The 57,671-nt window shown below is 59.2% G+C and carries 51 protein-coding genes, 1 tRNA gene and 1 pseudogene (1 of these 53 running past the window's edge); 33 read left to right on the forward strand and 20 right to left on the reverse strand.

All coding sequences use genetic code 11. The features are described 5' to 3' along the window. The first annotated feature begins 193 nt into the window (after positions 1-193). The 6 genes from D8U82_RS16615 to D8U82_RS16640 all read left to right on the forward strand — a co-directional run bounded on the left by D8U82_RS16615 (position 194) and on the right by D8U82_RS16640 (position 7,103). Positions 194-1,210, forward strand: a complete 1,017-nt coding sequence (locus D8U82_RS16615) for an AraC family transcriptional regulator (protein WP_024012945.1) — start codon at positions 194-196, stop codon at positions 1,208-1,210. A gap of 183 nt (positions 1,211-1,393) precedes the next feature. Then, a complete protein-coding gene (locus tag D8U82_RS16620; protein ID WP_130902543.1) occupies positions 1,394-3,058 on the forward strand; it encodes an AMP-binding protein in 1,665 nt (554 codons plus the stop codon). A gap of 18 nt (positions 3,059-3,076) precedes the next feature. After that, positions 3,077-3,838, forward strand: a complete 762-nt coding sequence (locus D8U82_RS16625; RefSeq protein ID WP_041480381.1) for an SDR family NAD(P)-dependent oxidoreductase — start codon at positions 3,077-3,079, stop codon at positions 3,836-3,838. 12 nt (positions 3,839-3,850) lie between these two features. After that, the gene (locus tag D8U82_RS16630; protein WP_130902544.1) at positions 3,851-5,044 is read left to right on the forward strand and encodes an acetyl-CoA C-acyltransferase; all 1,194 of its coding nucleotides are present in this window, start codon (positions 3,851-3,853) and stop codon (positions 5,042-5,044) included. Between the two features lie 142 nt (positions 5,045-5,186). Then, positions 5,187-6,314, forward strand: a complete 1,128-nt coding sequence (locus D8U82_RS16635) for an acyl-CoA dehydrogenase (RefSeq protein ID WP_073474453.1) — start codon at positions 5,187-5,189, stop codon at positions 6,312-6,314. A 15-nt stretch (positions 6,315-6,329) separates the two neighbouring features. Continuing rightward, positions 6,330-7,103, forward strand: a complete 774-nt coding sequence (locus D8U82_RS16640) for an enoyl-CoA hydratase (RefSeq protein WP_016774718.1) — start codon at positions 6,330-6,332, stop codon at positions 7,101-7,103. 172 nt (positions 7,104-7,275) lie between these two features. Here D8U82_RS16640 and D8U82_RS16645 read toward each other — a convergent pair whose 3' ends face one another. The 5 genes from D8U82_RS16645 to D8U82_RS16665 form a co-directional block, all read right to left on the reverse strand. Then, on the reverse strand, positions 7,276-8,427 hold the full coding sequence (locus D8U82_RS16645) for an acyl-CoA dehydrogenase family protein (RefSeq protein WP_123442493.1): 1,152 nt from the start codon (positions 8,425-8,427) through the stop codon (positions 7,276-7,278). Positions 8,428-8,430: 3 nt separating this feature from the next. Then, positions 8,431-9,537 carry an enoyl-CoA hydratase/isomerase family protein gene (locus D8U82_RS16650; protein WP_130902545.1) on the reverse strand — a complete coding sequence of 369 codons (1,107 nt, stop codon included), beginning with the start codon at positions 9,535-9,537 and terminating at the stop codon, positions 8,431-8,433. Between the two features lie 142 nt (positions 9,538-9,679). Beyond that, positions 9,680-10,366, reverse strand: a complete 687-nt coding sequence (locus tag D8U82_RS16655) for an HPP family protein (protein ID WP_024012953.1) — start codon at positions 10,364-10,366, stop codon at positions 9,680-9,682. Positions 10,367-10,523: 157 nt separating this feature from the next. Continuing rightward, positions 10,524-11,702 (reverse strand): MFS transporter, encoded by a 1,179-nt coding sequence (locus tag D8U82_RS16660; RefSeq protein ID WP_130902546.1) that lies wholly within the window; start codon positions 11,700-11,702, stop codon positions 10,524-10,526. 242 nt (positions 11,703-11,944) lie between these two features. Further along, complete coding sequence (locus tag D8U82_RS16665; protein ID WP_130902547.1) at positions 11,945-13,324, reverse strand: UDP-glucose/GDP-mannose dehydrogenase family protein; 1,380 nt, start codon at positions 13,322-13,324, stop codon at positions 11,945-11,947. Positions 13,325-13,567: 243 nt separating this feature from the next. Here D8U82_RS16665 and D8U82_RS16670 point away from each other — a divergent pair, with 243 nt between their 5' ends. Beyond that, positions 13,568-14,506 (forward strand): tyrosine-type recombinase/integrase, encoded by a 939-nt coding sequence (locus D8U82_RS16670; protein WP_307845070.1) that lies wholly within the window; start codon positions 13,568-13,570, stop codon positions 14,504-14,506. A 5-nt stretch (positions 14,507-14,511) separates the two neighbouring features. Here D8U82_RS16670 and D8U82_RS16675 read toward each other — a convergent pair whose 3' ends face one another. The 5 genes from D8U82_RS16675 to D8U82_RS16700 all read right to left on the reverse strand — a co-directional run bounded on the left by D8U82_RS16675 (position 14,512) and on the right by D8U82_RS16700 (position 20,881). Next, positions 14,512-15,063 carry a PqiC family protein gene (locus D8U82_RS16675; RefSeq protein ID WP_130902548.1) on the reverse strand — a complete coding sequence of 184 codons (552 nt, stop codon included), beginning with the start codon at positions 15,061-15,063 and terminating at the stop codon, positions 14,512-14,514. A 17-nt stretch (positions 15,064-15,080) separates the two neighbouring features. Then, positions 15,081-16,736: an MlaD family protein gene (locus D8U82_RS16680; RefSeq protein ID WP_016774726.1), complete on the reverse strand. Its 1,656-nt coding sequence runs from the start codon at positions 16,734-16,736 to the stop codon at positions 15,081-15,083. 245 nt (positions 16,737-16,981) lie between these two features. Next, positions 16,982-18,283, reverse strand: coding sequence for an FAD-binding oxidoreductase (locus D8U82_RS16685; protein ID WP_130902549.1), 1,302 nt, complete (start codon positions 18,281-18,283; stop codon positions 16,982-16,984). Further along, positions 18,280-19,368 (reverse strand): polyamine ABC transporter substrate-binding protein, encoded by a 1,089-nt coding sequence (locus D8U82_RS16690; protein ID WP_130902550.1) that lies wholly within the window; start codon positions 19,366-19,368, stop codon positions 18,280-18,282. The genes D8U82_RS16685 and D8U82_RS16690 overlap by 4 nt, the downstream gene beginning before the upstream one ends. A gap of 154 nt (positions 19,369-19,522) precedes the next feature. After that, a complete protein-coding gene (locus tag D8U82_RS16700; RefSeq protein ID WP_130902552.1) occupies positions 19,523-20,881 on the reverse strand; it encodes a glutamine synthetase family protein in 1,359 nt (452 codons plus the stop codon). A gap of 162 nt (positions 20,882-21,043) precedes the next feature. Here D8U82_RS16700 and D8U82_RS16705 point away from each other — a divergent pair, with 162 nt between their 5' ends. From D8U82_RS16705 to D8U82_RS16725, 5 genes are all read left to right on the forward strand, one after another. Continuing rightward, entirely contained in the window at positions 21,044-21,940 is an 897-nt protein-coding gene (locus D8U82_RS16705; RefSeq protein WP_122507352.1) for a helix-turn-helix domain-containing protein, read from the forward strand. Positions 21,941-22,021: 81 nt separating this feature from the next. Then, the gene (locus D8U82_RS16710) at positions 22,022-22,531 is read left to right on the forward strand and encodes a sigma-70 family RNA polymerase sigma factor (RefSeq protein ID WP_110600592.1); all 510 of its coding nucleotides are present in this window, start codon (positions 22,022-22,024) and stop codon (positions 22,529-22,531) included. Further along, positions 22,531-23,481, forward strand: a complete 951-nt coding sequence (locus D8U82_RS16715) for a FecR domain-containing protein (RefSeq protein WP_130902553.1) — start codon at positions 22,531-22,533, stop codon at positions 23,479-23,481. The genes D8U82_RS16710 and D8U82_RS16715 overlap by 1 nt, the downstream gene beginning before the upstream one ends. A 67-nt stretch (positions 23,482-23,548) precedes the next feature. Next, positions 23,549-25,951 (forward strand): TonB-dependent receptor, encoded by a 2,403-nt coding sequence (locus tag D8U82_RS16720; protein WP_130902554.1) that lies wholly within the window; start codon positions 23,549-23,551, stop codon positions 25,949-25,951. 254 nt (positions 25,952-26,205) lie between these two features. Next, positions 26,206-26,385, forward strand: coding sequence for a hypothetical protein (locus tag D8U82_RS16725; RefSeq protein ID WP_130887266.1), 180 nt, complete (start codon positions 26,206-26,208; stop codon positions 26,383-26,385). 287 nt (positions 26,386-26,672) lie between these two features. Here the strand turns inward: D8U82_RS16725 and D8U82_RS16730 are convergent, their stop codons facing one another. From D8U82_RS16730 to D8U82_RS16740, 3 genes are all read right to left on the reverse strand, one after another. After that, complete coding sequence (locus D8U82_RS16730) at positions 26,673-28,994, reverse strand: hypothetical protein (RefSeq protein WP_130902555.1); 2,322 nt, start codon at positions 28,992-28,994, stop codon at positions 26,673-26,675. Positions 28,995-29,019: 25 nt separating this feature from the next. After that, positions 29,020-29,094 (reverse strand) — tRNA-Lys (locus tag D8U82_RS16735). Between the two features lie 136 nt (positions 29,095-29,230). Then, positions 29,231-29,875, reverse strand: a complete 645-nt coding sequence (locus D8U82_RS16740) for a dTMP kinase (protein WP_130902556.1) — start codon at positions 29,873-29,875, stop codon at positions 29,231-29,233. A gap of 104 nt (positions 29,876-29,979) precedes the next feature. On the opposite strand from D8U82_RS16740, the gene D8U82_RS16745 reads away from it, so the two are divergent. The 10 genes from D8U82_RS16745 (at position 29,980) to D8U82_RS16790 (ending at position 37,831) form a co-directional block, all read left to right on the forward strand. Then, a complete protein-coding gene (locus D8U82_RS16745; RefSeq protein ID WP_130902557.1) occupies positions 29,980-31,041 on the forward strand; it encodes an SDR family oxidoreductase in 1,062 nt (353 codons plus the stop codon). A gap of 377 nt (positions 31,042-31,418) precedes the next feature. Beyond that, positions 31,419-31,934, forward strand: coding sequence for a DoxX family protein (locus D8U82_RS16750; RefSeq protein WP_130902558.1), 516 nt, complete (start codon positions 31,419-31,421; stop codon positions 31,932-31,934). A gap of 61 nt (positions 31,935-31,995) precedes the next feature. Continuing rightward, positions 31,996-32,415, forward strand: a complete 420-nt coding sequence (locus tag D8U82_RS16755) for an organic hydroperoxide resistance protein (RefSeq protein ID WP_110600577.1) — start codon at positions 31,996-31,998, stop codon at positions 32,413-32,415. Between the two features lie 112 nt (positions 32,416-32,527). Beyond that, positions 32,528-33,412, forward strand: a complete 885-nt coding sequence (locus D8U82_RS16760; RefSeq protein WP_130902559.1) for a DUF692 domain-containing protein — start codon at positions 32,528-32,530, stop codon at positions 33,410-33,412. Continuing rightward, positions 33,405-34,196 (forward strand): putative DNA-binding domain-containing protein, encoded by a 792-nt coding sequence (locus D8U82_RS16765; protein ID WP_130902560.1) that lies wholly within the window; start codon positions 33,405-33,407, stop codon positions 34,194-34,196. Before D8U82_RS16760 ends, D8U82_RS16765 begins: the two co-directional genes overlap by 8 nt. 252 nt (positions 34,197-34,448) lie before the next feature. Next, the gene (locus tag D8U82_RS16770) at positions 34,449-34,916 is read left to right on the forward strand and encodes a hypothetical protein (RefSeq protein WP_130902561.1); all 468 of its coding nucleotides are present in this window, start codon (positions 34,449-34,451) and stop codon (positions 34,914-34,916) included. Positions 34,917-35,121: 205 nt separating this feature from the next. Next, positions 35,122-35,337, forward strand: coding sequence for a 4-oxalocrotonate tautomerase family protein (locus D8U82_RS16775; protein ID WP_130902562.1), 216 nt, complete (start codon positions 35,122-35,124; stop codon positions 35,335-35,337). Then, complete coding sequence (locus D8U82_RS16780) at positions 35,334-35,990, forward strand: DsbA family oxidoreductase (protein ID WP_130902563.1); 657 nt, start codon at positions 35,334-35,336, stop codon at positions 35,988-35,990. Before D8U82_RS16775 ends, D8U82_RS16780 begins: the two co-directional genes overlap by 4 nt. 98 nt (positions 35,991-36,088) lie before the next feature. Beyond that, the gene (locus tag D8U82_RS16785) at positions 36,089-37,117 is read left to right on the forward strand and encodes a D-cysteine desulfhydrase family protein (RefSeq protein WP_130902564.1); all 1,029 of its coding nucleotides are present in this window, start codon (positions 36,089-36,091) and stop codon (positions 37,115-37,117) included. An 84-nt stretch (positions 37,118-37,201) separates the two neighbouring features. Beyond that, on the forward strand, positions 37,202-37,831 hold the full coding sequence (locus D8U82_RS16790) for an isochorismatase family cysteine hydrolase (protein WP_130902565.1): 630 nt from the start codon (positions 37,202-37,204) through the stop codon (positions 37,829-37,831). A gap of 78 nt (positions 37,832-37,909) precedes the next feature. Here D8U82_RS16790 and D8U82_RS16795 read toward each other — a convergent pair whose 3' ends face one another. Next, positions 37,910-38,731, reverse strand: a complete 822-nt coding sequence (locus D8U82_RS16795) for an outer membrane protein OmpK (RefSeq protein ID WP_130902566.1) — start codon at positions 38,729-38,731, stop codon at positions 37,910-37,912. A 666-nt stretch (positions 38,732-39,397) separates the two neighbouring features. Between D8U82_RS16795 and D8U82_RS16800 the strand changes: the two genes are divergently transcribed. The 5 genes from D8U82_RS16800 (at position 39,398) to D8U82_RS16820 (ending at position 44,718) form a co-directional block, all read left to right on the forward strand. Continuing rightward, complete coding sequence (locus D8U82_RS16800) at positions 39,398-40,420, forward strand: ABC transporter substrate-binding protein (RefSeq protein WP_130902567.1); 1,023 nt, start codon at positions 39,398-39,400, stop codon at positions 40,418-40,420. A 75-nt stretch (positions 40,421-40,495) separates the two neighbouring features. Next, positions 40,496-41,521 carry an aromatic ring-hydroxylating dioxygenase subunit alpha gene (locus D8U82_RS16805; protein ID WP_016774747.1) on the forward strand — a complete coding sequence of 342 codons (1,026 nt, stop codon included), beginning with the start codon at positions 40,496-40,498 and terminating at the stop codon, positions 41,519-41,521. Between the two features lie 60 nt (positions 41,522-41,581). After that, entirely contained in the window at positions 41,582-42,424 is an 843-nt protein-coding gene (locus tag D8U82_RS16810) for an ABC transporter ATP-binding protein (protein WP_130902568.1), read from the forward strand. A gap of 19 nt (positions 42,425-42,443) precedes the next feature. Further along, complete coding sequence (locus tag D8U82_RS16815) at positions 42,444-43,247, forward strand: ABC transporter permease (protein ID WP_130902569.1); 804 nt, start codon at positions 42,444-42,446, stop codon at positions 43,245-43,247. 40 nt (positions 43,248-43,287) lie between these two features. Continuing rightward, a complete protein-coding gene (locus D8U82_RS16820; RefSeq protein WP_130902570.1) occupies positions 43,288-44,718 on the forward strand; it encodes an amidohydrolase family protein in 1,431 nt (476 codons plus the stop codon). A 154-nt stretch (positions 44,719-44,872) separates the two neighbouring features. On the opposite strand, the gene D8U82_RS16825 is transcribed toward D8U82_RS16820, so the two are convergent. After that, entirely contained in the window at positions 44,873-45,754 is an 882-nt protein-coding gene (locus D8U82_RS16825) for a LysR family transcriptional regulator (RefSeq protein WP_130902571.1), read from the reverse strand. A gap of 108 nt (positions 45,755-45,862) precedes the next feature. On the opposite strand from D8U82_RS16825, the gene D8U82_RS16830 reads away from it, so the two are divergent. Then, positions 45,863-46,882 carry a zinc-dependent alcohol dehydrogenase family protein gene (locus tag D8U82_RS16830; RefSeq protein WP_130902572.1) on the forward strand — a complete coding sequence of 340 codons (1,020 nt, stop codon included), beginning with the start codon at positions 45,863-45,865 and terminating at the stop codon, positions 46,880-46,882. A 45-nt stretch (positions 46,883-46,927) separates the two neighbouring features. Continuing rightward, positions 46,928-47,068: pseudogene (locus D8U82_RS28495) on the forward strand (cysteine hydrolase); the annotation flags it as partial. A gap of 46 nt (positions 47,069-47,114) precedes the next feature. Here D8U82_RS28495 and D8U82_RS16835 read toward each other — a convergent pair. From D8U82_RS16835 to D8U82_RS16855, 5 genes are all read right to left on the reverse strand, one after another. Continuing rightward, the gene (locus D8U82_RS16835) at positions 47,115-49,010 is read right to left on the reverse strand and encodes an amidohydrolase (protein ID WP_223631322.1); all 1,896 of its coding nucleotides are present in this window, start codon (positions 49,008-49,010) and stop codon (positions 47,115-47,117) included. 300 nt (positions 49,011-49,310) lie between these two features. Continuing rightward, positions 49,311-50,003, reverse strand: a complete 693-nt coding sequence (locus D8U82_RS16840; protein WP_071172469.1) for a hydrolase — start codon at positions 50,001-50,003, stop codon at positions 49,311-49,313. A gap of 233 nt (positions 50,004-50,236) precedes the next feature. Then, the gene (locus D8U82_RS16845) at positions 50,237-50,815 is read right to left on the reverse strand and encodes a nuclear transport factor 2 family protein (protein ID WP_016774755.1); all 579 of its coding nucleotides are present in this window, start codon (positions 50,813-50,815) and stop codon (positions 50,237-50,239) included. Positions 50,816-51,113: 298 nt separating this feature from the next. Then, the gene (locus D8U82_RS16850) at positions 51,114-52,826 is read right to left on the reverse strand and encodes a sigma-54-dependent Fis family transcriptional regulator (protein ID WP_071172470.1); all 1,713 of its coding nucleotides are present in this window, start codon (positions 52,824-52,826) and stop codon (positions 51,114-51,116) included. A 380-nt stretch (positions 52,827-53,206) separates the two neighbouring features. Then, a complete protein-coding gene (locus tag D8U82_RS16855; protein ID WP_071172471.1) occupies positions 53,207-53,857 on the reverse strand; it encodes a hydrolase in 651 nt (216 codons plus the stop codon). Positions 53,858-54,360: 503 nt separating this feature from the next. Here D8U82_RS16855 and D8U82_RS16860 point away from each other — a divergent pair. The 4 genes from D8U82_RS16860 to D8U82_RS16875 form a co-directional block, all read left to right on the forward strand. Next, positions 54,361-55,257, forward strand: a complete 897-nt coding sequence (locus tag D8U82_RS16860) for a LysR family transcriptional regulator (RefSeq protein ID WP_130902573.1) — start codon at positions 54,361-54,363, stop codon at positions 55,255-55,257. Positions 55,258-55,580: 323 nt separating this feature from the next. Continuing rightward, positions 55,581-56,321, forward strand: coding sequence for an SDR family oxidoreductase (locus D8U82_RS16865; protein ID WP_125927060.1), 741 nt, complete (start codon positions 55,581-55,583; stop codon positions 56,319-56,321). Between the two features lie 95 nt (positions 56,322-56,416). After that, on the forward strand, positions 56,417-57,310 hold the full coding sequence (locus D8U82_RS16870; protein ID WP_122706226.1) for a LysR family transcriptional regulator: 894 nt from the start codon (positions 56,417-56,419) through the stop codon (positions 57,308-57,310). Positions 57,311-57,495: 185 nt separating this feature from the next. Then, positions 57,496-57,671, forward strand: the 5' end (the start) of a protein-coding gene (locus tag D8U82_RS16875) for a sigma-70 family RNA polymerase sigma factor (protein WP_130902574.1). The gene runs 343 nt beyond the window's last position; the window shows 176 of its 519 coding nt (coding positions 1-176); it begins with the start codon at positions 57,496-57,498; the stop codon falls past the right edge of the window.

Consider the following 57,671-nt stretch of genomic DNA (forward strand, 5'->3'; position numbering starts at 1 on the left):
CTGTTCGTCCCACCACCCCTTCAAGTCTAACCATACAAGCGAGCTTGCTCGCGAATGCGGTATGCCTGTGACATTTGTTTATCTGACACACCGCGTTCGCGAGCAGGCTCGCTCCCACATTGGCCCTGCGGTGACTTCAGCAGCTGGGTTAAGATGCCCACCACCCAAAAAACAACAAGGCTCACCTCGCTCCATGGCAGAAAAAGACACCATTGCCATTCAACTGGTGCGCGAAGCGCTGCTGCAAAGTTGTGCCCCGGGCGCGGCGACGGATGAGGCGTTGAGCAAGGTCGGCATCGATCCGGCTTTGTTAGCGGCCGATGAGGGCAGGGTGCCGGCCTCGCAATACGCCAGACTCTGGCGCCTGCTGGCACGACGCGGTGATGACGAGTTCTTCGGCATGGACCCACGCCCGCTCAAGTCCGGCAGCCTGGCGTTTCTGTGTCGCAGCGCAATGGCGCAACCGACGCTGGCGGCGGCGCTGGATACCGGTCTGACGTTCCTGTCGCTGATGCTGGAAAAACTGCCGGCGCAACTGGTGCATCAGCAGAGCCTGGCGGAAATCGTCCTGCTCGAAGACGACGCCGAACCGCGCCGCGCCTTCACCTATTTCACTTACTGGATGATCGTGCACGGCGTCGCGTGCTGGCTGGCCGGGCGGCGGATTCCGATTCTCGCCATTGAACTGCGCTGCGCCGAACCGGATTTCACTGATGACTATCGGGTGATGTTTTCGGAAAACCTGCGTTTCGAACGTCCGCGAACACGAATGATCTTTTCCGCCGATTGTCTCGATCTGCCGATCAAGCGCAGTGCCGAAGAACTCAAGCGCTTCCTGGCCCAGGCGCCGGCGAACATTCTGGTCAAGTACCGCGACCCCGACAGCCTCGCCAGCCGAATCAAGCAGGATCTGCGGCAAGTGCCCGCCGAGCACTGGCCGGAAACCGAGGCGCTGGCCCAGCAACTGTGCATGTCCGCGTCGACATTACGCCGGCGTCTGGCCGAGGAAGGGCAGACTTATCAGGGTCTCAAGGACAGCGTGCGAAAGGAATTGGCAATCACCTGGCTGGCAGAGCCCTCGATCAGTTTCGTCGAGATTGCTGCACGGCTGGGCTTTGCGGATGCCAGTTCGTTCTACAAGGCGTTTCGCAAATGGTCCGGGTCGAACCCGGGGCATTACCGCACGCTGATCCTCAATGAGGTGGTCTGACCCGACGCCTTCGCGAGCAGGCTCGCTCCCACCCAGGGCCGCGTGACCATTCCCTTAAAAGGCTTGGCCAAACCAGTCAGCCACTTTGATAACTTTGACCATTGCCCCGAGCCCCGCGCGGCGCGACTATCCCTGTGTTGTTTACGGTTCCCAGCCTAATAAAAACACCGAGGGATTCTGGCAATGCGCGATTACTTGTCTGCCACCGAACAGTTCAACTATCAGCACACCGTCGATGCATCGCTCAGCGGCACGCTCGCTGCGCTCAACGCCTGCGTCGAATGTTGCGACCGCCATGCCTTGCCCGGGCGTATTGCGTTGTTCTGGGAAGGTCGCGACGGCTCAAGTGCGACTTACACCTTCACTGATCTGCAAGACAAAGCCGCGCGTTTCGCCAATTTCCTCCTCGCCCAGGGCGTGCAGAAGGGCGACAAGGTCGCCGGCCTGCTGCCGCGCAACGTCGAATTACTCATCACCGTGCTCGCCACCTGGCGCATCGGCGCGGTGTATCAGCCGCTGTTTACCGCATTCGGGCCGAAAGCTCTTGAACATCGCCTGAACAGTTCCGGGGCGAAAGTCGTCGTCACCGACGCGGTCAATCGGCCCAAGCTCAGTGAAGTCAGCGCATGCCCGACCATCGTCACCGTTGGTGGAGCCAAAGGTCAGGGCATCGTACGTGGTGATTTCAGTTTCTGGGCTGAGCTGGCCAACTATTCCAATGTTTGCGAACCGGTGTTACTGACCGGCGAAGACCCGTTCCTGCTGATGTTCACCTCGGGTACCACGGGGCCGGCGAAAGCGCTGTCAGTGCCGCTCAAAGCCATCGTCGCCTTTCAGAGCTACACCCGTGATGCGGTGGACCTGCGTCCTGAAGACGCGTTCTGGAATGTCGCCGATCCGGGCTGGGCCTATGGCATTTATTTCGGCGTGACCGGGCCGTTGGCGCTGGGCCACCCGATTACCTTCTACGATGGCCCGTTCACCCTCGAAAGCACCTGCCGGGTGATCAACAAATACGGCATTACCAATCTCACCGGCTCGCCCACTGCCTATCGTTTGCTGATTGCCGGTGGCGAGGAGTTCGCCAGATCGATCAAGGGCAAACTGCGCATCGTCAGCAGCGCCGGTGAGCCGCTGAACCCGGAAGTGATCCGCTGGTTCGCCGATAACCTCGGCGTGGTCATTCACGACCATTACGGCCAGACCGAACTGGGCATGGTGCTGTGCAACCACCACGGCCTTGAGCACCCGGTGCATGTCGGCGCCGCTGGTTTCGCTTCGCCGGGCCATCGCATCGTCGTGCTCGATGAGCAATACAACGAACTCGGCGTCGGTCAGCCGGGCATTCTCGCCATCGACCGCCCGCAGTCACCGATGTGCTGGTTCGGCGGCTACGAAGGCGCGCCGACCAAGGCCTTCGTCGGCAACTACTACCTGAGCGGCGACACCGTGGAGTGGAACCCGGACGGCAGCATAAGCTTCGTCGGCCGCAGTGATGATGTGATCACCACTTCGGGCTACCGCGTCGGCCCGTTCGACGTGGAAAGTGCCCTGATCGAACACCCGGCCGTGGTCGAAGCGGCGGTCGTCGGCAAGCCCGACCCGGAACGCACCGAACTGGTCAAAGCCTTCGTCGTGCTGAGCGCGCAGTACCGCGCCGCGCCGGAGCTGGCCGAAGAACTGCGCCAACACGTGCGCAAGCGTCTGGCCGCGCATTCGTACCCACGTGAAATCGAGTTTGTCAGCGAATTGCCCAAAACCCCGAGTGGCAAATTGCAGCGCTTTATCTTGCGCAACCAGGAAATCGCCAAGGCTCAAGAGGCTGCGGCGCACAACGTTTCAGCTTGAATCCAAGGAAACACCGTCATGCAGATCGAGAACAAGGTTTTTATCGTCACCGGCGGCGCCTCCGGCCTTGGTGCCGCCAGCGCTGAATTGCTGGTCAGTGCCGGCGCCAAAGTCATGCTGGTCGACATGAACGCCGAAGCCGTCGCCGCTCAGGCTCAGCGCCTGGGTGCGCAAAGCGTGGTTGCCGACATCAGCAATGAAGCCGCCGCCGAAGCCGCTGTGCAGGCGACCGTTGCCGCATTTGGCAGCCTCAACGGCCTGATCAACTGCGCGGGCATCGTGCGTGGCGAGAAGATCCTCGGCAAGAATGGCCCTCACGCGCTCAGCAGCTTTGCGCAAGTGATCAACGTCAACCTGATCGGCAGTTTCAACATGCTGCGCCTGGCTGCGGCGGCGATCGCCGAGAGCGAAGCCAATGCTGACGGCGAGCGTGGAGTGATCATCAACACCGCCTCGGTCGCAGCGTTCGACGGCCAGATTGGCCAGGCCGCGTACTCGGCATCCAAAGGCGCGATCGCCAGCCTGACCCTGCCGGCCGCCCGCGAACTGGCGCGCTTCGGCATCCGCGTGATGACCATCGCACCGGGCATTTTCGAAACGCCGATGATGGCTGGCATGACCCCGGAAGTGCGCGACTCGCTGGCCGCTGGTGTGCCATTCCCGCCGCGTCTGGGCAAGCCTGCCGAATACGCCGCGCTGGTGCGCCACATCATCGAAAACAGCATGCTCAACGGCGAGGTGATCCGTCTCGACGGCGCCTTGCGCATGGCCGCCAAGTAAGGAGGATTAGTCATGACTATTGCCAACGATCCGATTGTTATCGTCAGCGCCGTCCGCACACCGATGGGCGGTTTTCAAGGTGAACTGAAAAGCCTCAGCGCACCGCAACTCGGCGCGGCGGCGATCAAGGCTGCGGTCGAACGCGCCGGTGTCGCCAGTGATGCGGTTGATGAAGTTCTGTTCGGCTGCGTACTGCCTGCCGGCCTCGGCCAGGCGCCGGCACGTCAGGCCGCACTGGGCGCCGGGCTGGATAAATCGACGCGCTGCACCACGGTGAACAAGATGTGCGGCTCGGGCATGCAGACCACCATCATGGCTCACGACATGCTGCTTGCCGGCAGTGCCGACGTGGTGATCGCCGGCGGCATGGAAAGCATGTCCAACTCGCCTTACCTGCTCGACCGAGCCCGCGCCGGCTATCGCATGGGCCATGGCCGCGTGCTCGATTCGATGTTCCTCGACGGCCTCGAAGACGCCTACGACAAGGGCCGCCTGATGGGCACCTTCGCTGAGGATTGCGCCGAGGCCAACGGCTTCAGCCGCGAGGCGCAGGACGCTTTCGCCATTACCTCGACCACCCGCGCGCAACAGGCGATCAAGGACGGCAGCTTCAAGGACGAAATCGTCCCGCTGACGGTGACCGTCGGCAAAGAGCAGGTAGTGATCAGCAACGATGAGCAGCCGCCAAAAGCCAAACTCGACAAGGTTGCCTCGCTGAAACCGGCGTTCCGCGAGGGCGGCACGGTCACCGCAGCCAACTCCAGCTCGATCTCCGACGGCGCGGCCGCGCTGGTGCTGATGCGCCAGTCCCACGCGCAGCAACTGGGCCTCAAGCCGCTGGCGGTGATTCATGGCCACGCTGCGTTCGCTGATACGCCTGGCTTGTTTCCCACCGCACCGATTGGCGCGATCAAGAAACTGGTGAAGAAGACCGGTTGGGCGCTGGATCAAGTGGATCTGTTTGAAGTGAACGAAGCGTTTGCCGTGGTCGGCATGGCGGCGATGACGCACCTGGAGATTCCCCACGACAAGCTCAACGTGCACGGCGGCGCCTGCGCGCTGGGCCATCCGATCGGTGCGTCGGGGGCGCGGATTCTGGTGACGTTGCTGGCGGCACTGCGGCAGAAACAGCTCAAGCGCGGCATTGCAGCGATCTGCATTGGCGGCGGCGAAGCCACGGCCATGGCTGTGGAATGCGTTTACTGAAGGCATCGCCGATCAACTGTGGGAGCGAGCCTGCTCGCGAAGACGTCGTTTCAGCCGGCACATGCGTGACTGAGACACCGCTTTCGCGAGCAGGCTCGCTCCCACAGGGTTCTATGTCGTACTCAGATTTGAAGGAATCACCATGATCCCCAACGAAGACCAAACCCAGATCCGCGACATGGCCCGGCAGTTTGCCGAGGAGCGGCTCAAGCCGTTCGCCGCCGAGTGGGATCGCGAACACCGTTTCCCCAAGGAAGCCATCGCCGAGATGGCCGAGCTGGGCTTTTTCGGCATGCTCGTGCCGGAGCAGTGGGGCGGCTGTGACACCGGCTACCTCGCGTACGCCATGGCCCTGGAAGAAATCGCCGCCGGCGACGGTGCCTGTTCGACGATCATGAGCGTGCACAACTCGGTCGGCTGCGTGCCGATTCTCAAGTTCGGCAATGACGACCAGCGTGAACGCTTCCTCAAACCGTTGGCCAGCGGCGCCATGCTCGGTGCGTTCGCGCTGACCGAACCGCAGGCCGGTTCCGATGCCAGCAGCCTGAAAACCCGCGCACGACTGGAAGGCGATCACTACGTGCTCAACGGCTGCAAACAGTTCATCACCTCCGGGCAGAACGCCGGCATCGTGATCGTGTTTGCCGTGACTGACCCGAGCGCCGGCAAACGCGGGATCAGCGCGTTTATCGTGCCGACCGACTCGCCCGGCTACAAAGTCGCGCGAGTCGAAGACAAACTCGGCCAGCACGCCTCCGACACCTGCCAGATCCTCTTCGAAGATGTGAAAGTGCCGGTGGCCAACCGCCTTGGCGAGGAGGGCGAGGGCTACAAGATTGCCTTGGCCAACCTTGAAGGCGGCCGCGTCGGTATCGCCTCACAAGCCGTCGGCATGGCCCGCGCCGCATTCGAAGCCGCCCGTGATTACGCCCGCGAGCGAGACACCTTCGGCAAGCCGATCATCGAGCATCAGGCCGTGGCGTTCCGCCTGGCGGACATGGCCACGCAAATTGCCGTCGCCCGGCAAATGGTGCATTACGCCGCAGCCTTGCGTGACAGCGGCCAACCGGCGCTGGTCGAGGCGTCGATGGCCAAGCTGTTCGCCTCGGAAATGGCCGAGAAGGTCTGTTCCATGGCCTTGCAAACCCTCGGCGGTTACGGTTACCTCAACGACTTCCCGCTGGAACGCATCTACCGCGACGTGCGCGTCTGCCAGATCTACGAAGGCACCAGCGACATTCAGCGCATGGTCATTTCGCGCAATCTCTGACAAGGAATTTTATTCATGACTTACGAAACGATTCTGCTGGAAACTCGCGACCGCGTCGGCCTGATCACCCTCAACCGGCCACAGGCGCTGAACGCGCTGAACGCGCAACTGGTCAGCGAAGTGAACCACGCCCTCGATACGCTGGAAGCCGATGCGCACATTGGCTGCATCGTCCTCACCGGTTCGAAAAAAGCTTTTGCCGCCGGCGCGGACATCAAGGAAATGGCTGAGCTGACCTATCCGCAGATATACATGGACGATCTGTTCAGCGACAGCGATCGAGTGGCCAACCGGCGCAAGCCGATCATTGCGGCGGTCAATGGTTTTGCCCTTGGCGGAGGTTGTGAACTGGCGCTGATGTGCGACTTCATCCTGGCCGGCGACAACGCCAGATTCGGCCAGCCGGAAATCAACCTCGGCGTGCTGCCGGGCATGGGCGGCACCCAGCGCCTGACCCGCGCCGTGGGCAAAGCCAAAGCCATGGAAATGTGCCTGAGCGGGCGCATGATCGACGCCGTGGAGGCCGAGCGTTGCGGCATCGTCGCGCGCATCGTGCCGAGCGATGAGCTGCTTGATGAAGCGCTGAAAGTCGCGGCAGTGATCGCCGGCAAGTCGCTGCCGATTGCGATGATGATCAAGGAGAGCGTCAACCGCGCGTTCGAGGTCAATCTGAGCGAAGGCGTGCGCTTTGAGCGACGGGTGTTCCATGCCGCGTTTGCGACGCAGGATCAGAAGGAAGGGATGGCGGCGTTTATTGCCAAGCGTGAGGCTGCATTCCAAGGCAAATAGTGTGTGACCTTCAAAAGCCCCTCACCCTAGCCCTCTCCCCAAGGAGAGGGGACTGACCGCGTGATATGGGCAAATTACGCCGACCTGAAAGGTTGCCGCTGAATCCGTAACCGACTCGGTCGGCTCCCTCTCCCTGGGGAGAGGGCTGGGGTGAGGTGAAGGGCCAACGCCATTACAACTGGTAGTTCTTCAAATCCCGCGCAATCACCATCCGCTGTATCTCGCTCGACCCTTCATAGATCTGGGTAATCCGCGCATCGCGGTAGTACTTCTCGACTGGGTAATCCTCCAGATAGCCATAGCCGCCATGGATCTGGATCGCCGACGAACACACTTTCTCGGCCATTTCCGACGCGAACAGCTTGGCCTGTGAGGCCTCGGACAAGCATGGTTTACCCGCCGTGCGCAGCCGCGCTGCATGGAGGATCAGCAACCGTGCGGCGTTGATCTGCATGTGCATGTCAGCCAGCAGATTGGCGATGCTCTGGTGCTCAATGATCGGCTTGTCGAATTGCACCCGGTCTTTCGAGTAGGCCAACGCCGCTTCAAACGCTGCCCGGGCGATACCCAATGCCTGCGCGGCGATGCCGATGCGTCCGCCTTCAAGGTTGGACAGGGCAATCGCCAGGCCCTTGCCGCGTTCGCCGAGCAGATTGGCCTCGGGGATGCTGCAGTTGTTCAGCGTCACCGCGCAGGTGTCGGAGGCGCGGATGCCCATTTTGTGTTCGGTGCGATCGACGATGAAACCCGGTGTGTCGGTGGGCACCAGAAACGCTGACAGGCCTTTTTTGCCGAGATCCGGATCGGTTACCGCGAAGACGATCGCCAGTTTCGCCCGTTTGCCATTGCTGACGAATTGCTTGGCACCGTTGATCACCCATTGGCCGTCGCGCAGTTCGGCGCGGGTGCGCAGGTTGTGTGCTTCGGAGCCGGCCTGGGGTTCGGTCAGGCAGAAACAACCGATGGTCTGCCCACTGGCCAGATCAGCCAGCCAGGTCTGTTTCTGTTCGGCGCTGCCGTAGTTGAGCACCGGCCCGCAGCCTACCGAGTTGTGGATGCTCATGAACGCGCCGGTCGCGCCGTCACCGGCAGAGATTTCCTCAACCGCCAGGGCATAGGCGACGTAATCGACGTAGGTGCCACCCCATTCCTCGGGCACGACCATGCCGAGCAGGCCCAGCTCGCCCATCTTCGCCACCAGGGCGTCGTCGATCCAGCCAGCCTTTTCCCAGGCCTGGGCGTGGGGCGCGATTTCGCCACGGGCAAAATCCCGGGCCATGTCGCGGATCATCACTTGTTCTTCAGTCAGTTCGAGATCGTGCATGACTCAGCTCCCGCTCTCATCAAAACCATGGAAGAAGCTCGCAACCTGCGCAGCGTCCAGCTCAGCAACGGTCGGCGGGTTCCAGCGCGGTGACTTGTCCTTGTCGATCAGCAGGGCGCGCACGCCTTCGATCAGGTCGCCACGGGCAAACCACTGGCGGTCCAGATGCAGCTCCAGCGCAAAGCAATTCTCCAGACTCAGGTGCCTGCCGCGACGGAGCATGTCCAGGGTCACGGCCATGGCCAGCGGCGAGCGGGTTTCCAGCAGATCCGCCGTGGTGACCGCCCATTCGTGGCTGTCGGCGACGGTGACGGCGCGCAATTGCTCGATCATGCTCGGCACGTCGGGCAGGGCGAAGAAGTGGTCGATGGCCGGGCGCAATGCTTGGAGGGGCGCATCGGGCAGGGTTTGTACGGCGTGCTTGGCCAGCAGGTTCTGCAGCGACTTGAGCGGCGTGTCCTGCCACTCCATCTGATCGAGTTTTTCGTCGAGCAGGGCCAGTTTGCTGCTGTCCAGATACCAGTCGGCGAGGCCGCAGTACAGCGCATCGGCCGCGCGAATCTGCACGCCGCTGACACCCAGATAAATTCCCAGCTCACCGGGAATGCGTGGCAGGAAATAACTGCCGCCGACGTCGGGGAAATAACCGATGGCCACTTCCGGCATCGCCAGTCGGCTCTTCTCGGTGACCACGCGCAGATCGGCGCCTTGTACCAGGCCCATGCCACCGCCGAGGACGAAACCGTCCATCAGGGCCAGCACCGGTTTGCGGTAGTGATGAATCGTCAGGTCGAGGGCGTATTCCTCGACGAAGAAATCTTCGTGCAGCGTGTCGCCGCTCTTGTAGCTGTCGTACAGCGAACGAATATCACCGCCGGCGCAGAAAGCCTTTTCGCCGGCACCGCGCAATACCACGGCGTGCACATCGGCGTCAGACGCCCAGGCATCGAGCTGCTGTTGCAGCAGACGCACCATGTCCAGGGTGATTGCATTGAGGCCCGCAGGGCGGTTGAGGGTCAGGTGGCCGATATGGTTGCGCACCTCGGCCAGCACGTCGTTTTGCATGGCATCCATGGACGGGGTCCGCCGGGATGAAGCCTGAGCTGTCATCTGTAACTCCCTGCTTTTTATTGTCTTTATTCGAAAAGCCCGCGCGCGGGCGTTAGCGGATCGTAACAGTGCAAATTTGTCGTGTACAACGGGGATATGTGCAGGGGGAATCTGCGTTTTTACATGCCTCGAAATTGCGTGGTTATCGGAAGGTTTCGCTGATGCTGCGGCGCTTGGCGTGCAGTTCGCTGGCGTGGATCAGGCGTTCGAGGTCTTCGGGGGTGACGTCGATGAAGGCTTCCATGTCGGCCAGCGCAAGCTTGAGGTCTTCGGCGGTGATCGCCTGGCGGTCGACCGGGACCACTGGCGGTGCCGGGTCGGCAGCGCGTTTCGGATAGCGGATGCGGGTCAGGTTGTTATAGGCCAGCGCGCTGACGAGCATGCACAGGGCGCCGAGCATCACCGGCTCCATGGCTTTCCAGTCCATGGCGATGGTTGCAGGGTCGGCGAGCACCAGTGTCAACGCCAATGCGCCGGCCGGTGGGTGCAGGCAACGCAGCCAGCACATCAGAATCACCGCCATGCCGGCGGCGAGGCAGGCGCTGCCCAGCGTACGGCCAAGCACATGGGCGACCAGCAAGGCGACCACGCCAGCACACAGGTAGCCGCCGAGAATCGACCATGGCTGGGCGAGGGCGCCGGAGGACACGGCGAACAGCAGCACCGCCGAAGCGCCGAGCGGGCCGACCAGGTGAAAGGCAACGTCATGGCCGAACACCTGCGCGCACATCCACACGCTGAACAACGTGCCCAAGGCCATGCCGATCGCGGCACGGCTCCATTCAGTGGGGCGGGTATTGATGGCAGCGGGCAACCAGCGAGCAAGCATGTAGAACTGATCCTTTACAAAAATCCGGGGCAAAAAAAAGGACTTGTCCGGCATATCCGGAAAGCCCTCGAAGCGTTCCAACATTGGGGGAGGAACGCGCGTAGTTTGCCGATCAAACTCGATGCTGACAAATTCATATAAATGCAGTTTTAGTGCACTATTTTTGCATTGAACGGGTGCGCCGCGCGCTGACGAAGCATAGATAACCGCCCAGCGCCGCCAAGCCGCTCAGGGCGTAGAACATGCTCGGCGCCGGTGTATGCATCAGCAGAAACCCGCACAGCACCGGGCTCGCCCCACCGCCGAGTGCCGCCAGGTTCTGCGCGCCGTAGTAGCTGCCGCGCAGTGCCTCCGGGGCGAGGGCATCCACGAAGAGGAAGTCTGCCGGGTAAATGATCATTTCGCCCAAGGTGAAGATGAACATCGCCACGCACCAGCCGAGCAGGCTGTCCGCCACGCTGAAGCCAATCAACCCGACGATGAACAGCGCAGTGCCGCCAGCAATCCAGTGACGCAGGTGTTCGCGGCTGAGCCAGCGACCGACCTGGTATTGCAGCAGGATTACTGTGATTGCGTTGCAGGCGAGCAGGGCGGCCATGGTGTCCAGGGTCTGTTGCTGGGTGTGGGTGACCAGCAGGTATTGCGACAGGTACAGGGTGAAGCGTCCGTGCACCAACGTGCTGAGCAGGCAGCCAAGGGTGAACAGCACCATCGTTCTGTCGTTTTTCAGGATCATCAGCGTGTTGAGGAAACTTTGCGGCGCACTGCCGGAAGTTATCGGACTGGCATCCCGGGTCGCGCCGAGCAGCAGAAAAATACTGCCAATGGCGATCGCACCGGCAACGATGAACGGCGCGGACGGCTGCACCCCGGCAATCACCACGCCAATCATCGGTCCGACGGCGTAGCCGATATTGGTCAGCGTGTAATTGAGGGAAAACGCCTTGACCCGCTGGCCCACCGGCAGGTTTTCACTGAGGATCGCCTTGGAGCCGATCAGGAACAGCGCCGACGCGGTTTCGCTGATGATCAGCACCAGGGTGACCAGATACAGGTTCTGCGCGAAGGTCAGCAGGATCAGGCCGATACCGCTGGAGAGCATGGCCACAATCAGCAGCTGGCGCTTGTCCAGCTTGTCGATGATGTAGCCACCGTACAGCGACAGCAGCGTGGCGCTGAACACGGCGATGCCGAGCAGCAAGCCGACATCCTGCGGATTGAGGCCAAGCTTGTTGCTGAGGAAGAGCGTCAGCAACGGACTGACCAGGGCGCGGCTGATGACCACGGTCAGTGAGCTGATCATCAACCGGCGAATGAACGGCGAATAGATGGCCACGGAAGGGGAATGTCCTTATTCGGGAAGCCTGAGCGAACGCCATCCTCTCTGGGCAGCTGCCACCGGTCAAGCTGATACACCAGCGTCCCTCGGAGCACATGATTTCCCTGTGGGAGCGAGCCTGCTCGCGAAGGCGACGGATCAGTCACCTGCGATGTCGCTGACATACCGTATTCGCGAGCAGGCTCGCTCCCACAGGGTCGGTGTAGCTCATAATTTGCAATGACTCCCACAGGGCCAGTTCAAGCCACATCCGAAGCCGCCGGCCTGTGCCGCAAGGTGATCGGCAACTTGCACGATTCACCGCGCCCCATCGGGAAATACTGGAAACCATTGCGCGCCAGGCGTCCGGCGTCGTACAGGTTACGGCCGTCGAAGATGACCGGGCTGTTGAGGCGCTGTTTGATCAGCTCGAAATCCGGGGCCTTGAACTGTTGCCATTCGGTGCAGATGATCAGCGCATCGGCGCCGCCCAGTACCGATTCCGGCGTGCCCATCAGCATCAGTTTTGATTCGTTTGGATAGAGATTCTGGGTTTCCACCATGGCCTCCGGATCAAACGCGCGCACGCTGGCCCCGGCAGCCCATAAATCTTCGAGCAGAACCCGGCTCGGCGCGTCGCGCATGTCGTCGGTGTTGGGCTTGAACGCCAGGCCCCACAAGGCAAAGGTCCTGCCGCGCAAATCTCCCCGGTAGAAGGCGTTGATGCGTTCAAACAGTTTGTGTTTCTGGCGCTGGTTGATCGCTTCTACCGCTTGCAGTAGATCACTGGAGCAATGCGCCTGTTCGGCACTGTGAATCAACGCTCGCATGTCTTTGGGAAAACACGAACCGCCGTAGCCGCAACCCGGGTAGATAAAGTGATAGCCAATCCGCGTATCGGCACCGATGCCCTGGCGCACTGATTCGATGTCCGCGCCGAGGTGCTCGGCGAGTTCGGCGATCTGGTTGATGAAACTGATCTTGGTCGCCAGCATGCAGTTGGCGGCGTATTTGGTCAGCTCGGCGCTGCGCAGGTCCATGAACAGGATGCGGTCATGGTTGCGGTTGAATGGCGCGTACAGATCGCGCATCACATCGCGCACTTCCGCGCCTTCGCAACCGATGACGATACGATCCGGCCGCCGGCAATCAGCAACCGCTGAACCTTCCTTGAGAAATTCCGGGTTGGAGACGATATCAAACTGCAGCAGGCGGCCAATCTTGATCAGGGCCTTTTCGATGTGGCTGCGCAAAGCGTCACCCGTGCCCACCGGCACCGTGGACTTTTCCACGACGATCAACGGCTGTTGGCGATGCCGGGCAATCGCGTCGCCGACCGACAGCACGTAGCGCAGGTCCGCCGAACCGTCCTCGCGTGACGGCGTGCCCACCGCAATGAACGCCACCCGCCCATGCAACACCGCAAGCCGCTCATCAGTGGTGAATTGCAGGCGCTGCGAATCCAGGCCCTCGCGCACCAGACTGGCCAGCCCCGGCTCGAAAATACTGACGTGGCCCTGGCGTAACTGCTCGATTTTCTGCGCGTCGACATCCATGCACACAACGTCGTGACCGACCTCGGCCAGCACCGCCGCTTGCACCAGACCGACATAACCACTGCCAAATACCGTGATCTTCATGCCGCACTCCTGTTCGCAGTCCCTGCATCGAACATAAGAGCGCGATGTTTCAGTTCGCCTACCGTGCTGATAAAGCAGCAAACAGACCGTTCGGGGAATGCCCGATTGACTTTTACGGCCTCGAACGGCAGGTTGTCGGCCTTTCGCGGCAACCCCTGTCATTGAGTCACGCCGTTTTTTTGCGTTTCATTTCATGCATTTATTGTTTTTGTTGAATCGTTTTTTATTTCAAGGCCGTTTCGTTTGAGTGATTTGTCGAGTACCCAACCTGCACCGTCCACCAGCAATCCGCTGACCGTTTACCTGGCACGACTGGCACCTTCCAGCCAGTTGACCATGCGCTATGTGCTGCAAGATGCCGCTGACCGCCTCGGTTTCGAGGACGTCGATATCGAAGAGATCCCGTGGCACGGTCTGCAACCGGAGGACGTGGTGGCGCTGGTCGCCGCTTTGCGTGCCGACGGTTATGCACCGAACACCTCGTCGCTTTACGTGAACGCCGTGCGCGGGGTGATGAACGAGGCGTGGCGCATGAGCCTGATCAGCCAGGATCACCTGTTGAAGATGCGTTCGGTCAAGGGCATAGCCGGCACGCGGCTGTCCCAAGGGCGCAACCTCAAGCGCACGCTGATTCACGAACTGATGGAAGTCTGCGCTGCCGACCCGCGCCCGCAGGGCTTGCGTGATGCGGCGGTGATAGCGCTGCTGTACGGCACCGGCATGCGCAAGTCGGAATCGGTGGATCTGGATCTGAGTCAGGTCGACTTCAAAGAGCGCAGCCTGACCGTCACCGGCAAGGGCAACAAACAGCTGATCAAGTACGCGCCGGCCTGGGCCTTTGCCAAGCTCGATGCCTGGCTGGAACTGCGTCGTTCACAGCTCAAGGAAGGCGAGAGCGACGATGCTTTTTTGTTCAATCGCATTCGCCGGGGCAGCCACATCACCCGCGAGCGCATCACCAAACACGCGATTTACTACATCGCCCGCCAGCGCGGTACGCAGGTCGGGGTGAAAATCATGCCCCACGATTTTCGGCGTTCATTCATCACCCGGGTGATCGAAGAGCACGACCTGTCGATCGCGCAGAAACTCGCGCATCACAGCAATATCCAGACGACCGCCAACTACGATGTGCGCGATGACAACGAGCGCCGGCGGGCAGTGGATCGCTTCGATTTGTGACGCGATTAGCCCGATGAAGGGCAATTGCGCGCGGCCGTCGCAGCCTGAGTGATTTGTGCAGCAAGACGTTTGACGTTGTTCTGTTGCGCAGTCACCAGTTCTTCGATGCTTGGCCCTGAAGGCGTCTGCAACACCGAGCGACAGGTCAGTAGCGCCGCGTCTTCAGCACCCAGCGGACGCACTCGCCATTTCACGTCTATCAAGGCGTACTGGCCGGGAATCGAATCGAAGCGCTGCACGTCGATACGCACGGAGGCGCGCTGCTGGCCGACGCCACTGCTCAATTGATCGACCAGCGCGCCGCGCAACTCATCGGCAAGAGTGGCGCTCCACCAATCGGTTTCCAGAATCGCCACGCCACTATTGCCCTGGCGAATCACAATCTGCGCGCGATCGACCTGTGGCGGCACGCTGATGCTTTCAATGGCGATGTCGGCACCGTTGCGGCTGGCACCCGGTTGCGCCGGGGTCAGTGTGTGAAAGCTGATCGGGTCGCTACGGCACGCAGTCAGCAGCACGAAGGCAGCGAGCACGGTGATCTTCAACGGTAAAGCCATGGATGCAGCTCCTGTGCTCAATTGCGTGGCGGTCCTTTGAGGTCCAGCGGCGCGGCGTTGTCGGGACGCCCGCGAATCAGCGACTCAGGGTGGCGACCGAGGTAATCCGACAGCTCTCGCAACGAGCGCGACATGCGCCCGAGTTCGTCTAGGGTCTCGGTGAGTTGCTCACGTTGCGGTGAGTCCTCGGCGAGGGTCGAATTGGCCGACTGCAAGGTCTTGCTGACATCGGCGAGGGTGCTCTGTACACCCGGCAGAGTCCTGGCGTTGAACTGCTTCAGGCCCTTGCGCAGCTCGACCAGATTGCCGTCGAGGTTGCTGGCGATGCGTTCAACCGGCAATGCGTTGATCTTGTTGACCATCGCCTCGAGTTTTTCCTGCAATTGTTCGAGGCTGCCGGGAATGGTCGGAATGGTGACCGGCCGTGCCTTGGGGTCGAACGCGACTTTCGGCGCTTTGGGGTAGAAATCCAGCGAGATATACAACTGACCGGTGAGCAGGTTGCCATTGCGGGCCTGGGCGCGCAGGCCATTTTCAATGAACGTGCCGATCAGGCGCGCGCCGGTGGCCTCGTCGTTTTCGTCGCCATGGTAGGTCTTGAGAATCTTCGCGTGGGCACGGCCGAGTCGCTGCGGATAAATGACAATGCCGACATTCACCGGAAAGGTGCGCTTGACCTCGTCGAAGTCGAGATTGACCGCCACCACCCGGCCGATTTCGATACCGAGAAACTCTACGGGCGCATCCACCTTGAGGCCGCGCAACGCCTGATCAAACCGCAGCGCCAGGTATTGCGCCTTGCCGTCGGGCGGGGCGAGGGCGGCGGTCTGGTTGGCAAACAGCTCGAAACTCTTGTCGTCGCTGGCCGGCTTATCGTCGGGGCTGTAGTCCGGGGCGCGGAAAGCGATGCCGCCGACCAGCAGGGTCGACAGCGATTCGGTTTTCACCGCAAAGCCGTTGGCGCCGACATTGATGTCGATGCCACTGGCGTTCCAGAAGCGGGTGTTTTCGGTAACGTAGGCATCGTTGGGCGAATGCACGAAGACTTCGATGTTGACGCCTTTGCCGTCCGGGTCCAGCGCGTAGGACACGACCTGGCCAACCGGAATCTTGCGGTAATAAACGGGGGAGCCGATGTCCAGCGAGCCAAGGTCTGCGGTGTGCAGCGTAAAGCGTTTGCCCGGTTCGCCGTAGGTGATCGGCGGCGGGTTCTCCAGACCTTTGAAGTTTTTTGAGCGGGTATTGGCCTGGCCAATGTCGGCGCCGATGTAATCCCCCGACAGCAGCGTATCGATGCCCGATACCCCGCCGGCGCCGATGCGTGGACGCACCACCCAGAATTGCGAATCCTCGCGGGTGAAGGCTTCGGCTTGCTTGGCCAGTTTGATCGTGGCGTTGACGTGTCTATGGTCGTTGGCCAGTTCGACGTCGGAGACATGGCCGATGACCACGTTGCGGTATCTGACTTCGGTCTTGTTAGCGGTCAGGCCATCGCCGGTCTTGAAGGTAACGGTGATGACCGGGCCTTCCTGAAGGATGTTGTGAATCACCAGCGAAATCCCGACCAGCACCGCCACAATCGGCACGATCCATACCAGTGAAATAGCGAAACGGCGGGTTTTGATCGGCGCCTGACCGGGTGCTCGCGGCTCATCGCTGGCTGACGACTTCATCCATGTCCTCCTCAATTAATCGGGCCCTGAGCGTCGGGAACGCAAAAGCACTTCATCAATATAGAAGTGCTTGGCGATAGAGCAAATGTGTATAGCTGGCGTGGGACGCGATTGCGGTGCAAGGAGCTGGCGAAGGTTGCGACCTGATCGTTCCCATGCTCTGCGTGGGAATGCAGCCCGGGACGCTCTGCGTCACAAGATCGCAGCCTTCGGCAGCTCCTATAGGGGCCAGAGTCGTGGCGGGCTCAGCCGAGCATTTCGCGCAGGCGATACCAGAACATGCCCAGCGCCAGCAGCGGCGAACGCAAGGCCGGCCCGCCAGGGAAGGTCATGTGCGGCACGCCGCTGAACACGTCCATGCCCTGACTGTGCCCGGCATGAATGGCTTCGCCCAACAACTTCGCACACCAGTGCGTGACGTTGAGGCCATGACCGGAATAACCCTGCGCGTAAAACACGTTCGGGTGCTGTTTGAGTCGGCCAACCTGGGGGAAGCGATTGGCGGTAATGCCGATCTTGCCGCCCCATTGGTAGTCGATTCGCACATCGGCCAGTTGCGGGAACACCTTGAGCATTTTCGGGCGCATATAGGCGGCGATGTCCGCCGGATCGCGCCCGGAATAATGACAAGCGCCGCCAAACAGCAACCGTCGATCAGCCGAGAGTCGGTAATAGTCCAGCCCGACTTTTTGATCGCACAACGCCAGGTTCTGTGGAATCAACTGCGCGGCGCGGCTTTCGTCCAGCGGCTCGGTGGCGATGATGTAACTGCCGGCGGGCAGCACTTTGCCGCTGAGTTTCGGCTCGAGGTCATCCAGATGCGCGTTGCAGCCGAGCACCAGGCTGCCGGCGCGTACTGAACCTGTGGCGCAACGCACCTCGACAGTCGGGCCATGGAGGATTTCCAGCACCGGACTCTGCTCAAAGATCCGCACGCCCAGCGATGCCGCGAGACGCGCCTCACCTTGCACCAGATCCAGCGGATGCAAGTGCCCCGAACCCATGTCGATCAATCCGCCGGCGTACACACCAGCGTCGACCACTTGCTGCCGGATCTGTTCCGGCCCGACCAGCCTCGTTGCGTGGGCATAGTCGAGTTCGGCGAGGCTGTCCTGTTCCTGCTTGAACGCGGCGAATTGCGCGGCGGTGTTGGCCAGTTCGCAAAAGCCCCAGCGCAGATCACAGGCGATGGCGTTGTCAGTGATGCGCTGGCGCACCAGCTCCACCGAATCGATGCCGGCGCGCTGCAGATAGCGCACGCCGTCCTGGCCAAGGTAGCGAGCGAACCCCTCGACTTCATGGCCGATACCGCGAATCAGCTGACCGCCATTGCGCCCGCTGGCGCCCCAGCCGATACGTCGCGCCTCAAGCAACACCACCGACAGACCGCGCTGCGCCAGCTCAATCGCGGTATTGACGCCAGTGAAGCCGCCACCGATTACGCAGACATCAGCAAGCAAATCACCATCCAGCGCAGGGTAGGGCGTGCTCGCCCGCGCAGAAGCGGCGTAATAAGAGCCGGTGTGTTGTGCGCTGTGCTGATTCATTTGTTCGACTTCACTTTGCTCCACGACCGGGTCATCAGACGCATGATCGCCTGGGGCGGGGTCGAGGAAATGTAGAGTTTGTCGAGCACCGACTGCGGCGGGTAAACCTCAGGGTTGTTGACCAGTGCCTCATCCATGAACGGCTTGGCCGCCGGATTCGGATTGGCGTAGCCGACGGTGGCGCTGACCTTGGCGATCACCTGCGGATCGAGCAGGTAGTTGATGAAGGCGTGCGCCTCTTTGGCGTTGCTCGCATCGGCTGGGATCGCCAGCAGATCGAACCACAGGTTGGCGCCTTCCTTGGGGATGGCGTAAGCGATATTCACACCGTTCTTGGCTTCCTTGGCGCGGTTGGCTGCCTGGAACACATCGCCGGAGTAACCGAACGCGACGCAGATGTCACCATTGGCCAGGTCCGACACGTATTTGGATGAATGGAAATAGGTGATGTACGGGCGGATGCTCAGGAGCTTGGCTTCGGCCTTTTTGTAGTCTTCAGGGTTTTCACTGCGCGGGTCCATGCCCATGTAGTTGAGGATGGCCGGGAAGACTTCGTCGGCGGAGTCCATCATCGACACGCCGCACTGGCTGAGCTTCTTCAGATTTTCGGGTTCGAACAGCACGGCCCAGGAGTCGATGTGGTCGATGCCGAGCACTTGCTTGACCTTGTCGACGTTGTAACCGATGCCGTTGGTGCCCCACAGATAGGGAACCGAATGCGCATTGCCGGGATCATTTTTCTCAAGCAATTCAAGCAGTTTCGGGTCCAAGTTCTTCCAGTTTGGTAACTGTGAACGATCGAGTTTCATGAACGCGCCGGCCTTTACCTGGCGAGCGAGGAAATGGTTGGACGGCACTACCACGTCATATCCGGTCCGACCGGCGAGGAGTTTGCCTTCAAGGGTTTCGTTGGAGTCGAAGACGTCGTAGATCACCTTGATCCCGGTCTTGCTCTGGAAGTCGGCGAGGGTGGTTTCGCCGATGTAGTCGGTCCAGTTGTAGACGCTGACTTGGGGCTCGGCGTGGGCTACGGCACTGAACAGCACGCTCAGTGCGACCGGGAGTACGGATTTCAATAGACGCATATCGACACCTCTTGGATTTATTGGAATTCTCAGGCGCTGCACAATCCCATGTGGGAGCGAGCCTGCTCGCGAAAGCGGTGTTTCAGTCGACATCTATGGTGAGTGTGCCGACGTCTTCGCGAGCAGGCTCGCTCCCACAGGGACGGCTGCGCGGTCAGACGCTGAGCAGCAGGAACTCCCGCTCCCACGAGCTGATCACGCGCTTGAAGTTTTCGTGCTCGGCGCGTTTGACCGCGACGTAGCCGCGGACGAATTTGCTGCCCAGGTACTCGGCGACCTTCGGGCACTCTTCCATCTGCGTCAGGGCTTCTTCGATGGTGAGGGGCAGGCGTAGATTGCGCCGTTCGTAGGCCCGGCCTTCGACCGCCGCGCTCGGCTCGATCTTCTCGACCATGCCGATGTAGCCGCACAGCAGGCTTGCGGCAATCGCCAGGTACGGGTTGGCGTCGGCGCCGGGCAAGCGGTTCTCCACGCGCATCGATTCCGGCCCCGATGTCGGCACACGAAGGCCGACGGTGCGGTTCTCCTCGCCCCATTCGACGTTGACCGGTGCCGAGGTGTCCGGCAGGAAGCGGCGGAACGAATTGACGTTCGGCGCGAACATCGGCAGCACTTTCGGGATGTACTTCTGCAGGCCACCGATGTGATGCCGGAACAGTTCGCTCATGTTGCCCTCGGCATCGGCAAAGATCGGCTGACCCGTCGCGATCTCGACCACACTCTGGTGCAAGTGCATGGCGCTGCCGGGCTCGTCGCCGATCGGTTTGGCCATGAACGTCGCAGTGACATTGTGCTTGAGCGCTGCTTCGCGCAGGGTGCGTTTGAACACGGTGATCTGGTCAGCCAGATCCAGCGCATCGCCGTGGCGGAAGTTGATTTCCATCTGCGCCGGGCCGTCTTCGTGGATCAGCGTGTCGAGATCCAGGCCTTGCAGTTCGCACCAGTCGTAGACGTCTTCGAACAGCGGATCGAATTCGTTGGCGGCATCGATCGAGAACGACTGGCGCCCGCTTTCCGCACGGCCCGAACGACCCAGTGGTGCCTTGAGCGGCAGGTCCGGATCTTCACAGCGCTGGGTCAGGTAGAACTCCATTTCCGGCGCGACAATCGGCTTCCAGCCCTTATCGGTGTAGAGCTGCAGAACTTTTTTCAGCACGTTGCGCGGCGACAGTTCGATCGGATTGCCAAACTTGTCGAAGGTGTCGTGGATGACGATGGCGGTCGGCTCGATGGCCCACGGAATGACGTACACGGCGTCGGAAACCGGCTTGCAGACCATGTCGATGTCGGCCGGGTCGAGCAGGTCGTAGTAGATGTCGTCGTCGACAAAATCCCCGGTTACCGTTTGCAGCAGCACGCTCTCCGGCAGGCGCATGCCGCGCTCATGCAGGAACTTGTTGGTCGGTGCAATCTTGCCGCGGGCGATGCCGGTCAGGTCGCTGACCACGCATTCGACTTCGGTAATCTTGTGATCTTTCAGCCAGGTGAACAGCTGATCGAAAGGGGCGTTCATAAAGACCTCGTTATTGGTTTTGTAGACGCCGGGGAGGGCGGGTTTCATCTTCCGCCCCTTCCCCTGTGGCGCGTTGGCGACTATCTTGGGCGCGGCTTGCGATTCCATCTATCCACTTTCAGCAGCACCAAAGCGCACCAAAAGAGTGCGCAAGGTCACCCCATGACAACGTGCAATCCGCTTCAGGTACAAGCGTTCAACACCGCCGACGTGGCCGAGCAAATCCGCGCTACACCGGGCTGGGTCCAGCATTACCAGCAGATGTCGCCGGGGCATTTCGCCGGGCAGATTCGCTATCTCGATCTGCAGGGCGTCGAGGTTTACGAAGAACAGATGAACACCCGGGTCGAGCAGAATTTCAGTGCGCCATCCGGGGCTCTGGCGTTCTGCTTTGATCGCAGCGACAACGCGCTGTACCTGCTCAACGAAGAGAGCCGCAATATTTGGATCACCCCGGAGAACTACCGAGAAATCGCCGTGGTATTTGGTCCGGACTTCGTCCGCGAGCACGGTTTGCAAGTGGCGAAACTCGAAGGGTTGTTCATGGCACCGCTGAACTGCGGACAGAACGCTTTGTTCAGCGGCTGGTTAAGCTCGATTCTCACGAAGTTGTCGCAAGCTGCTGATCCACTTGATAAAGATCGCCTGACTCAACAGTTGCTTGAGGACTGCCTGTTCATCCTCGACAACGCTCACACCAGCCTTGATCGCAGCGGATTGCAGCGGCGCAACAACGAACGCCAAATCATCAAAAGAGTGGGGGAGTGGGCGGCTGATTCGCCGGAAGACACGGTTAATCTGCTCGAACTTTCTCACGTCGCCGGCGTGCCGCTGCGCCAGTTGCAACAGGCTTTCAAGGCCTACACCGGGATGACCCCGAGCCACTGGTTACGGCTGAGGCGGCTGAACAGTGCGCACCGTGAATTGCTCAAGCGCAGGCCCACGGAAACCACCGTTGCCGAAGTGGCGATGCGTTGGTCGTTCTGGCATCTGGGGCGGTTTTCCAGCAGTTACCGCGCGCTGTTCAAGGAGCTGCCGAGCGAAACGCTCAAGCGCTGAGCAGAAAAAGGCTTTGTGTCCTTCGAGAAGTTAAATAGAATCAGTCTCATTTGAATCTACCTTCGCGCAGGGTCTCTTGAGATGATTGAAGCTACGTCACCGTCGGAGCAGAGCCTGCAGCAGTTGTATCGCGAGCACCGCGGCTGGCTGGAAACCTGGCTGCGCCGGCGCATGGGCAATGCGTGGGATGCGGCGGACCTCAGTCAGGACACCTTTCTGCGCGTCCTGTGCAACGCGCCGCCGCTGGCCGAGTTGCGCGAGCCGCGCGCGTATTTGCTCACCGTCGGCAAACGCCTGCTGAGCAATTTCTACACGCGGCGCCATCTGGAAAAAGCCTACCTCGACGCCTTGGCGCAATTGCCGGAAGCGTGCGCACCGTCGCCGGAACAGCGCTGGTTGCTGCTGGAAACCTTGCAGGCGCTGGATGAATTGCTAGATGGCTTGCCGCGTGCGGTGCGTCGGGCATTTCTTTGGAGTCAACTCGAGGGCCTCGGCTACCGCGAGATCGCCGAGCGCTTGCAGGTTTCCGAGCGCACGGTGAAACGCTACATGGCCCAGGCTTACGAGCATTGCCTGCTGGCGGAGCTGTAATGCGCGTTACCCCGAGCGAGGAAACACGGCAAGTGGCACGGGCCGCAGCGCAATGGCTGGCACTGCTCGAATCCGGCGGCGCCAGTGATGAAGATCACGCCCGATTGCAGCATTGGCGCGCCAGTGACAGTCGCCACGAAAACGCTTGGCAGAAAATCCAGCAACTGCGTCAGCGCTTTGCAGGTTTGCCGCCGACACTGGCCATGGCCACGCTGGATCGGCCTGATCCGGCGCGGCGCGCGGCACTCAAGCGTGTCCTGGGCGTAGCGGCGCTGGTGCCGGCGGCGTGGTTGATCAGTCGGGAGCTGCCGCTGGAGGTCTGGCGCGCCGACCTGCACACCAGCACCGGCGAGCGGCGCAAAGTGCAGTTGGCCCGGGATTCTTCATTGCAACTCAACACCGACAGCGCGGTGAATGTCGATCTGCCTGCACGTCAGCTGACACTGATTCGTGGCGAGATGGCGCTCAACGTGGCGGGCGATTCAGCCTTTATCGTCAACGCGCCTTATGGGCGGATGATCGTCAATCACAGCGACATCTCGGTGCGCCTCAATGCACGCGATTGCCAGGTCTGCGTGCTGCGCGGTTCGGTGCAATTGCAGCCGCTGCACGGCCCGGCGCTGGTATTGCAGCAGGGCCAGCAAGTCAGCCTGCAAGCTTCGGGCGCGGGGGCGGTGACGGCGTTCGATGCGTTGATGCCCGGTTGGCGCGACGGTGTGCTGATGGCGCAAAACCAGCCGCTGGGTGATTTCCTTCGCGAGCTGAGTCGCTACCGCTCGGGCGTGCTGCGCTGGGATTCGGCGCTGGAATCGCTGCGCATCACCGGCAGTTTCCGCCTCGACGATACCGATCAAGTGCTGGCACTGCTGGCAGCCAGTTTGCCCGTCGACGTGCACACGCGAACGCGATTTTGGGTGTCACTGGTACCGCGCGCAGAAAAAACTGGCTGAAGCCTGTCCCTTTTTTTCGCCTCGCTGGTCATTCCAGGCAAGTGAACAAAATCGAGAGCTTCTTCCAATGCCCGCAGTATTTCCAGGTCGTTTGCGTCCGTTGTTGCAGTTGAGCCTTTTGCTGAGCCTGAGTGCCAGCCCCGTGTTGATCCAATCGAGCTGGGCCGACGATGGCAGCCGCCGCAGTTATCAGGTGCCGGCCGGTAGCCTGAGTGCCGCGCTGACGCGGTTCGCCGGTCTCGCTGGAGTCAATCTGTCGGTGGATCCGGCGCTGGTCAGCGGCCGCAACAGCAGTGGATTGTCCGGCGAGTTCGGTGTGGAGGAGGGCTTCAGCCGGTTGTTGCTGGGTTCCGGTTTGCAGCTGCAACCGGTCGGCGATCAGGCTTATACGCTGGTGCCCGCAGCGCAAAGCAGCACCTTGCAACTTGCGCCGACATCCATACTCGGTGCGAGCGGTTCAGCGGATGCCGATGTATTCGCCGGCGGTCAGGTCGCCCGTCGTGGCTCGCAAGGGCTGTTGGGGTCCAGGGATTTCATGGAAACCCCGTTCAGCATGACCACCTACACCAGCGAAACGGTGAAAAACCAACAGGCGCGCACCCTCGGCGACCTGATCGGCAGCGACCCTTCTGTACGTGCAACCAACCCGGCCGGTGGACGCTACGAGCAATTCACCATCCGTGGTTTCAGCCTGTTCAACAGTGACGTTGCCTACAACGGCCTCTACGGAATCTTGCCGACGTACACCATTGATATGGAAATGGCTGATCGCGTCGACATCCTCAAAGGCCCGAGCCAATTGATCAACGGGATTTCGCCACGGGGCAGTGTAGGAGGGGGGATCAACGTCTTGCCGAAACGCGCGACCGACAAGCCGATCACCTCGCTGACAGCCAATTACGCCTCGAACAACCAAGTCGGCGGCGCGGTGGATGTCGGACGGCGTTTTGGTGACGAAAACCAATTCGGTCTGCGCTTCAACGGGGTCAAACAGTCCGGTGATACCGAATGGGATCACCAGAGCGTCGATCGCGACATGGCGGTGCTCGGTCTGGACTTTCGTGGTGAACGCTTGCGACTTTCCACTGATATCGGCCACACCGAACGCGACACCGACGCACCGCAGGAACGCGTGCAAGTCGCCGCCAATGCCAAAGTGCCGAACGCCAATGATGTGCGCGACAACTATGCGCAACCCTGGAGCCGGGCGCGCACTAAAGACACTTTCGGCACGGTGAACGGCGAGTTCGATGTCAGCGATTCGGTCATGCTGTATGGCGGCGTCGGCGCACGCAAAAGCAATCATGACTTCTTGCGCCATGCAGTTTCGGTGAGCAACGACGCCGGTGATTTCAGCGTTCAGCCGCGCGACTTCACTCGCGACGAGAACGTCCGCACGGCTACCGCTGGCGTTCGTAACTGGTTCCAGACCGGGCCGGTCAGCCATGAAGTGAACCTGGCGGCCAACTACTTTTATATGGACTTCGAAAACGGCGGCGCCCGTTACGCGGCCGGGCGCAGCAATCTCTACGACCCGGTGGAAATCGCCAGACCCGGCACGCCGACCCGCAATGACGCCAAGGTCTACACAGAGAACCGCTTCAGCGGCGTGGCGCTGTCGGACACACTCGGCTTCTTCGACGATCGTCTGTTGCTGACTTTGGGCGCGCGCTGGCAGCGAGTCAAAGTCGATGACTGGAGCGACGGCATCAAGGGCGACACGGCTTACGATGAGGAAAAAGTCTCGCCATCGGGCGGGATTCTGTTCAAGGCGACGGACAAACTTTCGCTGTACGCCAACTACATGGAAGGTCTGAGCCAAGGCAAGATCGCGCCATCGACATCTATCAACGAAGACGAAATCTTCCCGCCATTCATCAGCCGCCAGGTCGAAGTCGGCGCCAAGTACGACGCGGGTGCATACGCGCTGACGGCAGCGGTATTCCGCATCAAACAACCTGCCTACGAAACCAACGCCACCACGCGAGTCTTCGGCCCAAACGGAAAGCGCGAGAACAATGGCGTAGAACTGAGCGTGTTCGGCGAACCGCTCAACGGGTTCCGATTGCTCGGCGGTGTGATGTACATCGACAGCGAACTGACCCACACCACCAACGGCACATTCGACGGCAACCGCGCACCGGCGACACCGAAATACAACGTCAACCTTGGTGCGGAGTGGGACGTGCCGAGCGTGCCGGGGCTGACTTTGACCAGCCGTGGTATTTACTCGAGTTCGCAGTATCTGGACCAGTCGAACGACAAGGAAATCGACTCATGGGAACGGTTCGACGTCGGCACACGCTATGCTTTCAAACTGGACGAGAAGACGATCACCTTGCGCGCCAATGTCGAAAACGTGCTGGATAAACGCTATTGGAGTTCGGCGGGTGCATCGGATGATAGTGAGCCGGGGTTGACGCTTTCTACGCCGCGAACGTATCTGCTGTCGGCGACGGTAGACTTCTAATGGAGCAGGTTAAATGCGTCGATTGTCTTCGAAAATACGTTAACTCCACTAAATGACCGTTTAGTTGAGCTAACAAAAATTGGTCGCGATAGCGGCCGAGGTAATGACTCAGCCCAACTCAACATGGCTTTTCGTTATGAGCAATAACGCAAACGGGCCTAAAAAACTGTTATTTCTTACAGTTTTAGAATTGCTCTGAGGCGCAAAGGATAGTCGCTGCGTAATGAGCACATTCTCTCCAAGGAGCAAACGCCATGACAACGTTCAGCGATGACCAGCTCTTGAACCTGACTCCAGAGCAATTGAAACAATTAACACCCGCGCAACTGGCACGCCGAAAGGATTTAATCAACGAACCGGCGGATCAGCGTGTTGTTACGAAGATTATTAATGTGCAAACGACCGAGCCTATAAACCCGGTGAGTGACGAGTAAATTTTCCAGAAGTGTAGACAAAGCGTTTCAACCAGCTCAGAAATCCCGTTACGGTAAGTAGCGGGATTTTTTTCAGTTGAATGATCGAAAGGGGAAATCTGCGGCAATACCGGAGGTAGAGGTTTGGCAATATTTATCGTGGCAGTGGATTTCGATTACGCGTGGCAATCACGACAACCATGCGAAGCCCGTAACATCTTGTTACGTGTAATGTATATTATGTTAAATGATGGATGCGAATGGCCTCAGGCTTTGGATGTCAGATCCACCACTCCTAACCTCTCAGTCTAAGCAACGCCATTCGTTTGCAGCTTCAACAACCAATGTCTCTCGATAGTCCATCCGATAAAAGCCTGAGCACCTTCGCTTGCTTGGCGAGCCTCGGTCAACGGTGTGCCAGAAGCCGCTACTCGCAACCCTCTAATCGCCGGCAGGAACCTTTCACGAAATCCACCAGGTTGAATCGCGAAATGCGCTTCGATACGTTCAATCGCGTATCGCCTTTCTGTCTCATCGAGCATCGCTAGATAAAACACCATCTGCCGCCACGCGTACGCCGTATTTTTGATCATCACCAAGCTGGAGTGATAAAACCGCAACTTCATCTGCTGGCGTATGCATATCCATCTGAAGCATTCCTCGGCCATCGAAGCCAAGCGATCCTTCAACAGCGTTTTCAACCCAAGCTCACCAAATAAGAGCGCAAGGTTTTGCGTCGTCAGGATCTGTTGTTGCTCGATGATTTTCCCGTTAATCGCCGGCCGCCATGTACCCAAGCGCTCATCAGCCCTCTGAGCGCACAATCTGGCCAATGCGTCCCTGGAACTAGCGTCAGGTCTGGAGAACCTTTTCCGCCTGGATTTCGGTTGCTCAGGAAGCATCGCCAATTGGCTTGCATCAATGTCGTAGTAATTGGCGTATAGCGTGCCACCTGTCAAAGATGCCGCCTGCCTGGCAGATCTTATGTACTTGTTCGAGAAAGTGCCCATGAAAATGTCCGAGGCGACCTCTTCCACAAAAGGCAGATCCAGCTTGGCCATCGCACCAAGCGCAGCAAATTCCTGAATGAGTTTGTTGGGCAGGATCGCTTGAGGAAAAGCGCAAAGAGTCATTGCTGCGGATTCGATCAGGAACTGTTTCGCTGCTTCAGCGACCACCGCGTCCGTTTCTCGCTGGTCTTCAACAGCCGCCACCCACGGCAATTCATTCATCCTGACCTGACTTTGCAGATCCAACAGCAACAATGATCGGCGTTGTCGAAAGGCGCGATAGGTTGCGACAGAGAGCATCCGCAGCGACGTATCGCGAAATCCTGCGCTGCAGATCTCAGCCGTAATCGCTGGCAGCAGCCGCGCCACAGTATCCCCGGATGTAATCAATTCCTTATCGATCAACTCGGCAATTGTGCCCTTTCGACACCGCTCGACGCGTCGACAAATATCAGGAGGAATGCCGCTACCTGTTAATAGCGAATATGTGCTCGCTTCTTCGCAGGTAACGGGTTGCAGCAGAGATGAAAAGTCGGAAACTCCGTCCGAACCGGGATACATGCTCAGACGTGCGGCAACCGCTTTAGCAAGTAGATGGTGACCGGGTGCGGACACGTGACTGCGTTGAGAGTCTCTGTGCTTCTGATGAGATTCGGATTCGGGATGACCATGCTTGCGTACGAAATCGTCGACGATCCTGCGAATTCGTCCGACTTGCCGTTCCGTAAGCGACGCCGCATCGCTAGCGCAATTCCCCAGCAGTGCAAACAACTCCCCTGCCCGATCCCTTGAGCTTTCAGCTTCACCTGAAGCGCTGGGGCAAGAAGCATCGAACTGCTGCTTCAGGGTATTCGCCTGCTCAAACCAGCCCTCGGGATACCGGCGACAAGGCCAATCATCCTGATACGTTAAAAGGAAAAGCGACACCGCCGAATCGTAAAGCGGTAACCGAGTTTCAACGACATGCTTCTGCACTGCCACGCGCGCCTGTGCCGGGCGATTTGAAAGCACGGCTCTGACATCCCCGACAGTAAAAACCTGCACTTGAGCTGTTGAAAGCGGCAAACCGTCAGAAGCCATCGGAAAGAATCGCAGCTGTTGAAAGAAAGGCGCTATTGCTTCAACCAGATCCCATGCGTTCTCTGTACATTGCTGCCCCAGCAACCAGGCCACGGTCAGCAGTGCAGCTTCTTCGGGCACCTCGATTCGATAATCCCCGCTCGCCAGCTTCGCTTGCAGTACCTCGATCCCCTCCTCCGTAAGGTGCCAAGTATTGAGATCGAGTCGCTCGAAGCCAGGACGGATACCTGGAATCGAAGCAGCCAGCTGTCGCTCGTACTCGGTCAGTGCACCGCCGGCCATGAACTGCCCAGTGGCGAAACCTCCCGTGACGACTTCCAGCGTGATCCACTCAGGCACATCCGCGAATGGCGTTCGTGAGCCATACGACGCGGATCCCTGCAATATGTGCTCGATTACATTGCGCCAGCGCTCGATGCGCTTGCTCGTCTGTCCGTTATTGTCGAGGCCCGGTGCAGCGAGTGCTCGAGACAGTTGAAAGGCTGCATAGCCGGCACCTATGCCGGCGTTCGCATTCGATTCCCTATCGTCCCTGAGCATGAGTCCTTCCGCGCCTGCGATGTTGTGGGTCCGGGGGCTGGATTCGAACCAGCGCCCACCCGGTTAAGAGCCGAGTGTTCTACCGCTGAACTACCCCGGAACAGAGCGCGGATTGTCCACGAGTGCTGAACCATTGTGAAGATCGAAAACATTGCCGCTTGTGAACCTGAACGTAATCCCTGGAACTCGTGTGCTCAGTCGTCAAATGCCGCGATGTTTGCTCAAGTCCTCGCCGCTCAGCGTGATGGACCGATGCTGTGACCACGCAGGCGGTTCACCACCCGATTAATCTCCCCTACCACCCGCCCCGTCGCCTCCTCGATCGTTCCCTCATTCCGACACAAAAACCAACCCTGATCGCCAGCGGCCACCTCAAACGCCTCAGTACAAGCGACATGCTCCTCCAGACCGCGAAGTACAGTACTGCTCAAGCCGCGCCGGCGTGCCCCCGCCCTCGCCCACGAAATCTCCGCCGCTGTAACCACCCCGACATGCAGGTCTGGCACCTGTACGTTGCGGTCAATGTTCAATTGCAGGATTTCAGCAAACGGGACTATCCGGCGAAATGCCGCATCGGACGGGTACCAGCGATCGATCAGGATGATGCTGTCGGCGGGTTGTTTGGTGAGCACGTGTTGAGAAATCCAGCGGCGGCTATCAGCCAGGCGTTGGCAAACTTCCAGTTCCAGATCCCGGTCAGGATGGCGGACGAGTTGGTTCACCAAGTGCATTGTCTCGCCCCTGAACGGGTCGCTTTTTTTCTCGCAGAGTCGGATGACTTTTTGCTTGTCCGCCCTCAGGACTTCAGTGATGGCCTCCAACAGCGAGGTTTTGCCGACGCCTTTGGGGCCATCCAGAGCGACAAACAGCGGACGAGTCATTTTTCTCACAGGCTTTAACGGGGAGTAGCGAGCACTCTAACGGATTTTCAGGTTGAACCTCTGTTGCTCGGACGGACTCCCAAACTCAAATCCAGGAGAAACCTATGACCCAGACAGCTCTAGTCGTGGGCGCCAGCGGCATTGTCGGCAGCGCCATCACCCAGTTACTCATCGACAACCAGTGGCAAGTCGCCGCGCTGTCGAGGCATCCGTCGCAAGCGCAAGGCGTGATCCCCGTAGCGGCAGACCTTCAGGACCCTGCTTCACTGGAACATGCGCTGAGGGATGTGAAACCCACGCATGTGTTCATTACCACATGGTCGCGGCAAGCCACGGAGGCCGAGAACATTCGCGTCAATGCCGCCATGGTACGCAACGTGCTCGCCGCCATTCGCCCAGCCAAAAGCGTCAACCACGTAGCGCTGGTTACTGGCCTGAAGCACTACCTCGGCCCGTTCGAAGCCTATGGTAAAGGCAGCCTGCCGCAGACGCCGTTTCGCGAAGAACAGGGTCGTCTCGATGTCGAGAATTTCTATTACGCTCAGGAAGACGAACTCTTCGCCGCTGCGGAAAAGGACGGTTTCACCTGGAGCGTGCATCGCCCGCATACCGTCACCGGGGTGGCCGTGGGCAACGCGATGAACATGGCAACCACGCTCGCCGTCTATGCCTCGATTTGCAAACACACCAATCGCCCTTTTGTGTTTCCCGGATCCAGGGTGCAGTGGGACAGCCTCACCGACATGACCGATGCGCGGCAGTTGGCGAAACAGCAACTGTGGGCGGCCACCACGCGGGCTGCGGCAAATCAGGCATTCAATATCACCAATGGCGATGTATTCCGCTGGAAATGGATGTGGAGCCGAATTGCCGAATACTTCGACCTGCCTGCTGCCGACTATCCTGCGTCACCCTCGCCTCTAGAGAAGCAGATGGCGGACGATCAAGCCGTTTGGGCGCAAATAGTCGCCGAGCACGGTTTGAAAGAGTCCGACATTGGACGTCTGATTTCCCCATGGCATACCGATGCCGACCTTGGCCGCCCAATCGAAGTGGTCACGGACATGTCGAAAAGCCGCCTGATGGGCTTCACTGCCTACCAAGCGAGCGATCAGGCATTTTTTGACGTGTTCGACAGGCTGCGGGAGATGCGTTTGATACCTTAGGCGGTTCCAGACAGATAAGGTGGGCACCTGGCGTGCCCACCTCATTCAACGGTACTTTCCACGCCCTCGCCCCTCCCCTCATCTGCGACGTTCATTCGCCCTGCGAAATCCTCCCGCCAGTCACCGGCAGAACGCAGCCGATCGTATATCCCAACTCCAAAATAGCGCCTTCCACAGGTATCGCTCTGTATCCAAGTGTGTACGGACGCAAACACGTTACACAACATTGATCTTCCCGCCCCCTCAGACACAAGCGAGATACACCAGCACGATGAACTGCGCTCACGGCCAGCGCAGTGCTCCTGTGCCTGACACCTGTCATTGGAAGCACCTGAACGGCTTCCACTTTCTTGACGACAAGTCGGAGGATTAAACCCATGCATACAAACGCGTCATCGGTCTTGAATCGGCTGCAACTTAATCTCGATCGCGCTGGGGACTGGATCGCCCCTTTGAGCCTGCGCGTTTTTCTGGCTTGGGAGTTTTTTGAAGCGGGATGGGAAAAGTGGAACGGTGATAACTGGTTCCCAAGCATTCAAGGGGCCTTTCCTTTTCCCTTCAATCAGCTGCCGGCTACGTTCAACTGGCAGTTATCCATGTGGGCAGAGCTGCTCTGTTCCATTGCTTTGCTTGTAGGCCTGGGAACACGTCTTTCGGCACTGATCCTCATAGTGGTCACCGTCGTGGCAACTGCCGCAGTCCACTGGCCAGCACACTGGTCGACGTTGAGCGAACTGGCTATGGGGTACTCCATCAGCAACAAAGGCTACGGCAATTTCAAACTGCCCTTGATCTATCTCGTAGCACTTCTACCACTGGTATTCACAGGCGCCGGCAAGCTGAGCCTGGATGCATGCATCGGTCGGTATCTCAAGCGTTTGAATGCACGCTGAGTGTTATCGCTTCACCAAGGTTATCGCTCTCAACCCCCGCTAGTTAATCAGGAGTTTCATCATGACCCATATTGATAAAGTGCTGTACACCGGCAAAGTCCATACCTCCTCGGGTGGTCGTAATGGAACCGCCCTCAGTGACGACGGCCGACTGGATATAAAACTGTCGTCGCCTGGCACCTCTGGCGCCGGTACCAACCCAGAGCAGTTGTTCGCCGCAGGTTGGTCGGCCTGTTTTATCGGTGCAATGGGACTAGCGGCGAGCAAGCTGAAAGTCACCCTCCCGGTTGACCTCGCCGTCGACGCCGAAGTCGATCTAGGCACAACCGATGGTGCGTATTTCCTCCAGGCTCGCCTCAATGTCTACCTTCCCGGGCTTGATCGAGAAGTCGCTCAAGACCTGATCGAAACCGCACACCAGACATGCCCGTACTCCAAAGCGACGCGGAACAACATCAACGTGGTGATCAACCTCGTTTGAGCAGAACTGTGGCGGGTTTCAATCACCCGATTCACACCTCCCGGCTGCCAGCGGTAACCGTGGAGGTGCTGTGGATCGGGGGTTCCAGACGTCGAATCGGAGTATTGAGCTCATGCAAACGAACACTTCATCACCAACGCATGTAGATCCACAGCTCCCCGTTGAGGCGACCGTCGGGCTGGGATTGCGCCGTGCGCTGCTTAACACGCTTCGTGACGCTCCAGTCGGGGATTTCGATTTTCTGGAGGTTGCTCCAGAGAACTGGATCGGCATCGGCGGCGCTCATGGTGAGGCTTTGCAGTTGCTGGCTGAACGCTATCCGCTGTCATGCCATGGCCTGTCACTGTCGCTGGGTGGCAGTGCGCCGCTGGACGAATCTTTTCTTGAGCAAGTCCGCGGGTTTCTTGATCGCTTCAACGTGCCGTTCTATAGCGAACACCTCAGTTACTGCAGTGACGATGGCCATTTATACGACCTGCTACCGTTGCCATTCACTGAGGAGGCCGTTCATCACGTTGCTGCACGCATCCGTCGTGCACAGGACATTCTCGGTCGTCGTCTTGCTGTAGAAAACGTCTCCTACTACGCCGCTGCTCATCAGGACATGGACGAACTCACTTTTACCAATGCAGTGCTCCGCGAGGCCGATTGCGACCTGTTGCTCGACGTTAACAATGTGTACGTCAACTCAGTGAACCATCGCTTTGATCCAACGGTTTTCCTCGCCGGCCTGGAACCAGAACGCGTAGTCGCCATGCATGTGGCTGGCCATTACGACGAAGCTGACGACCTGATCATCGACACCCATGGCGCCTCGGTCAAACCAGTAGTCTGGTCATTGCTGGGACAGGCTTATGACCTTTTCGGCGTGAAGCCAACCCTGCTGGAGCGCGATTTCAACTTTCCGTCCTACGACGAACTGGTGGCAGAGCTGAACACCATCAGGCGCTTGCAACACGACGCCAATGCTTTGGTGCGGGTGACCGTCGATGGCTGACTCCCCTTCAAGTTTGCACAGTCAGCAGCTCGCGCTGACCCGGTACCTGCGTGACCCGGACAGTTATGCGCCGCCTGCGCAGATGAATCCCGAGAGAGCACAGGTCTATCTCAACTTGGTGTTGAACAATCTGTTGGGGTTGCTGGGTGGGACGTTTCCGGTGCTGGTTGCCGTGCTGGGTGATGACGGTTGGCGTGCACTGGTACGACGTTTTTTGCGTGATTACCGCGCGCAAACACCACGCTTCGGAGAAATTGCTCGTGAGTTTGTAGACTTCGTAGCGAGCCTGGAAGACTCGCCCGGCTTTGAGCATCCCTGGTACCCGTTCTTGCCTGAATTGGCTCATTACGAGTGGGTGGAAATGGCGCTGCAACAGTTGGACGCTGCGCCGTTAAAGGCCAGTGATGCGGCGCATTTACTCGACCGTCCCCTCAGGCTCTCCCCGCTCGTCTGGCCGCTGGCTTACATTTGGGCCGTACATCGTCTCGCGCCAGGCCACTTGCCTTCTGAACCGCCAGAACAACCGACGTTGCTGCTGATCAGCCGTGTGCCAAGTGGCCAAGTGCAATTCTCCCAGGTCAGCCCTCTCGCGTTCCGTTTGTTGCAGCGGATCGAGCAGTTCCCTGACATGGATGGTCGAGCGCAGTTGCACGCTTTGGCTGCGGAGGCTGGTGCATCAGATGTGACCGGCTTCGTTGCTGACGCACTGGTGCTGCTGCGCCAGCTGCATGAGCAAGCTGTCGTCGGCGTAGCCGCGACACCCGCTTTAAAGCTGTTGTCCTGACTGACGAGCAAAGGCTGAGGTCGTTTTTTGTATCTCTATGTACCCAAACGCTAAGTCTTGGGATTGGCTTACAAATGCTCCGCTCGCCGATACATCGCCGATACATGACTCCCGCTAAATAGGCCTACCCGAACAAGGACGCTCTGTCGAAGTGGAAGACGCTTGCGCCTTTCGCCTCGAACTTCCTTGAGGGTCTATCCGCCCTGTGGCATGAACCGCGGCCTCGCCGCGCAAAGCATCTGGAGAAGCACTATGTACCGTAAACCAATGTCGAACAAAACCAGTCTTGGCCTGGCCGCAATTGCTTTAGCCGGTGGCATGAGCCTGGCATCGTCCGCCGCTTTTGCTGTTGAGCCATTGCCCCAAGGCTACCAACTGGCATCGGCCGATAAAACCGGCGAAGGCAAGTGTGGCGAAGGCAAATGCGGGGCCAGCGAAGCCAGCGACAAGTCCGCTACTGCCGAAGGCAAGTGCGGTGAAGGCAAATGTGGCGACGACTCTTTCGCTCGCACAGACACCGACCATGATGGCCTCGTCTCTCTTAAAGAACTGCTGGCTGTAGCACCTCAGGGCGGTGAAGAATTCAAAGCGATGGACACCAACCACGATGGTTTTCTTTCGGAAGGTGAGGTCTACAAGTTCAGAACCAACCAGTACATTTCCAACGGCAAGAAAGTCCCAACCGAGCTATTTACCCGCATGAGCAAATCGCAGAACTGATTCCTCCCGCCGTAGCATTCGCCCTCCCCCGCGCCTGCAGCCAGGGAGGGCGATTTACCTTCTGCAAAGCCCCCAGTTGTATTGATTACATCGCGTTATAAGTGATGTTCTCCGCCCCTGATTTATCCCCTGAACGCAACACTCTAAAGTCCATCCCACTGCTCCCCTCTTCATATCGATGGGGCGCCTACTGGAGACTTATCCCATGCCTTTCATCAGCGTTCGTATCACTCGCGACGGCGTTACCAAAGAACAGAAATCCCAAGTCATCGCCGAGATCACCAAAACCATGCAAACAGTCCTCAACAAGGACCCGCACCTCACCCACATCGTTATTGAAGAGGTCGACACCGACAACTGGGGCTATGCCGGAATTACCACCACCGAGTACCGCCAACAACTGACGGAGTTGAAGAAATGACTTTCCCCGTCAGTATCGACTTTGTGTCGGATGTCGTGTGCCCCTGGTGCGCACTCGGCACCACAGCGCTGGAACAAGCCATCGCCAATGTTGCCGGCGAGGTTGCCGTGGAGCTGACCTTCAAGCCCTTCGAACTGAACCCGGACATGCCGGCCGAGGGCGAGCACGCCATCAAGCACATGATGCGCAAATACGGGCGCAGCGCCGAAGAAGTCGCCTCGCGCAATGAAATGATCGTCGCGCGCGGCAAAGCCATCGGTTTTCAGTTCGACCTGGAAAAGCGCAGCCATTTCTACAACACCTTCGACGCCCATCGCCTTCTGCTCTGGGCCGTGCAGGAAGGCCGCCAGGTCGCGCTGAAGAAAATCCTGATCGAGGCTTATTTCACCAATGGCGAGAACCCCAGCGACCACGAAACACTGGTGCGTCTAGCCGGTGAAGCGGGACTTTATACCACCCGCGCCCGCGAGATTTTGACTAGCGAGGCGTTCGCTCTCGAGGTCCGTGAACTTGAAAGTTTTTACCTTCAGCGCGGGATCAACTCGGTCCCGGCCATGGTGCTGAATGGTCGTCAATTGGTGTCCGGATCGCTATCCGTCAAAGAATACGAACAAATCCTCAGGCAAGTGGCACGAGAGTCCGCCCCGGCCTGACAAAGCGACTTAACTGCAATACCAGTTATTAACCATTTGGCCGGGGCCTTGGTGAAGTGACCGCCCCACTTCCTTTCATCAACGTCAAGTGAACCGTCATGCCTCACGACTTGAATCAACTGGAAACTGCGCTGGCTGCTTACCCCCGAGTGGCGCTGCTGGAAGGCCCGACACCAATTCAGAAGCTGTCCCGCCTGAGCCGGGCAGCCGAGCTGCATGGCTGCAATCTGTACGTCAAACGCGATGACCTGATGGGCCTCGGCGGCGGCGGTAACAAACTGCGCAAACTTGAATTCCTGCTTGGCGAAGCGTTGGCCGAAGGCGCGGACACACTGGTTACCTGGGGCGGTTTTCAATCCAATCACGCCCGGTTGACCGCCGCCGTCGCGGCCCGCCAAGGCTTGGCCTGCGAGCTAATCCTGACCCCGTCGGCGGTGCGCAGCGATGATGATTTTTGTCATAACGGCAACGTATTGCTCGATGACTTGTTTGGCGCAAAGGTTCATCGACTGCCGCCGGGTCTGACGCCGGACAGCTACGCTGGCGAATTGCTCAGCGCGCTCAAAAGCCAAGGCAAAAAACCCTTCCTCATACCATTGGGCGGCTCCAGCCCCAGGGGCAGTCTGGGCTACGCCGCTTGTGCAGGAGAGATCCTCCGCCAGGCGGACGCGCTCGGCGTTCACTTCGAGCGGATCATCATTCCCAATGGCAGCGCCGGAACCCATTCAGGACTGCAAGCAGGTCTGGCACTCGCTCGATCATCAACCGAAGTTATCGGCTACTCGGTGTTGGCCACAGAGGAGCAGGCCATGGCGGCGACCTTGGGCAAAACTCGGGAAACCTTGCAGCTCCTGGACCCGTCCGCAACCCTTGCGGAAAGCGCAATCACTGTGGATGGCAGTCAACGTGGCGACGCCTATGGCGCCCCCACCGAATCGATGCTCGAAGCGGTCCGGCTGCTGGCCGGCGTTGAGGGCTTGCTGACGGATCCGGTCTACGGTGGCAAGGCCTTCGCCGGGTTGCTCGCTGCCGTGCGCCAAGGCGACTACCCGGCAGGAAGCAATCTACTGTTTGTGATGACCGGCGGCTTGCCTGGCCTCTTTGCCTACCGCAGCGCCTTCAACTGACTTGAGCTTTTTCGTCGTCATAAATAACTGATGCCCGGGCGAGCCCACGGCATCGGTCACTCAACTTGCGTGGAGTACATCGTCATGTCGAACGCCTCTTATCCGCTGAACCGCACCGCTTATCTGCTGGTCGATCCGTACAACGATTTTCTCTCGGAAAACGGCAAGGTCTTCCCCTTGATCAAGCCGATTGCCGAACAGGTCGGGCTGCTCGACAACCTGCGAGCCCTCGATCGCGCCGTACGAGCGCAGAACATTCCAGTGGTCATCGTGCCGCACCACCGCTGGGAACACGGCGACTACGAAGGCTGGGACCATCCAACACCGACCCAGTGCAAAATCATGCACATGCACCACTTCGCACGCGGTGAATGGGGCGGCGAATGGCATCCCGATTTCGCGCCGAAGGACGGCGACATTGTCGTGCAGGAACATTGGGGCTCCAGCGGCTTTGCCAATACCGACCTTGATTTTCGCCTGAAGCAGAAAGGCATCACCCACGTGATCATCGTCGGCCTGCTCGCCAACACCTGCATCGAAGCGACCGCCCGCTACGCCTCGGAATTGGGCTACCACGTCACGCTGGTGCGCGATGCGACCGCCGCTTTCCGCGCGGAAATGATGCACGCCGCCCACGAGTTGAACGGGCCGACTTTCGCTCACTCAATCGTCACCACCCAAGAATTGATTGAAGCGCTGGCAGTGCAGGAGTAGCGGCGATGAACACCGATTTCGCCAGTTTGCCGAGGTGGTGCGTCAAGGCCGCTTTTTGCAATTGGCGATCGGCCCCCGTCAAAAATGCACCTTGAGCAAGAGACTCAGCGCATTCTGGTCGGTAGAGAATCCGCTCGTGTCTTCAATCCCGTATTTATTCGACCAGTAATCCCACTCAAGTCCCGCATAAAAACGTTTTTGCTGTTGCCCCAGCGCCTTGCCCACGTCGTATTTGACTTGTGGGTTGAAGTGAAAGCTCCTGGCCACATAGTTGGAGGTGCCTTTGTTGCCGACGTCGTTGACGTACCACTCCAGATAGCCGTCGAAAAGAATGTCGGAGCGACCCACCGGGAGGGTCATGGACCAGGTCGGGTTGATCTGCCATTGACCTGACGCCTTACCGGTGATGCCGTCGGGTTTGCGGTAGTAGGTATTCAGGGAAAAGCGATCGAAGCCTGGAAGCACGAGGTCGACAGCGGGACCCAGCAGGTATTTGCGATTGCGGTTTTCACCGCGCTCGTAGGTGGCAGCGATGAAGACGTCCTTGACGATGCCATAGCTCAGGGAGCGGTCAGTGATTTTGCCCAGCGACAGCCGTGGGGAGAATTCACCGTAGTAGGAATGGCCGTCGGCACCCGAGAGTCCGCTGGACCATTTGTTGTCGACGAACATGAAGATGTCGCCCCACGTCCAACCGCTGGCGTGCTCGAAGCTCAGCGTTTGCTGAGTATCGTCGCCAGTGCCGTCGACTTTGAAATGCTCGCCGTAGAGGTAGCTCAAGCTGTTGTCGTTCCACAACAGAGGGCCAGCTTCGGCGCCGGCGCTGACCAGAGCTAACAGCGGCGCCAGGCTGCGACGCAGCTGTGAAGGTGCAAGTAATGGAATACGCGATGCTTTCATGGGCTGCCCTTGTCAGGTGATTAGCGGATATCACCGGCAAGGCATGCCCGAGCTGCGATCAGACAACTGCTCTGGCCCTCAAATTAACGAGGGGCGACCCTTGCCGGGTGCGCGGCGTAATGCCGCCAGAGCAATGCCCTGCACCTCGGGTCCTGTTGAGAGCCCTCTGTGCTGACCGCTTCTACTCGATTCCGGACTAAGCAGGGGTTGTGCCAACTGAGCGAATACAATCTTCAACCCTCATTCAGCACAATCGATGGGTAAAACTGAATACTTTGCAGCTATCGGTTGCGCACCAGATTGAGGCGCGCTCATTTGAATTCGCACCGTTGCGATTCGCCTGCCCACCTCGTGCTGATTGCCTCGCCCGCCGGATCCCGTGAGGGCGGGCCTGCGACGGCTTGGCACACTTTTGGCTATGACTGCTTTCGAGTAGAAGCGGTCAGTGCCAGCAATGGCACCGGGCATTGCTCTTGCGCCCTCCCATGTGGGCGTACGTCCGATTGGATGCTTGAACGCGGCGCCAGCGCCCCGGGCAAGAGAGAAGTGTCAGCCGTGTAACTACGCATATACGCCCTCTCTCCTTCCCTTGTTCTCTCCAATCGGTCCCTCGCTGGCGTGCCGATTGGCGCGCGGCGGTTTTCGAATCGTTGTGGAGAACACATCATGAAAATTCGCTTTGCCTTGGGTCAACCGCTTCGCTCGCTACTGGCCATGGCGCTTGCGCCCGCCGCTCTGATCGCGTCTCCACTGGCTTTGGCCAATGACAAGGTAGTGCTGCTCACTTCATGGTATGCCCAAGCCGAACAGGGTGGTTTCTACCAGGCCCTGGCGGATGGACTGTATGAAAAAGAAGGCCTGGACGTGACCATCCGCATGGGTGGGCCGCAGGTTAATGGCATGCAGCTGCTGCTCAACAAGCAGGCCGATTTCATCGTCAACTACGACTTGCAGATTCTCAAAAGTGTGGAGCAAGGCCTGCCGGTGGTGGCCGTGGCCGCACCCTTTCAAGGTGATCCTCAGGGTCTGCTGACCCATGCCGATGTGAGCGGCCTGGATGCGTTGCAGAACAAACAGGTGCTGGTGTCCACCTCCGGCCAGCAAACGTGGTGGCCGTGGCTCAAGGAAAAATATCAGCTCAAGGACAGCCAGGCCCGCCCCTACACCTTCAACCTGCAACCCTTCTTCGCGAACGCCAACACCACGCAGCAGGCCTATGCCAGCTCCGAGTTGTTCCAGGCGTTGAAGGCCGGGGAGAAAGCCAACTTCTTCCTGTTTGCCGACGCCGGTTACCCGCCCTACGGCTCGACCCTGGCCACTCGCCAGGATGTGATCGATCAGCATCCTGAGCGAGTCCAGCGCTTTGTTCGCGCCTCGATGGAGGGCTGGAAGCGCTACCTCGACAACCCGAGCGCCAACCACCTGATCAAGGCTGATAACCCGAACATGAGCGATGAATTGCTCGCCTGGGGCTTGTCGACGCTCAAGCAATATCGCCTGGTCACCGGTGGTGATGCCGCCACCCAAGGCATCGGCGTGATGAGCGATGCGCGCTGGCAGGCCACCCGAAACTTCATGGTCGACGCCGGCCTGCTCGGTGCCGATGCGCCTTGGCAGAAGGCCTACACCACGCGCTTCGTCGAGGACTTGAAGGTACTGCCTGGCGCCGAACAGTCCGCCAGCCGCTGAGCCTGATTGCAAGACTGCTGAACCCAGAGCCCGAGCCCAAGAGCCGGCTGAACGAATACCGTGAGGACACTTGTTATGTTGGTCACCAAACAACCTGTATTGCGCCGTTTCTGGTATGCCCTGCTGCCCATGACCGCGCTGGATGCCGGCCCGCAGCCCTTCACTTTACTGGGTGAGGCGCTGGTGCTGTGGAAGCGCCCCGACGGCACCCCGGTGGCCATGCGCGACCGTTGCTGCCACCGCACCGCCAAGCTCTCGAAAGGCTTTGTCAGCGAGGACGGCAACATCGCCTGCGGCTATCACGGCTGGGAATACGACTGCACCGGCACCTGCGTGAAGATCCCGCAAAACCCCGCTGGCATGATTCCGCCGGGCGCCTCGGTCCAGGCCTTTCACTGCCAGGAAAAATACGGCTACGCCTGGGTTGCCCTCGACGATCCTCTGCAACCAATCCCTGAGTTTCCCGAGGATGGCGCCCCGGGCTACCGGCGCATCTTCCAGTTTTATGAAGAGTGGAAAACCAGCCCGCTGCGGGTCATGGAAAACTCCTTTGACAACTCGCATTTTTCCTTCGTCCACAAAGCCAACTTCGGCCTTTTCGACCAGCCCGCGCCGGCCGGCTACGAGTTTCGCGAAACCGACTACGGCTTCGAGGCGGAGACCCGGGTACCGATCCGCAATCCTGAGGAAAGCTATCGCATCACCGGCACTCGCGAGCCGATTACCCAGCGCCACCTGATCAACCGCTATTACCTGCCCTTCTCCCGGCGCTTTGGCTGCATGTACCCGGACAGCGGCATCCATCACATCATCTACAACTGCGCGACACCCATGGAAGACGGGCGACTGATGCTGGTCCAGTGGCTGTACCGCAATGACAGCGAAGAGCAATGCTCGACCCAGGAACTGATCGACTGGGACGCAGCGATCACCGCCGAAGACCGCGACATCCTCGAAGCCACCGATTACGACGCCTGTGTCGATACTCGCCGGCGAGTGGAACTGCACATGCCGTCGGACAAGCCTGGCCTGGTGATTCGCCGGCAATTGCTGGGCCTGCTCGAAGCCCACGGTGAAAGTGAAGTGTTCCTCAGCCATTGAAGTCAGCGCCCCGGTGTGCCGGGGCTTTACCGGACGCTCATGACCCAAGGGGAGAGCGCTATGTTGATGCAAACCATAACTGGGGCCAACGCCCTGCCGCAGGCGTTGCCACGGGGCGACAGCGTCGGCGTGCAAACACCGTTGTTCGCCAATCAGGTGGAAAAAACCTACAGCAACGGCACCCAGGCCTTGAACCGGGTGAAGCTGGCCATTCAGCGCGGCGAGTTCGTTTCATTGCTCGGCCCTTCGGGCTGCGGCAAGAGCACCCTGCTGAAAATGTTCGCCGGCCTCGAAAAGCCCTCCGCCGGCCACGTGCGCTGGTGGGGCAAGGACAGCCCGGCCAGCCCGACCCAAGGGCAAAGCCTGGCGATGGTGTTCCAGGAGGCGACCCTGATGCCTTGGGCGAAGGTCAGCGACAACGTGCGCCTGCCGCTGGATCTGGCCAATGTGCCCAAAACCCAGAGCCAGCCAAAGGTCGACGCCGCCCTTGCCCTTGTCGGCTTGGACCGCTTCAGCCAGGTGTACCCGCGGGAACTGTCCGGCGGCATGCAAATGCGCGCGTCCATCGCCCGGGCCTTGGCCACCGAGCCCAATCTGCTGCTGATGGACGAGCCCTTCGGCGCCCTGGATGAGTTCACCCGCAACAAGCTCGACAGCGACCTGCGTCAGCTGTGGGCTAGCCGCGACCTGACCGTGGTGTTCGTCACTCACAGCATTTTCGAGGCCGTCTACCTGTCATCGCGGGTGGTGGTGATGGGTGCGCGCCCGGGCCGAGTAATCGCCGACATCGAAATCGACGGCCCGTTGGAACGAGACGAGGCCTACCGCACCTCCCCGGCCTTTATCGCGCAGTGCGCACGCCTGTCCCGGCTGCTGGCCGAGGCCAATGGCGATTCTTACTGACTTTATTGAGAGCCCGCTCATGAACCCGTCCTTTACTCCCTGGTTACGTCACCCCTCGGTGTTGCGCATCGTCTCGCCGCTGCTGCTCGGCGCGGTATTGCTGGGTCTGTGGCAATTGGCGTGTGTGGCCTGGAAGGTGCCGGTGTATCTGGTGCCCTCCCCGGTCGATATCGGCCGTACCCTGATCAGCGATGGCCCGATGCTGTTCGGTGCATTGTGGATGACCTTGAAGATCACTTTTTTTTCCTTTGCGCTGGCGGTGCTTATCGGCACCCTGGCGGCGTTTGTGTTTGTGCAGAGCCGCGTGCTGGAAGCCAGCCTGTTTCCCTACGCCATCCTGTTGCAGGTGACGCCGGTGGTGGCCGTGGCACCGCTGATCATCATCTGGTGCAGCAACACCACGCTGGCGTTGATTATTTGCGCGACCCTGGTGGCGATTTTCCCGATCATCGCCAACACCGTACTCGGCTTGCGCAGCGTCAACCCCGGCCTGCTCAATCTGTTCCGCCTGAACCGCGCCAGCCGCTGGCAGGTGCTGTTGCGCCTGCGCATTCCCAGCGCCCTGCCGTGTTTTTTTGCCGGGCTGCGCATTGCCAGCGGGCTGGCGTTGATCGGCGCGGTGGTGGCGGAGTTCGTTGCCGGCACCGGGGGCACCGGTGCAGGGCTGGCGTATCAGATCCTCCAGGCCGGCTTTCAACTGAATATTCCAAGGCTGTTCGCTGCTCTGCTGCTGATCGCCTTGACCGGTGTCGCGTTATTCAGCCTGATGGCCGTGCTGGCTCGGTTGAGCCTGCGCAACTGGCATGAAAGCGAACTCGGCTGACCCTTTGAATCCGCCGCAGATGCGGCGTATGGAGCCTCACATGAAGATTCAAAATAGCTGGCTGGTACATAACGCCAGCGCCATCCTCACCGGCTTGTCCGGTGCGGCGGCGCGCCACGCCGGGCCTGATATCCGTATCGTCGACGGCCGCATCAGCGCCATCGGCGCCCTGCAACCCCAGCCCGGCGAGCGAGTGCTGGATGCCACCGATTGCGTGGTCTACCCGGCGTGGGTCAATACCCACCATCACCTGTTTCAGTCGCTGCTCAAAGGCATTCCCGCAGGTATCGACCAGAGTCTGGGAGCCTGGCTGGGTGCCGTGCCCTATCGCTATCGCGGCGCGTTTGACGAGCACAGCTTTCGCCTCGCCGCGCGCATTGGCCTGGTCGAATTGGCACGATCCGGCTGCGCCACCGTCGCAGACCATCATTACCTGTACTTGCCGGGCATGGACTTTGACAGTGCCGAGGTGCTGTTCGAGGAAGCCGAACGGCTGGGGCTGCGGTTTGTCCTCTGCCGTGGCGGCGCCACGCAAGCACGGCAAGCCGAAGGCAAGTCCATGGCCGGGCCGGAGACCCTGGAGCAATACCTGGACGACGTCGAGCGTCTGGTGCGGCGCTACCACGACCCGGCCGCCGATGCCTGGCGGCGGGTGGTGATGGCGCCTACCAGCCCGCCCTACTCCATGCCTGCCGAACACCTGCGCGAAACCGCCCGGGTCGCACGGCGACTGGGCATTCGCCTGCACAGCCATCTGAGCGAAACCGTCGAATATCAAAATGAGGTGCAGCAACGCCACGGCATGTCGCCAGTGGCGTTCTGTGCCGAGCACGAGTGGCTGGGGCCGGACGTGTGGTTCGCGCATTTGGTGAAACTCGACGCCGAGGAAATCCGCATGCTCGGGGCCAGCGGTACGGGCATTGCGCATTGCCCGCAAAGCAATGGCCGCCTGGGCAGTGGCATTGCCGATGTGGTGGCCATGGAGGCTGCGGGAATGCCGGTGTCGATTGGCGTGGATGGCGCCGCCTCCAACGAGGCCTGCGACATGATCAGCGAAACCCACGCCGCCTGGCTGATGCAACGGGCCAGACTTGGCGAACGGGCCCGCCCGCGTTATGCCGGCGGTGACGAGGAAGGCGGTGCCAGCGCGGCCACGGTGGAAGACGTGGTGCGCTGGGGTACGTCTGGCGGGGCTCGGGTGCTGGGGCTGGACGCCGTGGGCAGCGTGCAAGTGGGCATGGCGGCCGACCTGGCGATCTACCGGCTGGACCAGCCGCGATACTTCGGCCTGCATGACCCGGCGATCGGGCCGGTGGTGGGCGGAGGACGCCCGACCTTGCGCGCCTTGCTGGTCGGTGGCCGGTTGACCGTACACGACGACCAATTGCCTGACTTCGACCTGGCCGAACTCGGCGCCCAGGCCCGGGACGCGGTGCGGCGGTTGCAGCAGGCCGCAGGCGTACGCTCATGAGCTGATCTCCCCGGCACGTGCTGCCGTGCCAATACTCGGCCGCATCAAATGTCTGGTAGATGGAAAACTACGGCAGTCATCGACTTGGGACTGTCACCAGACAGTTTCAGGGTCCCGGAGAAGAAAGCAGCGGACGGCGTATCACAAGGCGCTGCTACAACAATTGCTCGCGTAAAAAATCGATGAACGCCATCGTCCGCGCTGAACGTCGTCGCTCGCGGCTGAGTACGGCGCTGACAGGCAGCGCGCTGGTCTGATAGTTGTCGAGTACGGTACTCACCCTGCCCTGCTCGACGTCAGCTGTGAACAGCCATTGCGGTGAGAGGGAAATACCCAGGCCGGAGAGCACCATTTCGCGGATGGCCTCGCTGCTGTTGCTGGTGACGTTGCCCTGAATACCTACATCGAACGCCTGGCCGAGGTGCGTAAAGTGCCAACGGTCGTAATGCTCCAGCAACGTGAAGCCGATGCAGTTGTGACCTGACAGTTCGCTGGGCTCACGTGGCACGCCGTGTAGATCAAGATAACCGGGCGCCGCATAGACACGCCGTGGGCTATTGCCCAGTGGTAGTGCCACCAATCCCTCGCTCTTCACTACGCCAATGCGGATCGCCAGATCGATGTTTTCCTTGAGCAGGTCTTCATTGTGGTCACTCAGCCGCAGGTCAATCCGAACGTCAGGATGGCGTTGCAGGAAAATCCCTATGAGCGGTGCGATGCATAACCTTCCATAACTGACCGGGGCGGCGACTCGTAAAGGGCCGGCAATCTGCTCCTGGCCACTGGTGAAGCTTCGCGTGGCAGTTTCGACGTGGCCGAGGATTTCCTGGCAGTGGTCGTAGAAGCGTTGACCTTGGTCGGTCAGGGCCAGGTGCCGAGTGCTGCGTGCGAACAGTGGCCCACCCAGATATTGCTCCAGCGCGCGCACTTGCTTACTCACCGCCGGCTGCCCCATGTTCAGTTCACGGGCGACCGCCGAGAAGGACCCGCGCTCCACGACGCGGACAAAGACATGCATGCTGTCGAACAGATCCATCGACGATTGGTTCTCTTTGCGGAATAAGTCATATGCAAATTGGGTTTCTTATCGGAATGATTAAAGCGCGGCAATCTGTAAGCGTCCATCCCAACACAGGTTCCCGCCATGAAACATTCCATGCTTGCCGCCATCGCCGAGTCCGCTCAATCCCCTCTGGCCATCCGTCACATCGATCGCCCTGTTGCCGGTAAGGGGCAAGTCCTGGTCAAGGTTCACGCCGCAGGGGTCAATCCGCTCGATACCAAAATTGCCGCCGGCGCAGGGGCTCACGCCCGCCAAACGCTGCCGGCCGTGCTCGGCCTTGATCTTGCCGGTACGGTGGTCGAAACGGGCGAAGCGGTCGACGGGTTCACCCCGGGCCAGGAAGTCTTCGGCATGCCCGGCGGGATCGGCGGTGCCCAAGGCACCATGGCCGAGTACATTGCCGTGGATGCCCGCCTGATCGCGGTCAAGCCACACACCCTCAGCATGCGTGAGGCGGCTGCATTGCCTTTGGTATTCATCACCGCGTGGGAAGGTCTGGTCGATCACGCCAATGTCCGCTCTGGTCAGCGTGTCCTGATTCATGGGGGCGCGGGTGGGGTCGGCCAAGTGGCTGTGCAACTGGCCAAGGCACGCGGTGCCGATGTCTACGCCACCGGTTCGGCGGGCAGTCTCGACTTCATACGCTCGCTGGGGGCTACAGCGATCGACTATCAGGCACAGAGCGTTGAGGATTATGTCGAGCACTACACCGCCGGTGAAGGGTTCGACATTGTCTACGACACCGTCGGCGGCAGCACGCTGGATGCATCATTCAAAGCCGTGAAAGCCTATACCGGGCACGTGCTGAGCTGCCTGGGCTGGGGCCAGCACAGCCTGGCACCGTTGTCGTTCAAAAGTGCCACCTACTCGGGCGTCTTCACCCTGGCGCCACTGCTCACCGGCAAAGGACGCGAACACCACGGCGCTATCCTGCGCGAGGCCGCTGCGCTGGCCAATGCGGGTCAACTGACAATCCGCGTGGATCAACAGCACTTTGCGCCGCAAGACGTCAACGAGGCATTTCGCCAAGTCGCCGAAGGCCGCGGCAAGGGCAAGGGCAAGGGCAAGGGCAAGACGGTGATCGAGTTTGTGGCTGCATAGTTCCTTGTAATCTCTTTAGAGCGCACTCGGCCAAAAGCGTGCGCAATGGTCCGCAACGTCCTCGCCGCCATTCTCCCAGCCAAAAGCGTCAAACACGTAGCACCCCACGAGTTGAACGGGCCGACCTTCGCTCATTCAATCGTGACCACCCAAGAATTGATTGACGCGCTGGCAGTGCAGGAGTAATGGCCGATGACCCTCATAGGATAGCTGATCGATCACCGGCCCATTTCTACACGGCCCAACAGGAGCAGCCCAAGGCACCAAAAAAACTTCGGGGGTCCGATACTGGAGCATTGGATCCCCATGCACCGGCATGATCGTGACCGTGCAGGCCGCAAAAGCTTGCGCAGCCGCACGAGGCCGCGACTTGGGCGCGCAGCGGAGCCAGCGAGTTTCTGCCTGCTCCGTCTGGGTCTCCCCAAGCGCCATAACCTTTAAAGGTACGCGTCGGCGACCAGTCAGGCATGGCGGGCGGTAGCGGGTTGTCGTCAAACCTGGCGAATTGGCCGGCCCCGTAAACCACGCGCCCGCCAACCACGGTCATATCGGCGGTAAGAAATGAAATCTCGTCTTCAGGCACAGAGAAGTAGTCCTTACTTGGCACAATCAGGTCAGCAAAGTGACCGGTCTGGATGCGACCACGTTTGCCCTCTTCGTTAGAAAACCAGGCGACATTCTCTGTCCACATCCGCAACGCCGCTTCGCGATCAAGCAGGTTTCGTTGAGGGTACAGATTCAGACCGCCCACCGTTTTACCGGTTACCATCCAGGATAGCGAAACCCAGGGGTTGTAGGAGGCAACCCGGGTGGCATCGGTGCCTGCAGACACTTTCACCCCTTTTTCCAGTATGCGCGCTACGGGCGGGGTCGCTTGCGCCGCACGGGCGCCGTAGCGCTCGACGAAGTACTCCCCCTGATAAGCCATACGATGTTGTACAGCGATGCCACCGCCGAGCGCGGCGATACGGTCGATCGATTTGTCCGAGATGGTTTCGGCATGATCAAAGAACCAATTGATGCCAGCGAGGGGGATGTCCTCGTTGACCTTCTCAAATACATCCAGCGCTCGGGTAATGGTTTCGTCGTAGGTGGCATGCAACCGCCACGGCCATCGGTTCTCTGCGAGGATGCGCACAACTTCCTCCAGTTCTCCCTCCATCTCGGGCTGCAGGTCCGGTCGCGGCTGGCGAAAATCTTCGAAGTCGGCAGCGGAAAACACCAACATTTCGCCCGCGCCGTTGTGACGGAAGTAGTCGTTTCCTTGCTTGTACTTAACGCTGGAGGTCCACTTGAGGAAGTCCTCCTTCTCTTCCTTGGGTTTCTGAGTGAACAGGTTGTAAGCCAACCTGACCGTCATTTGCCCATCGTTGTCCAACTTCTGGATCACTGCGTAATCGTCGGGATAGTTTTGGAAACCGCCGCCCGCATCAATAACCCCTGTCACACCCAAGCGATTGAGCTCGCGCATGAAATGGCGAGTGGAGTTGACCTGATAGTCGAAGGGCAACTTCGGTCCCTTGGCCAACGTGGCGTAAAGGATCGTCGCGTTGGGCGTGGCCAACAGCAGGCCCGTAGGCGCACCATTGGCATCGCGGTAAATTTTCCCGCCTGGTGGCTCGGGGGTATCTCGGGTGTAGCCGACCGCGCGCAAGGCCGCACCATTGAGCAAGGCCCGGTCATAGAGATGCAGAAGAAATACAGGTGTATCGGGCGCGATCGCATTGATCTCGGCTATGGTTGGCAAACGCTTTTCAGCGAACTGGTGTTCAGTGAAGCCACCTACCACGCGAACCCACTGCGGTGCTGGTGTGTTAGCCACTTGGCGCTTGAGCATGTCCATGGCGTCAGCCAGTGAACGCACACCGTCCCAGCGCAATTCCAGATTGTAGTTAAGGCCGCCGCGGACCATGTGGGTATGGTTATCGACTAAGCCAGGGAGCACACAACGGCGCTTGAGGTCGACAACTTTTGTGGCTGAGCCAGCCAGCGCCAGGACTTCCTGGTCTGACCCTACAGCCAGAAACTTGCCGTCTTTGATTGCAACGGCGTGGGCGACTGGGTTGGCGCGATCCAGTGTAGTGATCTCGCCATTGTGGAAAATGATGTCCGGAATGGAATCGGTCATATTCGGCCCTTCCCTACTTAGAGTTTCGGAAAAAGCGCTGCGTCCAAAGACACCCCCTAACGCTAAGGTGGAGGCGGCCTGGAGAAGTTTTCGGCGCGATGTCATAGGTAGAGGCCTCACAGATATAAAGCCCGTTTCCAGGGCCTTCAGGGAATAGCGAACCTTGAGAACCGGTTACTCACGTCTGACTGGACGTTTTAGACTGCATACATCCTCATGCTCCACCTCGTGTTTTGGACAATAACGCCGATGGGTGGAGCTATCGCGTCAGCGCTGCGCGACAGCTCTTGCATAACGGATTTATTTAGCAGGGTTTGGACCGATGTGCTCGCCGTGTTGCACCCGCTCAGGCGCCTTATGCACCATGGTGTAGGCATAATCCACACCCATCCCGTAGGCGCCGGAATGTTCCTGCACGATCCCCATCACGGCTTCATAGGTCTCCTTGCGCGCCCAATCCCGCTGCCATTCGAGCAGCACCTGCTGCCAGGTAACCGGTACGATACCGGCCTGAATCATGCGGTCCATGGCGTAGTTGTGCGCGTCGATCGAGGTGCCACCCGAGGCGTCGGCAACCATATAGATTTCATAGTCTGTATCGCGCAGGCAGGACAGTGCGAAGGTCGTGTTGCAGACCTCGGTCCACAGGCCGGATACGACGATCTTCTTACGGCCGGCAATGGCGGACTCTGCCAGGGCATCACGAACGTTTTGGTCATCCCAGGAGTTCATTGAAGTACGTTCGAGGATTTTGTTCTGCGGATATACCGCTAGCAACTCAGGGTATGTATTGCCAGAGAAACCCTCGGTTTCCACAGTCGTGATGGTGGTAGGTATGCCGAACGCTTTGGCAGCCTTGGCCAACCCCACGACATTATTTTTCAGCACCTGCCGATCTATCGACTGCACACCAAAGGCCATTTGGGGCTGGTGGTCGATGAAAATCACTTGGCTGTTTTGCGGGGTCAGTATTTCTAAGTACTTGTTGGACATGGCGCATTTCCTTTGGTAAGTAGAGCAATACGAAAGCGGCGTTATGCGTGGCTGCGCAAGCAGAACGCTACCCGTCCTGGTAGGGTTAAAAGCCACTTTCCGGACGAGTTCAGGGGTGCCGAAAAGCCCCGTGAATTTACGAATGCAGCATTGTTCAGCCGCGTTCGCGGGGTTCAGTTAAATGCCCGAAAAACGCTTGCCAAGCTGCTTTTGCAAGTGCACATCATCTGCGGCTAATTCGCTCCCACCTTGAAGGGAAGTGCATCTTTGGATGTCTTCACGGTCCATGAACCGGACTGCCGGAACGAACTGGCAGACGCGTAGGTATCTTCCATGAACTGGAAATAGGTCATCTTTCCATCCTGAACTTTCGCATGGATGGAAAACGGTGATGTGAACAGATGTCCGACCGCCACGGAGCGGTAGGTGAACTTACCGAAAATCGCGACATCTTCGCCGGAAGCGATTTTGGTAGTAATCGTAAAGTCTTCGATTTTCCAGTAGTTTGAGACCTGCAAAAACAAAGAGCTAAAGGCTTTGGGACCTTTGTTTGTGCCGGTCCACGGCATGATTTTTCTGAGTTCTGGATTGTCAAAGTTTAGAGAAACATAGGTGGCGTCTGGAGCTGCCAACCTCATTGCCGCGGCTTCGACTTTGTCGGGTGCGGTATTGGCCAGGAATTCCACGACAACCGCTAGTGAAGCAGCAGATTGCGCTTCAGTAGCTGACTGCGCCGACGCTGGAGTGATTGTTACTAACCATGAGGCGAGCGCCATTGCTGCAGTGATCAATTTGATGCTTCGAGTATTCATGAACTCTCCATTTATGAGTACGATTTTGCGATTCGCGGTCATCCAACCCATGTTGCAAATTGCTACGCGTCGAAAAGCGACAATTGGTACTGGAGCAAGGGCTATGCCAATTTTATAAAACTTATATAAATCGATATTTATCAATGACATATAACTTAATGTGATGTCGCGAGTATCGGGCTCGGAGTTTATCGAAGGGCTTGTTTGATCATTTGATGAAGTCTCGGCGAGGTTTTGTTGATTTGATCAATCCAGCTCAAGCGTGGTCCACGGTGAACCGCCAGGCGGCCACGCAAAGTCACTCAAGACTCTCGTCATGCAACAAGCCGCTTTTCTTCAGGCGATAGGCCAGTGCCGGCCGGGTCAAGCCGAGCATGCGAGCGGCTTGCGAGACGTTTTGGTGTGAAAGCTCCATGGCGCGGCGCATCAGCCGTTCTTCCACAGCATCCAGGCTGATGTTTTTATCAAAGATCTGCGTAACCCAATCGGGACAAGGTTCTTCACCGCCAGCCTGAACTAACGCGCCATCAGAGTTGAGACGATCACCGTGCGAATCGTCTGTTTTTGGGAAGACTGCAAAGAGTGCATCCTGGCCTATGGTCTCGTTGCTGTCGGTCAGGATGACGCCACGCTCAATCGTATTTTCCAATTCGCGAATATTCCCCGGCCAGGCGTAGCGGCGACACAATTCAAGAGCTTTGTCTGATAAACCCAGCGTTCGCTTGTGATATTGCAAGTGAAATTTGCTTATAAAGTGCTCGGCCAGCAGTGGCAGATCTTCAAGCCGCTCGCGCAGTGGGGGAATCTGCACCGGAAACACATTCAAGCGGTAATAAAGATCGGCGCGAAACCGGCCCGCTTCGACGGCGTCGGCGAGGCTTTCATTGGTAGCAGCGATGACTCGCACGTTGATCTTGCGGGTTCGGGAATCGCCTACCCGTTCCAGTTCACCCTCTTGCAGTACCCGAAGTAATGTCGCCTGCGCTCTGGGCGTCAGCTCCACCACCTCGTCTAGAAAAATCGTCCCTCCGTTGGCCCGTTCAAAGCGTCCTGGGCGGGTTTGATTGGCGCCGGTAAAAGCGCCTTTCTCAACACCAAACAATTCGGCTTCAATCAGGTCCTGAGGAATGGCAGCGCAGTTCACTGCGACAAACGCTTGCTCGGCGCGATCACTGCGCAGATGCACGCTCCGTGCGATGACCTCCTTGCCGACGCCAGTTTCTCCGAGCAGCAGGACGGAAATTTTTCCTTTGGCAGCCTTGTCGATCATCTTGCATACCTTCAAATAGGCAGGCGAGCGCCCTACTCCGTAGAATTGAGCTTCCTGCTTCTCCAGGCTTCTACGCAGAGAGCTGATCTGTGATTGCAGTTCATACAGCTCCTCGATGATTGGGTCGGCTTGAAAGTACTGTCTGAATTCTGCGGCGTTCTCCCATTCCTCGGCAGGTTTACCAATAATGATGCAGCGCTCATCCCCGCATCCGCGACAGGTCGTTTCTTGGATGATGATTTCGCGTTTCATGAATGAAGAACTGTACGCACAGGCGTAGCCCAACAAAGACCAACAGACTGGTTCCTCCATCAGGCCGACTTCAGTCAGGCAAGTCTCGACCTCAAAGGAGTCAATCCATTCGAGCTCGCAATAAAAATGGCCGCTCTCCTGATCCAGCTCTAACTGAATGGGTTTCGCATTGACCATACCTTTGAGGGAATGCAGTTGCGGGCCGACCAGAAACATCTGCAACTGCGGACTGTCTGGTCTGAGCTTGCGGGCCATTTCCGCATCCTTGAGTCCAGACTGGTAGCCAAGGCGCAAGAAGAACCCCTTGGCGCGGTCGACGCCGAGGCTATTGATGAGTTCACGGCGAAAATTAGCCATCGCCGATACCTGCATCAACAACATGCGCTGCTCGCCAAACCAGATCTTGCCTTCCGTGCTTTGAAAACGAACCTGGTCGCTCAGGTCGTGAAAGCCGGAATAGTGGAGCTCAGGGTTGTAACTGACAGCCATTGAGAGAGACCTCGATTATTGTTTTGAGCGGTCTTGATCAAGCTGTGGCGCCGAGTGAAAGCACCGAAACAATCGATCGCGATATGAAGGGATTTTAGTGCATTGCTACGCAGAGCCAGCGGGCCTCCCGATGCAAAGACATGACGGTGCACGGGCTTCGCGGGCAGATGAAGGCAGTTACCAAGCGCCAAAGTCAGCCAGGCTTAATGTTGGTGATCTGGCCCGAGCCGGCCATGTGCTGTGTTGGACTAGGTATTGGTCATTCGCAATATCCCAGCAGATTGCGAATGCACGCCTTCAGTATCGGCCGTCGATGAACGCGGGAATGGGGCGCCTCCCTGGCAAAGCGGTACTTCACTGGCCCCTCACTCCCGTGCTGATCAACCTTCAGCGGGTACCGGCGTGTCGAGCAATTGCTGCTCCCACAGATAAGCAATGCCGCTACCTGCAGCATGCTGGAGAAGCACATCGGTTACAGCGCCTGCCGTATCGAGGCGTGCCCAGTCGCGTTGCCATTCAGCCATGACTGCCAACCAGGTCATGACATTTGCCCCGGCGCCGACCATGCGTTGGATGGCGACTTGATGGGCTTCGACCGAAACGCCACCGCACGCGTCGGTGACCACGGTAACGTCCCAGCCCTCGCCTAGTGCTTGAATCGCTGGCATGGCGACGCAGACCTCAGTCCACAGGCCAGCCAGGACCAATTGCTTGCGGCCTGTTGCCTTGACCGCGTCCACTACTTTCTTGTCTTCCCAAGTATTGATGAGCGTTCGGTCAATCACCTCCTGACCGGGGAAAACGTCGGTGATTTGCGGAAAGATCCAACCGCCACGCTCGGCAATCACACTGGTCAGAATGGTCGGGACGTTAAACGCCTTCGCAGCCTTCGCCAATGCTGTCGCACAGTTGACCGCTGCGTGCGGATCGTGGCTATTGAGATTGGTGAGTTGAAAAGGCTGGTGGTCGATCAACACAAGTACGGAGTCTTCTGGACGAAGAAGCGAAGCAAGACCGTTACGAAAAGCCATTAATCCATCCTCTTGTTGCCGTGGGTTGGCACGTTTATTTGCGGGATCAGTTTCCGTGCAGCGCGCCTTATGAGCGGCGATGCCTCATGCACTGTGCAGCGCCCTCAAACCTTCGGGTAGTAGCAGCGAATGACTAACTGTGTCGCGCAATGAGGAACGCCACGGTTTTTGCTGCCATTCTCTGGCGATGGCTTCACGGCTTCATGACGACGCGCCCCAGCGGTTTGCTTCGCTCCGCGAAGTCATGCGCAGCAGCCTGCGATAGGGTAAAGGCCCGTTCAATGACAACCCGTATACGCCCCCGCAATACATCCTGTAGCAGCTTGTCGACACTCGCACGCACTGCCGGCCGCTCGAAAAGTGGCCCCATGTACGCACAGATCAGGACGTCCCCGGGAACCGCTATTGGCGCCAAGGCGCGAACTCCGTAATGTGCAGTTCAGATGTACGTTCTGGTAGTCGCATTCCGTGCGTAGCTGCGTGACAAAAAAAGGAACGTGGAAATGGATATAGAAGAGCTTGAAACCTTTGTAGAAGTGGCCGATGCCGGCGGCATTTCCCGTGCGGCAACGCGCCTGGGCACGTCGAAATCTATCGTCAGTCGCCGGCTTGCCCGCCTGGAAGCAGAGCTGGGCGTGCAACTGATGGCGCGTACCACCCGCGGTGCGGCCCTTACCGAAGCTGGGGCGACCTTCCGCGACTACGCCGCCAGAATATGCGCTGAGGCCGAGTCGGCACGCGATGCGATCTTGCCTTCCGGCGAGCTTTGTGGCCGCCTGCGGATCGCCGCGCCCCTGACTTTGGGGCCAATACATTTCGCGCCGATCCTCGCGGAAATGGCCAGGCGTCACCCACAGCTTCATGTGCAAACGAACTACACCGATCGTTTCGTTGACCTCATCGCCGAGGGGTATGACTGCGCGATACGGGTGGGCTACCTGCCCGATTCCAACATGATCGCCCGGTGTATCGGACCGATCTTTGGCCAATTGGTAGCAAGCCCCGTCTATATCAAGGCGCATGGAGCGCCCGAAACACCCGACGAAGTCGTCAGCCACCAAGCACTGATGCAAGGCAATGAATCGTGGTCATTCATGGATGGTGACACGATGGTTACGGTGCGCCCGCAGGGAACGTTCAAAGCCGACAATGGCATCGCATTGCTGGCCGCAGCTTTGGCCGGCATCGGCATTGCCTGGTTACCTGACTGGGTCACGCATGAGCATTTGGCGAGCGGCGCACTTGTAGCGATCATGACGGATTATCCGCCGCCTCCAGCAGGCGCTTATGTAGTTCGACCGCCAGGCCAGCACCCTGCGCGAAAGATAAGGGTGCTCACCGAATTGCTGCTTGAATACTGCGACCAGGCGGCACATATTCCTGAGTCGCCACAGAGCTGAAAGACCCGATTGCAAGCTCCCTTAGAGTGAGTCCTGAAAGCAAAGTATGGATACCAGGCTTACTTATTGATCCATCAGAGCTATCGCGGCTAATACGTCCAGTCCTGATCAGCGCACCCGAATATTTCTCCAAAGTTTCATTCCTCACTCGCGAATAACGCCAACACCCGGTTGGATGTTCCGATTTGTGCGACACAGTAATACAACCCACGAGACTACAAACCAAGGAACTGGATCCCTAATATCCGCCCCCGTATCGGCACGCTTGCACCATCCCTGGTGAATGCGCGCGGCCAAATAACTGCATGCCAGACAGGTGAGTAATGATCGATTTGGAAGGAAAACGTGCGTTGGTGACGGGAGGAGCTCGCGGGATCGGCGCCGCTATCGCAGTGGCACTGGCAGAGAATGGCGCCGATGTTGCGTTCACCTACCAGCAGTCGACGGAAAAAGCTGAGGCAGTGGCCAAATTCATCGCTGATAAAGGGCGTCGTGCTATCGCGATTCAAGCCGACAGTGCCAACCCGCAAGCCATTGAATGCGCAGTCGCGCAGGCCATCTCGACGCTGGGCGGCCTCGATATTCTCGTCAATAGCGCGGCTATCGGCTTGAACGGAATGATCGCCGACATTGATGTAGACGACTATCAAGCACTGATGGATATCAACGTGCGAGGCCCCGTCCTGTTCGCAAAGGCGGTCATCCCGCATCTGCCCGCTGGCGGAAGAATCATCACAATTGGCTCGGGACTGGCAGAGCGGGTGCCCTTTGCGGGTGTAACAGCCTATGCAATGTCCAAGTCGGCGTTGCTCGCATTCACCCGGGGTTTGTCGCGTGAACTCGGCCCCACCGGCATAACCGTTAATCTTGTTCAGCCGGGATCGGTCGACACCGACGCAAATCCAGCCGACGGCCCCGCCGGCGACTTTCAGCGGAGCCTGTCGTCCTTGGGACGTTTTGGCGAGCCTCGCGAGGTTGCGAGTGCGGTGGTCTATCTGGCCAGTCCTGCCGCGAGCCTGATCACTGGCGCCATCCTGACCGTGGACGGCGGTGCGATCGCTTGACTAACGCTCAGGCAGCTGTCCGCAGTGGACGGCAGCCATGGACTGTTGGTCAGGGGTTGAAACGCACTAATGGCCATTTGCAGAGGCAGGAAGCATTGGATATTGATGATCTTCGAACCTTCGTCGAGGTAGCCGACGCGGGCGGTGTTTCGTCGGCGGCCCGGCGACTGGGTGTTGCGAAATCGATAATAAGCCGCAGGCTTCTGAAGCTGGAAACCCAACTGGGTGTGCAGCTATTGGCCAGGACAACCCGTGGTGCTGCTGTCACCGAAGCGGGAGCCGCCTTGCGAGAGTATGCGGCGCGGATCGTCGCTGAGTTTGACGCGGCCAGGGACGCCATTGTTCCAGATGGAGACCTTCGAGGTCGCTTCCGGATCGCAGCACCGATCTCGTACGGCCCGACACATATTGCCCCCGTGCTTGCTGAAATGGGGCGACGCCACCCTCTCCTGCACATTCATGCAAGTTACAGCGATCGTATCGTCGATCTGATTGGCGAGGGCTTCGATTGTGCTATTCGGGTCGGCCATTTACAGAGCTCCAATTTCATCGCAAAGCGTGTGGGCAGCATTCACGGCAAACTCGTGGCAAGCCCAGGCTATGTGAGTACACATGGAGCGCCAGAGGCTCCCCACGAGATTCTTGCGCATGAATCTCTTATGCAAGGTGCGGAAACCTGGCGGTTTATGGATGGCCAAAAGTCCATCATGGTTAATCCCCAAGGGCGCTTCAAGGCTGACAATCCTGTCGCGCTCGCCGCGGCAGCCGTTGCAGGTCTGGGTCTAGGGTACCTTTCTGACAGCGTCATCGACGAGCACATCAAATCTGGCGCATTGGTGTCCGTCATGCACAGATATCCCCCTGTTCCGGCGGGTATTTACATTGTTCGCCCCCAAAGCCAGCACCCTGCGCGAAAGATACGGGTGCTGACGGACATGCTGGTCGATTGGTTCGCAGATGTGAGCCCGGGCAACGTCCTCTCCCTTTAGAAGGCAAGCCACTCGGGACGGCGAGCGTTCAATCTATCCAATTGCCGGACGCATCTTCCACTCGTAGTTCCTGCACAACCATGCCATTCGCCTGCATGCAGGCGCTGAGCTGCGCATGTTTGCCTAAGATCAATCGCCTGAGTAGAATGCGATTCATTATCAATCATGTATGTCCCGGGATGCCGATGCGTAGCGACGAAACACTAGGTACTGCAGATCCAGGGCTGCTCTATCGCACCCACTTCTCGTGGTTACAGGGCTGGCTGATTCGGCGCATCGGCTGTCGCGACAACGCCGCAGATCTGGCGCAGGACACTTTCGTCCGCGTACTCAAACACCGTCATCAGTCCGGCGCTCTGCG

This window comes from Pseudomonas sp. Sample_23, from assembly GCF_004307595.1.
Classification (GTDB): Bacteria; Pseudomonadota; Gammaproteobacteria; order Pseudomonadales; family Pseudomonadaceae; genus Aquipseudomonas; species Aquipseudomonas atacamensis.

Excerpts from the sequence above, each read along its gene's own strand:
- D8U82_RS16615 (WP_024012945.1), top strand. The coding sequence starts at position 194 with ATGGCAGAAAAAGACACCATTGCCATTCAACTGGTGCGCGAAGCGCTG.
- D8U82_RS16620 (WP_130902543.1), top strand. The coding sequence starts at position 1,394 with ATGCGCGATTACTTGTCTGCCACCGAACAGTTCAACTATCAGCACACC.
- D8U82_RS16625 (WP_041480381.1), top strand. The coding sequence starts at position 3,077 with ATGCAGATCGAGAACAAGGTTTTTATCGTCACCGGCGGCGCCTCCGGC.
- D8U82_RS16630 (WP_130902544.1), top strand. The coding sequence starts at position 3,851 with ATGACTATTGCCAACGATCCGATTGTTATCGTCAGCGCCGTCCGCACA.
- D8U82_RS16635 (WP_073474453.1), top strand. The coding sequence starts at position 5,187 with ATGATCCCCAACGAAGACCAAACCCAGATCCGCGACATGGCCCGGCAG.
- D8U82_RS16640 (WP_016774718.1), top strand. The coding sequence starts at position 6,330 with ATGACTTACGAAACGATTCTGCTGGAAACTCGCGACCGCGTCGGCCTG.
- D8U82_RS16645 (WP_123442493.1), bottom strand. The coding sequence starts at position 8,427 with ATGCACGATCTCGAACTGACTGAAGAACAAGTGATGATCCGCGACATG.
- D8U82_RS16650 (WP_130902545.1), bottom strand. The coding sequence starts at position 9,537 with ATGACAGCTCAGGCTTCATCCCGGCGGACCCCGTCCATGGATGCCATG.
- D8U82_RS16655 (WP_024012953.1), bottom strand. The coding sequence starts at position 10,366 with ATGCTTGCTCGCTGGTTGCCCGCTGCCATCAATACCCGCCCCACTGAA.
- D8U82_RS16665 (WP_130902547.1), bottom strand. The coding sequence starts at position 13,324 with ATGAAGATCACGGTATTTGGCAGTGGTTATGTCGGTCTGGTGCAAGCG.
- D8U82_RS16675 (WP_130902548.1), bottom strand. The coding sequence starts at position 15,063 with ATGGCTTTACCGTTGAAGATCACCGTGCTCGCTGCCTTCGTGCTGCTG.
- D8U82_RS16680 (WP_016774726.1), bottom strand. The coding sequence starts at position 16,736 with ATGAAGTCGTCAGCCAGCGATGAGCCGCGAGCACCCGGTCAGGCGCCG.
- D8U82_RS16685 (WP_130902549.1), bottom strand. The coding sequence starts at position 18,283 with ATGAATCAGCACAGCGCACAACACACCGGCTCTTATTACGCCGCTTCT.
- D8U82_RS16690 (WP_130902550.1), bottom strand. The coding sequence starts at position 19,368 with ATGCGTCTATTGAAATCCGTACTCCCGGTCGCACTGAGCGTGCTGTTC.
- D8U82_RS16700 (WP_130902552.1), bottom strand. The coding sequence starts at position 20,881 with ATGAACGCCCCTTTCGATCAGCTGTTCACCTGGCTGAAAGATCACAAG.
- D8U82_RS16705 (WP_122507352.1), top strand. The coding sequence starts at position 21,044 with ATGACAACGTGCAATCCGCTTCAGGTACAAGCGTTCAACACCGCCGAC.
- D8U82_RS16710 (WP_110600592.1), top strand. The coding sequence starts at position 22,022 with ATGATTGAAGCTACGTCACCGTCGGAGCAGAGCCTGCAGCAGTTGTAT.
- D8U82_RS16715 (WP_130902553.1), top strand. The coding sequence starts at position 22,531 with ATGCGCGTTACCCCGAGCGAGGAAACACGGCAAGTGGCACGGGCCGCA.
- D8U82_RS16720 (WP_130902554.1), top strand. The coding sequence starts at position 23,549 with ATGCCCGCAGTATTTCCAGGTCGTTTGCGTCCGTTGTTGCAGTTGAGC.
- D8U82_RS16725 (WP_130887266.1), top strand. The coding sequence starts at position 26,206 with ATGACAACGTTCAGCGATGACCAGCTCTTGAACCTGACTCCAGAGCAA.
- D8U82_RS16730 (WP_130902555.1), bottom strand. The coding sequence starts at position 28,994 with ATGCTCAGGGACGATAGGGAATCGAATGCGAACGCCGGCATAGGTGCC.
- D8U82_RS16740 (WP_130902556.1), bottom strand. The coding sequence starts at position 29,875 with ATGACTCGTCCGCTGTTTGTCGCTCTGGATGGCCCCAAAGGCGTCGGC.
- D8U82_RS16745 (WP_130902557.1), top strand. The coding sequence starts at position 29,980 with ATGACCCAGACAGCTCTAGTCGTGGGCGCCAGCGGCATTGTCGGCAGC.
- D8U82_RS16750 (WP_130902558.1), top strand. The coding sequence starts at position 31,419 with ATGCATACAAACGCGTCATCGGTCTTGAATCGGCTGCAACTTAATCTC.
- D8U82_RS16755 (WP_110600577.1), top strand. The coding sequence starts at position 31,996 with ATGACCCATATTGATAAAGTGCTGTACACCGGCAAAGTCCATACCTCC.
- D8U82_RS16760 (WP_130902559.1), top strand. The coding sequence starts at position 32,528 with ATGCAAACGAACACTTCATCACCAACGCATGTAGATCCACAGCTCCCC.
- D8U82_RS16765 (WP_130902560.1), top strand. The coding sequence starts at position 33,405 with ATGGCTGACTCCCCTTCAAGTTTGCACAGTCAGCAGCTCGCGCTGACC.
- D8U82_RS16770 (WP_130902561.1), top strand. The coding sequence starts at position 34,449 with ATGTACCGTAAACCAATGTCGAACAAAACCAGTCTTGGCCTGGCCGCA.
- D8U82_RS16775 (WP_130902562.1), top strand. The coding sequence starts at position 35,122 with ATGCCTTTCATCAGCGTTCGTATCACTCGCGACGGCGTTACCAAAGAA.
- D8U82_RS16780 (WP_130902563.1), top strand. The coding sequence starts at position 35,334 with ATGACTTTCCCCGTCAGTATCGACTTTGTGTCGGATGTCGTGTGCCCC.
- D8U82_RS16785 (WP_130902564.1), top strand. The coding sequence starts at position 36,089 with ATGCCTCACGACTTGAATCAACTGGAAACTGCGCTGGCTGCTTACCCC.
- D8U82_RS16790 (WP_130902565.1), top strand. The coding sequence starts at position 37,202 with ATGTCGAACGCCTCTTATCCGCTGAACCGCACCGCTTATCTGCTGGTC.
- D8U82_RS16795 (WP_130902566.1), bottom strand. The coding sequence starts at position 38,731 with ATGAAAGCATCGCGTATTCCATTACTTGCACCTTCACAGCTGCGTCGC.
- D8U82_RS16800 (WP_130902567.1), top strand. The coding sequence starts at position 39,398 with ATGAAAATTCGCTTTGCCTTGGGTCAACCGCTTCGCTCGCTACTGGCC.
- D8U82_RS16805 (WP_016774747.1), top strand. The coding sequence starts at position 40,496 with ATGTTGGTCACCAAACAACCTGTATTGCGCCGTTTCTGGTATGCCCTG.
- D8U82_RS16810 (WP_130902568.1), top strand. The coding sequence starts at position 41,582 with ATGTTGATGCAAACCATAACTGGGGCCAACGCCCTGCCGCAGGCGTTG.
- D8U82_RS16815 (WP_130902569.1), top strand. The coding sequence starts at position 42,444 with ATGAACCCGTCCTTTACTCCCTGGTTACGTCACCCCTCGGTGTTGCGC.
- D8U82_RS16820 (WP_130902570.1), top strand. The coding sequence starts at position 43,288 with ATGAAGATTCAAAATAGCTGGCTGGTACATAACGCCAGCGCCATCCTC.
- D8U82_RS16825 (WP_130902571.1), bottom strand. The coding sequence starts at position 45,754 with ATGGATCTGTTCGACAGCATGCATGTCTTTGTCCGCGTCGTGGAGCGC.
- D8U82_RS16830 (WP_130902572.1), top strand. The coding sequence starts at position 45,863 with ATGAAACATTCCATGCTTGCCGCCATCGCCGAGTCCGCTCAATCCCCT.
- D8U82_RS16835 (WP_223631322.1), bottom strand. The coding sequence starts at position 49,010 with ATGACCGATTCCATTCCGGACATCATTTTCCACAATGGCGAGATCACT.
- D8U82_RS16840 (WP_071172469.1), bottom strand. The coding sequence starts at position 50,003 with ATGTCCAACAAGTACTTAGAAATACTGACCCCGCAAAACAGCCAAGTG.
- D8U82_RS16845 (WP_016774755.1), bottom strand. The coding sequence starts at position 50,815 with ATGAATACTCGAAGCATCAAATTGATCACTGCAGCAATGGCGCTCGCC.
- D8U82_RS16850 (WP_071172470.1), bottom strand. The coding sequence starts at position 52,826 with ATGGCTGTCAGTTACAACCCTGAGCTCCACTATTCCGGCTTTCACGAC.
- D8U82_RS16855 (WP_071172471.1), bottom strand. The coding sequence starts at position 53,857 with ATGGCTTTTCGTAACGGTCTTGCTTCGCTTCTTCGTCCAGAAGACTCC.
- D8U82_RS16860 (WP_130902573.1), top strand. The coding sequence starts at position 54,361 with ATGGATATAGAAGAGCTTGAAACCTTTGTAGAAGTGGCCGATGCCGGC.
- D8U82_RS16865 (WP_125927060.1), top strand. The coding sequence starts at position 55,581 with ATGATCGATTTGGAAGGAAAACGTGCGTTGGTGACGGGAGGAGCTCGC.